The organism is Psychromonas sp., from assembly GCF_047632955.1.
Taxonomy (GTDB): Bacteria; Pseudomonadota; Gammaproteobacteria; order Enterobacterales; family Psychromonadaceae; genus Psychromonas.
Map to the genome: position 1 here is coordinate 230686 of NZ_JBLIED010000001.1, position 57671 is coordinate 288356.

Annotated in this window: 48 protein-coding genes and 1 pseudogene (2 of these 49 only partly in view); 35 read left to right on the top strand and 14 right to left on the bottom strand. The window is 42.0% G+C overall.

The window, feature by feature from the left end; translation table 11 throughout:
• The 13 genes from ACJAZP_RS00940 to ACJAZP_RS01000 form a co-directional block, all read left to right on the top strand.
• Nucleotides 1–680 carry the 3' portion of a DMT family transporter gene (locus ACJAZP_RS00940; protein WP_415228852.1) on the top strand. 301 nt of this gene lie to the left of the window's left edge, so only the last 680 of its 981 coding nucleotides appear in the window; the start codon falls outside the window, past its left edge; its stop codon occupies nucleotides 678–680.
• 294 nt (nucleotides 681–974) lie between these two features.
• On the top strand, nucleotides 975–1565 hold the full coding sequence (locus ACJAZP_RS00945; protein ID WP_415228853.1) for a DUF2760 domain-containing protein: 591 nt from the start codon (nucleotides 975–977) through the stop codon (nucleotides 1563–1565).
• Nucleotides 1562–3538, top strand: coding sequence for an Hsp70 family protein (locus ACJAZP_RS00950; RefSeq protein WP_415228854.1), 1977 nt, complete (start codon nucleotides 1562–1564; stop codon nucleotides 3536–3538). Before ACJAZP_RS00945 ends, ACJAZP_RS00950 begins: the two co-directional genes overlap by 4 nt.
• Complete coding sequence (locus ACJAZP_RS00955) at nucleotides 3539–6352, top strand: Hsp70 family protein (RefSeq protein WP_415228855.1); 2814 nt, start codon at nucleotides 3539–3541, stop codon at nucleotides 6350–6352. It abuts the gene before it with no gap.
• A gap of 429 nt (nucleotides 6353–6781) precedes the next feature.
• Entirely contained in the window at nucleotides 6782–7198 is a 417-nt protein-coding gene (locus ACJAZP_RS00960; protein WP_415228856.1) for a universal stress protein, read from the top strand.
• Between the two features lie 262 nt (nucleotides 7199–7460).
• Nucleotides 7461–9350, top strand: a complete 1890-nt coding sequence (gss, locus tag ACJAZP_RS00965) for a bifunctional glutathionylspermidine amidase/synthase (protein WP_415228857.1) — start codon at nucleotides 7461–7463, stop codon at nucleotides 9348–9350.
• A 192-nt stretch (nucleotides 9351–9542) separates the two neighbouring features.
• Entirely contained in the window at nucleotides 9543–10508 is a 966-nt protein-coding gene (locus tag ACJAZP_RS00970) for a TDT family transporter (RefSeq protein WP_415228858.1), read from the top strand.
• Nucleotides 10509–10701: 193 nt separating this feature from the next.
• The gene (locus ACJAZP_RS00975; RefSeq protein ID WP_415228859.1) at nucleotides 10702–11568 is read left to right on the top strand and encodes a DMT family transporter; all 867 of its coding nucleotides are present in this window, start codon (nucleotides 10702–10704) and stop codon (nucleotides 11566–11568) included.
• A gap of 529 nt (nucleotides 11569–12097) precedes the next feature.
• Nucleotides 12098–12973 (top strand): HD-GYP domain-containing protein, encoded by an 876-nt coding sequence (locus ACJAZP_RS00980; protein WP_415228860.1) that lies wholly within the window; start codon nucleotides 12098–12100, stop codon nucleotides 12971–12973.
• Nucleotides 12974–13120: 147 nt separating this feature from the next.
• Nucleotides 13121–14227 (top strand): spermidine/putrescine ABC transporter substrate-binding protein, encoded by a 1107-nt coding sequence (locus ACJAZP_RS00985; protein WP_415228861.1) that lies wholly within the window; start codon nucleotides 13121–13123, stop codon nucleotides 14225–14227.
• 46 nt (nucleotides 14228–14273) lie between these two features.
• Nucleotides 14274–16670 (top strand): putative bifunctional diguanylate cyclase/phosphodiesterase, encoded by a 2397-nt coding sequence (locus ACJAZP_RS00990; RefSeq protein WP_415229016.1) that lies wholly within the window; start codon nucleotides 14274–14276, stop codon nucleotides 16668–16670.
• Nucleotides 16671–16842: 172 nt separating this feature from the next.
• A complete protein-coding gene (locus tag ACJAZP_RS00995) occupies nucleotides 16843–18675 on the top strand; it encodes an SLC13 family permease (RefSeq protein ID WP_415228862.1) in 1833 nt (610 codons plus the stop codon).
• Nucleotides 18676–18745: 70 nt separating this feature from the next.
• The gene (locus ACJAZP_RS01000; protein WP_415228863.1) at nucleotides 18746–19387 is read left to right on the top strand and encodes an HAD family hydrolase; all 642 of its coding nucleotides are present in this window, start codon (nucleotides 18746–18748) and stop codon (nucleotides 19385–19387) included.
• Between the two features lie 146 nt (nucleotides 19388–19533).
• Here ACJAZP_RS01000 and ACJAZP_RS01005 read toward each other — a convergent pair whose 3' ends face one another.
• Nucleotides 19534–19824 (bottom strand): hypothetical protein, encoded by a 291-nt coding sequence (locus ACJAZP_RS01005; RefSeq protein WP_415228864.1) that lies wholly within the window; start codon nucleotides 19822–19824, stop codon nucleotides 19534–19536.
• A 972-nt stretch (nucleotides 19825–20796) separates the two neighbouring features.
• Here ACJAZP_RS01005 and ACJAZP_RS01010 point away from each other — a divergent pair.
• The 13 genes from ACJAZP_RS01010 to ACJAZP_RS01070 all read left to right on the top strand — a co-directional run bounded on the left by ACJAZP_RS01010 (nucleotide 20797) and on the right by ACJAZP_RS01070 (nucleotide 36623).
• Entirely contained in the window at nucleotides 20797–21372 is a 576-nt protein-coding gene (locus tag ACJAZP_RS01010; protein WP_415228865.1) for a TerD family protein, read from the top strand.
• Between the two features lie 86 nt (nucleotides 21373–21458).
• The gene (locus ACJAZP_RS01015; RefSeq protein ID WP_415228866.1) at nucleotides 21459–22064 is read left to right on the top strand and encodes a TerD family protein; all 606 of its coding nucleotides are present in this window, start codon (nucleotides 21459–21461) and stop codon (nucleotides 22062–22064) included.
• A gap of 375 nt (nucleotides 22065–22439) precedes the next feature.
• The gene (locus ACJAZP_RS01020; protein WP_415228867.1) at nucleotides 22440–23531 is read left to right on the top strand and encodes a sodium:calcium antiporter; all 1092 of its coding nucleotides are present in this window, start codon (nucleotides 22440–22442) and stop codon (nucleotides 23529–23531) included.
• Between the two features lie 280 nt (nucleotides 23532–23811).
• Nucleotides 23812–24897: a phosphoribosyltransferase domain-containing protein gene (locus ACJAZP_RS01025; protein ID WP_415228868.1), complete on the top strand. Its 1086-nt coding sequence runs from the start codon at nucleotides 23812–23814 to the stop codon at nucleotides 24895–24897.
• On the top strand, nucleotides 24894–25655 hold the full coding sequence (locus ACJAZP_RS01030) for an HAD family hydrolase (protein ID WP_415228869.1): 762 nt from the start codon (nucleotides 24894–24896) through the stop codon (nucleotides 25653–25655). Before ACJAZP_RS01025 ends, ACJAZP_RS01030 begins: the two co-directional genes overlap by 4 nt.
• On the top strand, nucleotides 25648–26757 hold the full coding sequence (locus ACJAZP_RS01035; protein ID WP_415228870.1) for a cysteine protease StiP family protein: 1110 nt from the start codon (nucleotides 25648–25650) through the stop codon (nucleotides 26755–26757). The genes ACJAZP_RS01030 and ACJAZP_RS01035 overlap by 8 nt, the downstream gene beginning before the upstream one ends.
• Before the next feature lie 30 nt (nucleotides 26758–26787).
• Nucleotides 26788–27396: an HAD-IB family hydrolase gene (locus ACJAZP_RS01040; RefSeq protein WP_415228871.1), complete on the top strand. Its 609-nt coding sequence runs from the start codon at nucleotides 26788–26790 to the stop codon at nucleotides 27394–27396.
• 185 nt (nucleotides 27397–27581) lie between these two features.
• Nucleotides 27582–28037: a tellurite resistance TerB family protein gene (locus ACJAZP_RS01045; RefSeq protein WP_415228872.1), complete on the top strand. Its 456-nt coding sequence runs from the start codon at nucleotides 27582–27584 to the stop codon at nucleotides 28035–28037.
• A gap of 483 nt (nucleotides 28038–28520) precedes the next feature.
• On the top strand, nucleotides 28521–29012 hold the full coding sequence (greB, locus tag ACJAZP_RS01050; protein WP_415228873.1) for a transcription elongation factor GreB: 492 nt from the start codon (nucleotides 28521–28523) through the stop codon (nucleotides 29010–29012).
• Between the two features lie 140 nt (nucleotides 29013–29152).
• Nucleotides 29153–29392 carry a GlsB/YeaQ/YmgE family stress response membrane protein gene (locus ACJAZP_RS01055; protein ID WP_415228874.1) on the top strand — a complete coding sequence of 80 codons (240 nt, stop codon included), beginning with the start codon at nucleotides 29153–29155 and terminating at the stop codon, nucleotides 29390–29392.
• Nucleotides 29393–29572: 180 nt separating this feature from the next.
• Complete coding sequence (locus ACJAZP_RS01060; RefSeq protein ID WP_415228875.1) at nucleotides 29573–31234, top strand: diguanylate cyclase domain-containing protein; 1662 nt, start codon at nucleotides 29573–29575, stop codon at nucleotides 31232–31234.
• Nucleotides 31235–31508: 274 nt separating this feature from the next.
• Nucleotides 31509–34547, top strand: a complete 3039-nt coding sequence (locus ACJAZP_RS01065) for an EAL domain-containing protein (protein ID WP_415228876.1) — start codon at nucleotides 31509–31511, stop codon at nucleotides 34545–34547.
• Nucleotides 34548–34766: 219 nt separating this feature from the next.
• Nucleotides 34767–36623, top strand: a complete 1857-nt coding sequence (locus ACJAZP_RS01070) for a diguanylate cyclase domain-containing protein (protein ID WP_415228877.1) — start codon at nucleotides 34767–34769, stop codon at nucleotides 36621–36623.
• Nucleotides 36624–37235: 612 nt separating this feature from the next.
• Here ACJAZP_RS01070 and ACJAZP_RS01075 read toward each other — a convergent pair.
• Nucleotides 37236–37478 (bottom strand): hypothetical protein, encoded by a 243-nt coding sequence (locus ACJAZP_RS01075; protein WP_415228878.1) that lies wholly within the window; start codon nucleotides 37476–37478, stop codon nucleotides 37236–37238.
• Nucleotides 37479–37833: 355 nt separating this feature from the next.
• On the opposite strand from ACJAZP_RS01075, the gene ACJAZP_RS01080 reads away from it, so the two are divergent.
• Nucleotides 37834–38469: an SDR family oxidoreductase gene (locus ACJAZP_RS01080; protein ID WP_415228879.1), complete on the top strand. Its 636-nt coding sequence runs from the start codon at nucleotides 37834–37836 to the stop codon at nucleotides 38467–38469.
• 133 nt (nucleotides 38470–38602) lie between these two features.
• Here the strand turns inward: ACJAZP_RS01080 and ACJAZP_RS01085 are convergent, their stop codons facing one another.
• The 12 genes from ACJAZP_RS01085 to ACJAZP_RS01140 form a co-directional block, all read right to left on the bottom strand.
• Entirely contained in the window at nucleotides 38603–39091 is a 489-nt protein-coding gene (locus ACJAZP_RS01085) for a DUF523 domain-containing protein (RefSeq protein WP_415228880.1), read from the bottom strand.
• A 215-nt stretch (nucleotides 39092–39306) separates the two neighbouring features.
• A complete protein-coding gene (gene hypD, locus ACJAZP_RS01090) occupies nucleotides 39307–40446 on the bottom strand; it encodes a hydrogenase formation protein HypD (RefSeq protein ID WP_415228881.1) in 1140 nt (379 codons plus the stop codon).
• Nucleotides 40412–41320 carry an enoyl-CoA hydratase/isomerase family protein gene (locus tag ACJAZP_RS01095; protein WP_415228882.1) on the bottom strand — a complete coding sequence of 303 codons (909 nt, stop codon included), beginning with the start codon at nucleotides 41318–41320 and terminating at the stop codon, nucleotides 40412–40414. Before ACJAZP_RS01095 ends, hypD begins: the two co-directional genes overlap by 35 nt.
• Before the next feature lie 29 nt (nucleotides 41321–41349).
• Nucleotides 41350–42189 (bottom strand): hypothetical protein, encoded by an 840-nt coding sequence (locus ACJAZP_RS01100; protein ID WP_415228883.1) that lies wholly within the window; start codon nucleotides 42187–42189, stop codon nucleotides 41350–41352.
• A complete protein-coding gene (gene hypE / locus ACJAZP_RS01105; protein WP_415228884.1) occupies nucleotides 42189–43199 on the bottom strand; it encodes a hydrogenase expression/formation protein HypE in 1011 nt (336 codons plus the stop codon). Before hypE ends, ACJAZP_RS01100 begins: the two co-directional genes overlap by 1 nt.
• Nucleotides 43200–43251: 52 nt before the next feature.
• The gene (locus ACJAZP_RS01110; RefSeq protein WP_415228885.1) at nucleotides 43252–43485 is read right to left on the bottom strand and encodes a HypC/HybG/HupF family hydrogenase formation chaperone; all 234 of its coding nucleotides are present in this window, start codon (nucleotides 43483–43485) and stop codon (nucleotides 43252–43254) included.
• 10 nt (nucleotides 43486–43495) lie between these two features.
• Entirely contained in the window at nucleotides 43496–44302 is an 807-nt protein-coding gene (gene hypB, locus ACJAZP_RS01115) for a hydrogenase nickel incorporation protein HypB (protein ID WP_415228886.1), read from the bottom strand.
• Nucleotides 44303–44647, bottom strand: a complete 345-nt coding sequence (gene hypA, locus ACJAZP_RS01120; protein ID WP_415228887.1) for a hydrogenase maturation nickel metallochaperone HypA — start codon at nucleotides 44645–44647, stop codon at nucleotides 44303–44305.
• Nucleotides 44640–45164 (bottom strand): hydrogenase maturation protease, encoded by a 525-nt coding sequence (locus tag ACJAZP_RS01125; RefSeq protein ID WP_415228888.1) that lies wholly within the window; start codon nucleotides 45162–45164, stop codon nucleotides 44640–44642. The genes hypA and ACJAZP_RS01125 overlap by 8 nt, the downstream gene beginning before the upstream one ends.
• 451 nt (nucleotides 45165–45615) lie before the next feature.
• A complete protein-coding gene (locus ACJAZP_RS01130) occupies nucleotides 45616–47103 on the bottom strand; it encodes a Ni/Fe hydrogenase subunit alpha (RefSeq protein WP_415228889.1) in 1488 nt (495 codons plus the stop codon).
• 53 nt (nucleotides 47104–47156) lie between these two features.
• Nucleotides 47157–48461 carry a 2Fe-2S iron-sulfur cluster-binding protein gene (locus tag ACJAZP_RS01135; RefSeq protein WP_415228890.1) on the bottom strand — a complete coding sequence of 435 codons (1305 nt, stop codon included), beginning with the start codon at nucleotides 48459–48461 and terminating at the stop codon, nucleotides 47157–47159.
• A 5-nt stretch (nucleotides 48462–48466) separates the two neighbouring features.
• The gene (locus tag ACJAZP_RS01140) at nucleotides 48467–50242 is read right to left on the bottom strand and encodes an NAD(P)H-dependent oxidoreductase subunit E (protein ID WP_415228891.1); all 1776 of its coding nucleotides are present in this window, start codon (nucleotides 50240–50242) and stop codon (nucleotides 48467–48469) included.
• A gap of 448 nt (nucleotides 50243–50690) precedes the next feature.
• On the opposite strand from ACJAZP_RS01140, the gene hypF reads away from it, so the two are divergent.
• The 8 genes and pseudogenes from hypF to ACJAZP_RS01180 all read left to right on the top strand — a co-directional run.
• Nucleotides 50691–52979: a carbamoyltransferase HypF gene (gene hypF, locus ACJAZP_RS01145; protein ID WP_415228892.1), complete on the top strand. Its 2289-nt coding sequence runs from the start codon at nucleotides 50691–50693 to the stop codon at nucleotides 52977–52979.
• Nucleotides 52980–53211: 232 nt separating this feature from the next.
• Nucleotides 53212–53598 (top strand): annotated as a pseudogene (locus ACJAZP_RS01150) (aminoacyl-tRNA deacylase); the annotation flags it as partial.
• 314 nt (nucleotides 53599–53912) lie between these two features.
• Nucleotides 53913–54647, top strand: a complete 735-nt coding sequence (locus ACJAZP_RS01155) for a DUF1538 family protein (RefSeq protein ID WP_415228893.1) — start codon at nucleotides 53913–53915, stop codon at nucleotides 54645–54647.
• Between the two features lie 436 nt (nucleotides 54648–55083).
• Nucleotides 55084–55878, top strand: coding sequence for a DUF1538 domain-containing protein (locus ACJAZP_RS01160; protein ID WP_415228894.1), 795 nt, complete (start codon nucleotides 55084–55086; stop codon nucleotides 55876–55878).
• Nucleotides 55868–56218, top strand: a complete 351-nt coding sequence (locus tag ACJAZP_RS01165) for a P-II family nitrogen regulator (RefSeq protein WP_415228895.1) — start codon at nucleotides 55868–55870, stop codon at nucleotides 56216–56218. Before ACJAZP_RS01160 ends, ACJAZP_RS01165 begins: the two co-directional genes overlap by 11 nt.
• Nucleotides 56215–56619 (top strand): CBS domain-containing protein, encoded by a 405-nt coding sequence (locus tag ACJAZP_RS01170; RefSeq protein ID WP_415228896.1) that lies wholly within the window; start codon nucleotides 56215–56217, stop codon nucleotides 56617–56619. Before ACJAZP_RS01165 ends, ACJAZP_RS01170 begins: the two co-directional genes overlap by 4 nt.
• 37 nt (nucleotides 56620–56656) lie before the next feature.
• Nucleotides 56657–57202 carry a phosphodiesterase gene (gene yfcE, locus ACJAZP_RS01175; RefSeq protein ID WP_415228897.1) on the top strand — a complete coding sequence of 182 codons (546 nt, stop codon included), beginning with the start codon at nucleotides 56657–56659 and terminating at the stop codon, nucleotides 57200–57202.
• Nucleotides 57203–57468: 266 nt separating this feature from the next.
• Nucleotides 57469–57671, top strand: the start of a protein-coding gene (locus tag ACJAZP_RS01180; protein ID WP_415228898.1) for an MFS transporter. The gene runs 1033 nt beyond the window's last position; only the first 203 of its 1236 coding nucleotides appear in the window; its start codon is at nucleotides 57469–57471; its stop codon lies beyond the right edge, outside the window.

Consider the following 57671-nt stretch of genomic DNA (forward strand, 5'->3'; position numbering starts at 1 on the left):
CTGCTGTAAATATAACCCTGATCAATACCTTAATACCTGTTGCGACATTATTAATTGCCTGGCGAGTCTTAGGTAATCGCCCACGGTTACTGCAACTGATAGGCATAACAGTGTCGATAATCGGTGTCCTGCTGATTCTAACCCAAGGGCAACTGCTGCGATTACTGACGCTTAGTCTAGGTCAGGGGGATTTATTGATGTTAGCCGCGGTAATATGTTGGTCATTGTTTACCGTGTTATTGAAAAAAATGTCCATGAAACTCTCGCCAATTATCCTGCTTTACGTTTTAATTATGCTGGGTTTACCCTTTTTGATTTTTGCCTACGGGATTGAAGCGCTGTTTTTTAGATTCTATTGGCCCTCTTTGTCCCACTTGGGGCTGCTCGCTTATCTGTGGGTTTTCCCTTCTATTTTTGCTTATATTTTTTGGACCAATGGGGTGCAAAAAATGGGCGCTGAAACGGCTTCATTATCGATTACATTAATGCCGCTATTTGGTGCTGTATTGGCCATTACCTTTTTAGGGGAATCAATATGTTGGTTTCATATTGTCGGCGGTATCTGCTCTCTTTTGGGCATGATTCTGGCGTTAGTCTCACCAGAAAGTCTCACCAGAAAATTTCACCGAAAAGCCGCTTCGAAGCGTTGCATCGCAAAGGTTTCGTGTGTTAAAGATTAAAGCGCATTAGCGACTGCATTTTTAATTTAATTATTGGGAATAAATTATTTTTACGGTGACATCTTCAATATTCAATTTTTAACAAATGTCGTGCTAAAATGTATCCAAAATTCAATTGCTTGATTTATTGTTGCTATTTTGTACTGATATTCACATAATTGATTTTGAGCAACATCAACATCAACATCAACATCAACACCAAACACACAAAGTTCTATGATTGACTCCGTTTATAATCAGGGACTTTATATCATTTGAGCAATGGCTCATTTTGACATTATTAGGAAAGTAAAAATGAATATAGATTTACATGCGTTTCCCGCGACTATCGATACGCTTCACTTAGGGTTAGGCATCGCAGCCGCATTATTCTTGGTTTTGTTTTTAACTAAAAAGAAACCATCCGCTAAGCAGACGACTCAGAAAAATAAGATTGAAGCGAGAGATGCATCGGTTGAACAAAGCGTTCCGGAAGTACAACCTAAAAGTGTAATATTAAAAGAATCAACGCCAGAGGCGGCACTGCAGCTTTTGACTTTACTGCAGCAGGATGCGCGTTTTATTGATTTTATCCAGGAAGATTTAAGCGCTTATTCCGATGCTGATATCGGGGCTGCTGCGCGTGTTGTCCATGAGGGCAGCAAGAAAACATTGAATACTTATTTTACCCTCGAAGCGATTCGCAGCGAAGAGGAAGAAACATCTGTCAGTATAGCTGAAGGTTTTAACGCATCGGAAGTTCGTCTTACGGGTAATGTTGTCGGCAATGCTCCCTTTAACGGCACTTTGATTCATAAAGGTTGGAGAGTGAGTGAGGTTAAGCTGCCAAAATTGGCTGCGGGACACGATGCTTCAATCGTTGCACCTGCGGAGGTGGAATTATGAGCGAAGCTATACCTAACGAAACCATACCTAACGAAACCATACCTAACGAAGCTATACCTAATGAAACACCATCCCGCTATTCCGTCGGTATCGACTTAGGCACAACCCACTGTGTTTTATCTTATATGGATCTCGTGAATATAGCGGAAGATCCTGCCACAGTGCCGGAATTGACTATTATGTCTATTCCGCAGTTAACTCAAGCGGGAACTATTGAAGAAAAAAAACAGTTACCCTCGTTTATCTACATGGCCCATGAAGCCGAGTTGAATGATGCTGATCTGGCGCTACCCTGGAATGCCCGGCCCAATGCCATTGTGGGTAGTATTGCGCGGGAATTGGGCAGTAAAACCGCCATTCGTTTAGTCTCTAGCGCAAAAAGCTGGTTATGCCACAGCGGGGTGGATCGCCACGCGGCATTTTTACCCGCCGCCAGCCCCGAAGAAGTTAAAAAAATATCACCATTAGACGCAACCTTTGAATATTTAGATCATATGCGCGCCGCTTGGGAAGATAAATTTCCCGATTTCCCGTTAGCGAAACAAGACGTGACTATCACTATTCCGGCTTCATTTGATCCCGCGGCAAGAGAGCTCACCGCAGAAGCTGCAAAACGCGTTGGTTTTGATAACCTGACCTTGTTGGAGGAGCCTCAGGCGGCGGTTTACAACTGGATCCACGCCTGTGGTGAAGCTTGGCGTGATCAGGTTCAGGTGGGTGATATTATTTTAGTGGTTGATGTTGGCGGTGGTACAACGGATTTATCATTAATTGCGGTTACCGAAGAAGAGGGCAATTTAACCCTCAATCGTATTGCTGTCGGGGAGCATATATTACTCGGCGGTGACAATATGGATTTAGCCCTGGCTTACCGGGTTAAGAAAAAATTAAGCGAACAGGGAAAAGAGTTACAGGCATGGCAAATTCAGGCCATCGGTCAAGCCTGTCGGGATGCAAAAGAGCAACTCCTACTGGATAACGATATTGACAGTGTGCCGATTACCGTGCCCAGCCGCGGCTCAAAACTACTGGGTAATACTCTGCGCACTGAGTTAACTCGAAATGAAGTGCGTGAGACCTTGTTGGAAGGTTTCTTCCCCGTTGTCGATATCAATGATCATCCTCGTGCGGTACGTCGCAGCGGCTTAACCCAAAAGGGTCTGCCCTACGCGCAAGACCCTGCTGTATCACGTCATCTGGCGGCATTTTTAAGCAGACAGGCAAGTGCCGCTGACGATCTTCTGGCGAATCCAAACGCTCAAATTAACAATGACGATTTTGCAGATCCGTTAGCTGCTAATTTTGAGCAGTCAGGCAGTGTCGATTTTATTAAACCCTCGGCAATTTTATTGAACGGTGGTGTACTGAAATCGCCGCTGTTAGCTGAGCGAACTCTGGCGATTATCAATCAGTGGCTGATCGATGCAGGCGCCGAAAAAGCGCGCTTGTTGGCCGATTCCGACCTGGATCTTGCGGTCGCCAGTGGGGCAAGTTATTACGGTTATGTTAAACGCGGCCAGGGTGTTCGCATTCGCGGCGGTTTAGCAAATACCTATTATGTCGGTATTGAAAGCTCTATGCCTGCTATTCCCGGCATGGAACCCCCATTAGAAGCCTTATGCATCGCTCCTTTTGGCATGGAGGAGGGTTCTGAAACTGCGCCGAGTAAAGCCGAATTTGGTCTGGTTGTCGGTGAGCCCGTGCGCTTTCGATTTTTTGGCTCGAATACCCGCCGTCATGATCAAGCGGGTCTGCAACTTGATCATTGGCAGGATGATGAGCTTCAGGAACTGCCTGAATTACAGGCAACCTTATCGGTAGAAGGACGCCGTGTGGGGGATGTTGTTGCGGTTCGGCTGCTGGCTAAAGTCACCGCAGTCGGCACACTTCAACTTGAAGCCGTCGCGGTTAACAGTCGCGATAATAACGGCTCCCCGGAGCGCTGGCACATTGAGCTGGATGTACGAGATTAGATGACAGTCAAATATCTTATTGGTATCGATTTAGGCACCACCAATACCGTGGTTGCCTATGCCGATATGCGCCATCCGTTAACCACGGATAACTGTTGTATTTTTGAAATCGAGCAGTTAGTTGCTCCGGGTGAAGTGGCTAAACGGCCTTTATTACCTTCCTTTCGTTATCATCCGGCCAAGGGTGAAATTAACCCGGTGGATTTACAACTGCCCTGGTCTGATATTGCCTTTGAGCCACTGGAGGGGGAGTTACCCGAGGTTGTAATCGGGGAATGGGCGAGAGAATTAGGCGCAAAGGTTGATGGCCGTCAGGTCGTCAGCGCCAAAAGTTGGCTTTCTCATCCGCAAGTTGATCGCAATGCGGATATCCTGCCCTGGGCGGGTGCGCAGGGGGTGGAAAAAGTATCTCCGCTGCTGGCATCTGCCAGTTATTTAATGCATCTGCGTCATGCCTGGAATTTTGACCATCCCGATGCGTTGATGGAAGATCAGGAAGTGGTTATTACCATTCCCGCTTCCTTTGATGAGGGAGCAAGGGCGCTCACCGTTGAGGCCGCAAGCCGCGCCGGTCTGGTTAATATTTTATTGCTTGAGGAGCCGCAGGCCGTTTGTTATGACTGGTATGCACGGCAGGGTGAAAGCGTACAAACACAACTGGCCAAAATAAAACTATTAATGGTTTGTGATGTCGGCGGTGGTACGACGGATCTCAGCCTTATTAAAGTGGCTCAAGGTAAAGATAACAGCCTGGCATTAACCCGTATCGGTGTGGGTAATCATCTTATGCTTGGCGGAGATAATGTCGATTTGGCTCTGGCACATATTGCCGAGGGGCTTATTAGTGATGGCCGATCATCACATAAAAAACTCAGTGCAGCGAGTTTATCGCAATTGATACAGCAAACCCGTAAAGCAAAAGAGTTGTTGATGGGGGAAAATGCCCCCGACAGTGCCAAGGTCACGGTATTAGGCAGCGGCGCCAAATTGATTGGCGGTGCTAAAAGCTGTGAACTTACACAGCTTGCGGTGAGAGATATTGCGCTGGATGGTTTTTTCCCGAGAATAAGTTTTGATCAGCGGCCCCTTAAAAGGCGCAGTGCGGTTGTCGAGTTCGGGCTTCCCTATGCGGCCGATCCGGCTGTGAGCAAACATATTGCCGAATTTATTGCCGATCACCAAGTCGCTTGCCAGAATGCATTGGCGATTGACCCTGCGCAACCAGGGACTCACGCGGTTCCCGATGCGGTGTTATTTAATGGCGGGGTTTTTAATAGTGAAGTACTCAGTGAGCGCACCATTGAGCAGTTAAGTGCCTGGCGCGGTAGTCCCGTAAACCGACTGGAAAATCATCATCCTCACCTGGCTGTTGCACAGGGCGCGGTGGCCTATGCAAGGGCTCGCCGCGGTGCGCAACTTAAAATTGGCGGCGGTACGGCGCGCACCTATTTTCTGGTGCTTGAGCAGCAAGATGCAGGCAAACAGGCAATTTGCATCATGCCTAAAGGCACCGAAGAAGAGCAGGAGCTTACTCTTAGTGAAAGGAAGTTTTCATTACAGCTGGGCTTGCCTGTGCAGTTTCATCTCTTTTCAACCACTGCCGACCACCTTTATAACGTCGGTGAAATTATTACCCTTGACCAACAAACGCTGGCCGAAGGGCATTTTATTTCACTGCCGCCGCTGGTGGTGGTATTAGAAAAAAATACCTTAGACTCGGTTATTGTGTCCTTGGCAACTAGGTTTACCGAAGTCGGCACGCTGAAAATAGATTGTGTGGCTGAAAACCAGCAACGTTGGCATCTTGAATTTCAAATTCGCAAACAGTTATCGCAACACAGAGCAACGGATAAAACAGCCGTACTGCCCGACGGTTTCGATCAGGTCAGAGAACAAATCGATCTGGTCTTCGGCGAGAGTAAAAAACAAGTCACTCCCAAGGTGGTTAAAAGTTTACGTGCTGATATTGAAAAACTATTGGGCAAGCGCGAACACTGGGAACTACCCCTGCTGCGTGCCTTGTTCGATCAGTTATTGGAAGGTAAAAATCACCGCCGCCGTTCTGCTGCCCATGAGCGGATTTGGTTTAATCTGGCCGGATATTGTTTACGCCCCGGTTTTGGTTATCCGATTGATGAGTGGCGTATTGAACAAATTTGGGATCTCTATCAGCAGGGGCTGCAGTTTCATCAGGAAACCCAAGTATGGATCGACTGGTGGACATTCTGGCGGCGCGCTTCAGGCGGACTCAGCGCGCTGCAGCAGATGCGGGTGTTTGAGGATATCGCCAAATTTATCGACCCGGCTGCATTAACTAATCGAAAATTAAAGGAGGAGTCGAAACAAAAAGCCTATGAAGATATGGTTAAACTGGTTGCAAGCTTAGAGCTTTTACCCGTTGAAAATAAAACCAAAATCAGCCAGTGGTTATTAACACGTTTACAAAAATCATCGGAAACCAGCAGCAGTTGGTGGGCCCTTGGCCGAATCGCCTCACGGATCCCTTTTAATGGCAGTGCTCATAATGTTATTGATAAAAAAGAGGTGCAGAGCTGGCTGCCAAAATTACTGTCGATCGACTGGAAAAAAAATCCGCAGGTAGCTTTTGCGGTGGTATTAATGTCCCGTATGAGCGGCGATCGCAGTCGCGATCTTGATGGCGATTGGTGTGCTAAAATTATCAAGCAGTTAACTCAGGTTAAAGCCGCAGAGAGTTGGGTAGAGATGGTGGCCTGCGTTAAAGAGCTCAATGAAGCAGAAACCAAGCGCGTATTTGGTGAGGGTTTACCCGCAGGATTGAAATTGATTCAGTGATAACCTCAATGATAACCTCTGTAACAACAGCGTTGCTACTCGCCAGTTACCATTAATCAGTTTGGGTCTTAAATTTTGTATTAACAGACAAAACTCAAGACCCGCTTTATGACCCTTTGAAAATCCTCTTCTATTAATAAATTCTCCTCTTTCTTGTTTATGCCTTCCTTCGCCCGTTAATGGTTTCTAGCGATTTGTGACCATTTATTGTTGCTGTTTTTGTTTTTGAAATCCTTATTTTTAATGATTATTTTATTGAAAATATCACCGCTGTTCAGTGCGTTTTATAAGCGCACAAAAATATATTTTTGTGGTTGAGTGCTATACTTTTGACAAAAACAAGAGGATTAAATTATCCATGATACAAACAGGTTTATTTACTAACAATCACTAATATTATTCTTAATAAACTTAATTTGGAGAAGGAACATGAGTTATAAACATGTATTGGTTGCCATTGATTTGACTGAAACTAGCGATATAGTAATAAGCAAAGCTGTATCATTAGCTAAAAATTTAGATGCAAAACTTTCCTTTATCTCGGTTGATGTTTCACATCCCGATAAAGATCGGGATTACGATCCGCTTGAGCTTAAATTAATTGAGCAAAAACGCCAAGAATTAGCCGCTAAGCTCAAGGAACTTGCAAATCTAACCGATTATCCCATCGCTAATACCCTGGTGGTAGGGGGTGACGTGGAAGAAACTTTGATGCAGGAAATGACCAAGATTCAGGCCGATTTATTAGTGTGCGGGCATCACCACGGTTTTTGGAACCGTTGGTGGTCTTCTGCGCGTAAATTGGTCAATATCACCATCGTTGATTTATTACTTATTCATCTTTAAATTCATCCAAAGTGGCCAATAAATATTGGCCACTTAATTTGATGGGCTTTGTAAAAATTCACTTGCAGCTTTTCCCCTGTTGAATTCCTTTATAACGGATAAAAATATTAAACCAACGCTAAGGTTAGTCTCTGGTAATGCCTTAATATTTAGATCCTCATTGAACTTCAGATAATGCTTTAAAAGAGACTCAATTTACATTGCCAAGGTAAAGTTAGTTGTTTATATTATTGCTGTTATCTACTTTTAGAGGTTAAACATTTTGCCACATAAATCCCCGTCTGTTTTTGCTACCTTACTCGGTTATGCGCCAGGTGGTGTTGCCGCTTATTCCTCTGATTATGATACTGCCAGTGATATTGAATACCCCAAACGCAGTGCTTTTCGCAGTTATTTGGATGGTATTTATATGGGCTACAAATGGCAATGTGTTGAATTTGCGCGACGCTGGATGTATATCAATAGGGGCACTATTTTTGATGACGTGGCCATGGCCTATGAGATATTCGATTTACGCTCGGTGAGAAACATTGCCAATAACAGCAGGCTGCCTTTGCAGGCATTTTGTAACGGCAGTAAGAACTTGCCGCAACCGGGCAGTTTATTAATTTGGGAGCAGGGTGGAGAGTTTGCTGAAACCGGGCATGTTGCTATTATTACTGAGGTTTTTCCCGATAAATTACGTATTGCCGAACAAAATTTAGATCACCAAATCTGGCCTGAGGGGCGCTCTTTTAGTCGCGAACTTCCCGCGACGACCACCGAAGAAGGTGAGTATTGGTTAAAATGCTCTTTTAATGATGCCACTATTTTAGGTTGGATGACACAAACCGAGGATGACCGTGATGCCGAGCCGAGCCCTGAAAGCAATAAGCAGTTATTTAACTTAATCAGTCGCCGGGCAAAAGTGCAGGTTAAAACACAAAAATCCTGGCTTAATGTTGCCAACGAGGATGAGGCCGCTTATGTGCAGGCAATGCACGGACATAAGCTAAGCGCAGTCACAGCGGATCAATATCGTTATTATGTTTTGTCGGAAACGGCGCATTATGCATTACAACGTGCTGCCAATGAACTGCATGGTTTGTTTATGCACGCCACCGATTATGTCTTGGAAAACCCAAGCTTATTAAATAAATTTAACCTGCCCGCATCGATTTTACCGAAAATACGCCAGTCCTGGGATAACCGTTTAAACGAACTTATTACCAGTCGTTTTGATTTTGCCATGACTCCGCAGGGGTTAAAGGTCTATGAGTATAATTGTGATTCGGCTTCCTGTTATATGGAAAGTGCCAAAATTCAGGGTAAATGGGCGCGCCATTATGGCGTCCATGAAGGTCAGGACAGCGGTAAAGATCTTTTTAATCATCTGGTTAATGCATGGCGTAAAAGTCAGGCGAAAGGGCGGGTGCATATTTTGCACGATAACGATCCGGAAGAAAAATACCATGCGTTATTCATACAACAAACATTAAAATCGGCAGATATCGAAAGTACACTAATCTGCGGTATTAGCAGTCTGCGCTGGGATAGCCTGGGTAATATTTTAGATGCTCAGGGACAGGTCATTCACTGGGTGTGGAAAACCTGGTCCTGGGAAACTGCTCTGGATCAAATACGCATACAATCTGAAGCAGATGAGGCAGTTGCAGACAAATATCGACCTTTGTGGCAACGCGGTCAAGCCCCGCGTCTGGCAGATGTCCTACTGCACAAGAACATTATGATTTTTGAGCCGTTGTGGACCCTTATTCCAAGTAACAAAGCGATTCTTCCGGTGCTCTGGTCATTATTTCCAAATCACCCTTTATTATTACATAGTGATTTTGTTTTAAATGCGGAGTTACAGGCGAGCGGTTATGTCAGCAAACCAATCGTTGGGCGTTGCGGAGCCAATATACAGATGGTCGATGATAGTGATACTGTCCTTGAGGAGACCGGGGGGCAATTTGCGGCACAGGAGCAAATATACCAGGCATTATTTCCACTGCCGCTGGTCGATGGTTATTATGTGCAGGTGTGCGCCTTTACGGCGGCGGGTAAATATGCCGGCAGTTGTCTGCGTGTTGACTCATCGATGATCATCAGTAAAGACAGTGATTGTATGGCGTTACGTTTTGTAAATGATGAACATCTTATAAATCAATAGCAGACCCATTATGGGTTGCGACAATCCCGTTTGTTCCTCTTATTGTCATGATCCGCAGGGCAATGAGAGAGATTTTTCGTTTGCCTGATAGAAAAATCGTGACGGGAGTGACTTTTACGATAGAAGCTTGTAATTATTCGCTGATGAGTTTAGTTTACGTCATTTTTAATCATGACTCGCTAGGAAACAATTTTGATTTACCAATTTAAAACTGTCAATCGTATTTTTTACGCCACGCCGAGTGCACTTGCCGGGTTGGCGCTGGGTATTGCCAGCTTAGGACTCTGCCTGGAAAATATAACCCTGTTAAATGGTATTGCACAACCCTTTGCAGCGCTGCTTGCCAGCTGTTTATTGTTTCCTCTTTTTTGTAAATTTTTATTTAACCCCGAGCTTTTAAAACAAGATTTACAGCATCCTGTCAGAGCCGGTCTGTCACCTATTATTGCCATGGCAACCATGGTGATAGCGAATAATATATCTATTGATTACATGCAATTAGGTCAGTGGATCTGCGCAGTCGCGCTTATATTCCATTTTGGTCTGTTAGTTTTTTTTATTTACTACCGTATTAAAAATTTCCAGTTTTCACAGATATCACCAAGTTGGTTTATTCCTCCAATCGGCCCGGTACTTGCGGTTTTGATGTTTCCGGGTGGTTTACATCCCTTTCTAGCAAAGTGGCTAGTCTATTTTGCATTAGTTGCGTACCTAGTACTCTTACCTGTTGTACTTTACCGTTTGCTCTTTTGTGTGATGTCGAGTGATAACGAAAAACCCATCGTGGTGATCCTCGCTACACCGGCCAGTTTATTGCTACTGGGATATTTGTCGACCACAATACAACCAAATTATGTGCTGTTCTGCTTGCTTGTTGGGGTTTCAATACTGATGACCGGCATTGCTTACCTGGCTTTGATTAAGTTATTACGTTTGCCTTTTACACCTGCCTACGCGGCATTCACTTTCCCATTAGTTGTTGGGGCTGTGGCATTATTTGAAGTAACGCATTTTTTATCGGAGCATGAGGTTAATCCGCAAGTTGTCAATCTCAGCGAAACATTGGCTTATGGAGAGTTAAGCATTGCAACCCTGATGATTATTTATGTAAGCTGCCGATATTTGTTACATTTTTCCAGTCGGAAAAAATATTCATAAGGTGATTCTTTTATGTCACGCTCTCGAATACCGAGTACACAGAAACAGCCAATATAAGAGCAACCATTATTTTGTTTAATCATCACTGTCGACTTAAGTCTAAAATTTCCGTAGTCGACGGTGAATCATTTTTGCCGGTAAATATAATCATTTACAATCAGCGCTTTAATTTTATGTTAATAAGGATTTTATCATGGCCTATCTGCTCGCAGTGACCCTATTATGGGCTTTTTCGTTTAGTTTAATTGGTGTTTATTTAGCTGGACAAGTGGATCCATGGTTTTCTGTATTGTTGCGTATCCTGCTTGCGACTTTAGTGTTTTTACCTTTTTTGCAGCCCCGTAAAATTGCTTTTTCAATGGTACTTAAACTGATGGCCATTGGCGCTATTCAACTCGGCTTAATGTATGTTTTTTATTATCAATCGTTCCTCTATTTAACGGTCGCAGAAGTGTTGCTGTTTACGGTGATGACGCCGATTTATGTGACCTTGATCAATGATGCCTTTGACCGCCATTTTAACCGTCATTTTATGTTATCCGCCGTTATTGCCACGGCTGGCGCGGTTGCGATTCGTTATAATCACATTGACAGTAATTTTTTACTGGGATTTTTGCTGGTACAGGCGGCGAATCTTTGTTTTGCTACGGGGCAGGTGAGTTATAAACGTTTGTTGGCCAGCCATGAGCTTGAGCAAAAAACTATTTTTGGATGGTTTTTTATTGGCGCGTTACTGGTGGCAAGTATCTGTTATTTGATTTTTGGAGACAGCGAAAAATTACCAAGCACCCCTTTACAATGGGGAATACTTATCTATCTTGGCACTATTGCCTCGGGTTTGGGGTATTTTGCATGGAATAAAGGCGCAACCTTAGTTAATGTCGGCGTGCTGGCGGTGATGAATAATTTGCTTATTCCAGCGGGTATTTTGGTCAATGTGCTTATTTGGAATCGTGATGCGGATATTTTTAGATTAAGTATTGGCGGGGCAGTTATTTTATCTGCTTTATTAGTTAATCAGTGGTTAAGTAAAAGGGCTAAGTTAGCAACTCCTGCATAACACTGTGTTTCAGTCTTAGTTTTGCTTTGATTGATAAACATTCTGTTCTTCACTGCATGTTTAAGAGCGTTTGCTGGGTGCTTGTACATAACACAAGCACCCAGCAAACTGAAAAAAAGCGTTGTATCACTGTTTGATAATATCCGTGGCTGATAGTGATAAAAACGGTGGTGATTTGCCACCCAAAAAACTATCATAGCCACCGTTATTGCATTTTTTTACGTTCTAATACAGTGACTAATGTGATAAATTGCTTTGATGACAGGCTAACCGACTGTTACGGGATTAATTTAAATGGCTTAATTCAAAGGATGATTTTAATGTGATGTTGTTATGCTTTTATTGGTGTTTTTGGCGAGCTTTATGATGTTCCATAACCTACCGGGGAAACGGTTTATCTCTTTTGAATATGCGCTAACGCATTGTTTGATAATATTGCCTTGTTATAAAATGAATTTTTTGTGCATGCAGGTGCACATATTTTATTTTACTAAGTATATAAACTTGTAAACTGTCAGTCGGAAATTAAATGAATCTTAAACCACACCATCAAATTGTATTGATATATCTGACCGTCGGCATTTTGTGGATATCTTTATCTGATTTTGCCGTATCGTTATTATTCCGAGATAGTAACAATATTATTTTGGCGCAGAATATTAAGGGATGGGGTTTTATTATCGTTACCGCGATACTTTTATTTTTTATTTCCAGAAAAAAGATTAATACGGTAACAGAATTAAACGCTAAATTATTTAAAAATCAAGAACAAATGATGAATGGCTGGGTTAGCCTTATTGATCTGCGTCATAGAGAAACAAAAGATCATACTGTCCGGGTGACCCATATGGCCCTTAAGCTGGCAAAACTATTTGGCATTACCGATCTCAGCGAACTTAATCACATCAAGTGGGGAGCCATGCTTCATGATATAGGCAAAATTAGCATGCGTGATGAAATTTTAACTAAGCCGGGCAAACTAGACTCAACGGAGTGGGAGGAAATGAAAACACACCCGCAAATAGCTAATGATATTTTATCCGGGATTGAATATCTTATTCCCTGTCGAGACATTCCCTATTCGCACCATGAAAAATGGGATGGCAGTGGTTATCCTCAAGGTCTAAAAGGCGATGCAATACCAGTAACCGCCAGACTTTTCGCCGTGATTGACGTATGGGATGCCCTTATCCATTCTCGAGTCTATAAATCAGCATGGCCGGAAGAAAAAGTGCTGGAGCACATAAAAGAGCAGTCGGGGGTGCATTTTGATCCGGATATAGTTACATTATTTATCGATAACTATAGTGAAATAAAAAAAAGCGCCGTACATGTTCATATTCTGCCGGCAAATAAGACCATTGCCACGGATACATGCCACATTGTCAATTCAATGGCGCGATGAAAAGCCTTTGTGATGTAAAAAAGGCAAGTATAGCTGTTTGAACTTATTTTCAAATCAATGGCTGTCATTGTTAGGTGTGTATTAGTTCATTTAATTAATCTTTTGTGTCATCAATAGAATGGTAAATAAATAGAATGGTAAAAAATAATGAAGAGGTCTCACTTGAAACCGCCGGATATTAAAGGGCATTACCATTTTTTTTTAAAAACCTGTATTTTATCTGTTAAAACCATGCTGGTGGTTTTCTTCTTGTGTTTTTTTGTGACCCCTCTCTATGCTCAGGATATAAAAATATTAACCTGGGAGGACTACCTCTCGGAATCGGTTATTAAGGCCTTTACAAAAGAAACCGGGCATACCGTTAAGCTCTATTATTATGATAGCGGGCCTGAACTTCATGCTATGTTAAGCAAGGGGCAGGGCAGTCAATTTGATCTGGTGCTGATGGATGATGCAGTAACAGGCCACTACGGAAAAGAAGGATTATTTCAATCTCTAACGTCTATCCCCATCGCTAACCTGCAATATAATAGCCTGCAATCTCAACAGACTTGCGGCCAATATGGTATCCCCTACGCACAAGGCACAATGGGTATTATTTATCGCAGCTCAATATCTAAAACAGTCATTGATTCCTGGACTGATCTTTTAACCCCTCCTAAGGAGCATGTGGGGACAACAATGATGTTTAAGGATGACATTGATACTATTGCCATTGCGCTTCTTGCTCAGGGATCAGATCCCTTCTCATTAGACCAAGACGAATTAAAATCGGCTTATTTATTATTGAAAGCACAAACAAAATATCTGCTGCGCTATGGTTATCCTGTCAGCTATGTTTTACGGCAGGGAAAATCATCGCAACTCACTCTTGCATCAAGCTATTCAGATGATTTAAAGTCTATAAAAAGAGCTTCCGGGCAAGATGATTGGAAATATATTGTTCCCAAAGAGGGGACTTTGTTTTATGTGGATTGTTTTACGGCACCTTCCGGGGTTGTTGTCAAAGAGGGGACGAAAGCATTGCTGGGGTTTATTAATGATCCGGTTATGGCGTATAAAAACGCGCAGGATATCGGGTTTTATACCACTAACCAAGCCGCTCTGTTACTCTCAAGTGATGAGTATAAAAATAACAAGGAAATTTCAACCAGTGCAGAGATCCTAAAGCGTAGTTATAAATATAAACGCCTTCCTGAAAGCGATGTTATTATCCGTAACAAAATGCTCTCATTATTACAGACTCAAGAGTAGCCGCATCATGAAGCTTAGAAGAAAAATAAGGTATATTATATTGCCGGTGATAATGGTTGTTTCTGCCATGGTTTCTTCACTTTATTATGATCTTTATAAAAAGCAAATTATAGATACTAAAATAATACAGCTTAACGGACGTATTGAAAATCTATTATTACGATCCGAATACGAGCTTAATTATGTTAAAAGCTATCTAAGACAAAAAATTGAGAGTAAAGAGGCGTCTCTTATTTTTAATGCTAAACAAAGTGGCAATAATCTGCCTGCTCCGGACGTCACAGAGTTTCTTAATCTATTTGTGAATCAAAAAAACAGTGCCAATGACAACAGTCCTGTGATTAATGATCTTATTGTTTTTGACGCTAATCAGCAAATGATTGTTCATATCAATACCCTTGATCCCTTTGCTGTGCCAATTTTAAAAATAACAACCAAAGAAATCATGGAGCAAACGGGGGAGCAAGGTGCTCCGAATAAGATTTCTCAATATCATTTTTTTCTTGACAGCCCCTATCTTAATCAAATCCCCTCTTTATATATTCTTCAGGCTTTTTCGCACTATCAATTGTACTCCAAATCATTTTATGACAGTAATGATGATATCTATGTGGCGCAAGCGAAACTGGATAGTAATTTCTTTAAGAAAGAGATTAAGGCGCTTGTTGAGCAACATCATGGTTATCTTAACTACCAGTTTATAGATAAAAAAAGTAGCGTGGATAAACTTTCCTTTAGCAGCACCCCATTTCAAATAAATGAGAATGGTTCATACCAAGGCAGCTTTAAAAGCGCATTATTTGATATTATATTAACATTGAATAAAAACTATTTTGCAGAGCAGTTAAATAATATCCTGATTAAATTTTTACTCCTAAACCTGATTCTTATTACATTAAGTTATTGGCTGCTAATTTGGTTAATTGACCAACAAATTATACTGCCTATCACCAAACTGGCTAAAAGTGTCAAGGCAGTTGAAGCTTCACTTGTTGTTGAGCTTACCCCCTTAACCTCTAAGGATGAAGTCGCTGATTTAAACGAAAGTTATATGTCACTCATTCATAAAATAAATGACCAGGCAAACAATGACTCACTGACGGGGCTTGCAAACAGAGGCAGCTTTAACGAAAAATTAGCATCGGTCCAAAATGTCAGACAAAAAAATCAAACTTACGTAGCGCTTTTTTTTATTGATTTGGATAATTTTAAATATGTAAATGATAATTTTGGCCACGATACAGGGGATCGTCTGCTGATCGCTTTTAGTCAAAGATTAAAAAAGACGTTAAGAGTGGAAGATAAGTTTATTTCAGGAGATATGATTAATAGTATTGCCCGGCTTGGTGGAGACGAGTTTGTTATCTTAATGAATGGCTTACCCTCGATAGAAGCAATAGAGAGTATCGGCAAACGTATTAGCAATATATTTTACGACGGCTTTAGTCTTGGAGAAGACAAATTTGATGTGCACGCCAGTATCGGCATTGCTTATTCAAATGACCTTAAAAAGAATGGAGAGACCCTATTAACCCAAGCCGATGACGCCATGTATCTAGCCAAAAGAGCAGGGAAAAATAACTATAAGCTTTTTTCTGACGAAATTAAAGAGAAAATGCTTTTTGAAAAAAACATCGAAATTGAGTTAATAAATGCCTACAGTGATGACCAGTTTAGTTTGGTTTTTATGCCTTGCTACAGTGCTGAAACACTCGCACTAAAGGGATATGAAGTATTATTACGCTGCCCAATTCTAAAGGATGCCGGTATCGGACCCGATATTTTTATCCCGATTGCAGAGAATTCGGACATTATTTTAGCGATTGATTTATGGGTTGCTGAAGAAACCGTCAACAGACTTGCAGAGGTCATCCAAAAAAATGGATTTACAGGTTTCTTTTCGTTCAACGTTTCATCTAAATCATTAAGAAATGATAAGTTTTATACTATTCTGAAAAAGATCCTCGCTAGCAGTGACATAAATCCTAAGCAGCTGGAGCTGGAAATAACAGAAACCTGCTTGATGCCAGATGATCATCAGGCGGTTGCCAGCCTCAACCAACTCAAATCATTAGGTATACGGATTGCCATTGATGACTTTGGTACCGGATATACCTCATTTGGACAAATACTTAATTATCCTTTAGATACCTTGAAAATTGATCGATCATTTGTGACTAATTTGCGCATCACTCCTGCGGGTAAAAAGCCCACTTTGGATATCATTTTTGAGCTTGCAAAAGCGTATCAACTTAATGTGATTGTAGAAGGTGTTGAAATGCAAGCTGATTTCGAGCATGTTAAAACGCTGGGTTGTGATATCGTGCAGGGTTTCTACTTTTCCAAACCGCGAACATGGACAGAGGTGCTGAAGCAGTGCGGGCAATTGCATCAGCTAGTTAAAAAACGCGGTCAACATAAGAAAATCGCATGCTATGGTTAATTCTGCAGTAAAAATACCCTTTTGTTGTTGTGCTGATTCAACTGCAAACATTTCAGTTCTTTTGCTAGAAGACAAATTAAATACTGAGAAAGTATTATATAGGGCAAAATAAGGGAATAAATAAAGCTTAACGCTACACTATAAAAACTGATCAAAATTAAAAAGGGTTTTTATGCCGTTAGTCACGTCTGTAAACAGCCATGCGATTGCTGTGATGCTTTTGACCCTTTTAGCGCTCTTTCTGTTCAGCAGAGAGAAAATTCCTTTAGAAACTTCCAGTCTTTTTATTATTGTGGCTTTGACGGTTGGTTTTACCATTTTCCCCTATCAGTATCAAAATACTCCCATTCACGCCTTGGATTTTTTTTCCGGGTTCGGGCACGAGGCATTAATCGCTGTTTGTGCGCTGATGGTTGCAGGGCAAGGATTAGTGCGGACCGGCGCTTTAGAGCCCGTTGGCCGGTTATTGTCCAGATTATGGAGTGTTTATCCAAAATTTTCCCTTCTGCTTACCCTGATTCTAGGGGCAACCTTAAGTGCTTTTGTCAACAATGTTCCCATTGTTATTTTGCTCCTGCCTATTTTAACAACCGTTTCGATACGTACAAAAACCTCTGCTGCAAAAGTATTGATGCCGATGGGCTTTGCCACACTAATAGGCGGAATGAGCACCACGATTGGCACATCTACCAATCTATTGGTTGTTTCAGTGGCTGTTGATATGGGGTTGAAAAGTTTTGCCATGTTTGATTTTTTCTTACCGGTCGCTGTTGCCGGGGCTGTCGCTATTGTCTATTTATGGTTAGTGGTTCCCTATTTTATTAAACAGCGGGAACCGCCTTTTTCCGATACTTCACCGAGAATATTTACTGCAAAACTGTTGATTCCTGCTGATTCTGTTTCTGAAAATCAAGCGCTGGAACAATTGATCGCTAAAACAGACGACATGATGAGGGTCTTAAGAATCCACCGAAACAGTAACGATATTTATTTATTACCGCATTCAAAAACCATTATAAAAGCTGACGATATGTTAGTTGTCGAGGATACGCCTGAAAACTTAAAGAGTTTTGAAACCATATTGGGCGCAGTTTTATATACTAGTTTAGGTGCAGTGGATGAAGCGCACCCGTTGATGGAAAAAGATCAGCAAATCGCTGAGGTTATTATTTCTCAGGGTTCACGATTAAACAATACAACACTTTCGCAAACACGCTTTTTAGAAAGGCATAACCTTGTCGCTCTGGCACTGCATCGGCCCGGAAAAAAAACCGAAACCCTTTTTAAGGGGATGGCAGATATTTATTTAAAAGTGGGTGATGTGTTACTGATACAAGGCAAAAGTGAGCATATCGTTGAATTGAAAAAAAACAGAGAATTATTAGTGTTAGATGCAACGTCGGATTTAACACATTCAAAGCAGGCTCCTTGGGCATTTTTGATTATGTTTTCGATTATTGCGCTTTCTGCATTGGGTATTTTACCAATAGCAATCAGTGCCACCTTAGGCGTGTTTTTGATGTTTGTGAGCAGCTGTATTAACTGGAAAGATGCTGCAAATGCACTCAATACCCAAGTTATCTTATTAGTGGTAGCTTCCTTGGCTTTAGGCCAGGCTTTACTGAAAACCGGCGCAGCTTCCTATTTAGCACATCTTTTTATATCAGCAACCCAAGGCAGCTCAACGATTTTTATGTTAAGTGGTTTGATGTTACTGATGGCAATCATGACCAATATAGTCTCGAACAATGCCGCAGCGGTAATCGGAACACCGATTGCGGTAGGCATTGCACAGCAGTTAAATTTACCTGCAGAACCTTTTGTATTAGCAGTTCTTTTTGGTGCAAATATGAGCTACGCCACACCCATGGCTTATAAAACAAATCTTTTAGTCATGACCGCGGGTGGATATACTTTTAATGACTTCTTAAAAATAGGGATCCCATTGATCATCATTATGTGGGTTGTGTTAAGTTGGACATTAACCATCATCTATAGTTTATAGTTGAATAGCATTGTGTGTTTAAAACGCAGTGCTCAATTTCACAAACCAGGCAAAGGCAGAGGGAGGCAGTGTGAACATTAAAGCAGTACTTTTTGATATGGATGGTCTGATATTTGATACGGAAGGCGTGTGCAAAAAAAGTTGGCAGCATGCCGCCCGCGAGCAGGGTCTGGATCTGAGTGATGCATTTTATCAACATTTTATTGGTGTGCAGGATATTGACTGTGAATCTCTGCTGGAGGTGGAATTTGCTGAAAAGCTCAATATGGCACGTTTCAAGCGGGTGCGGGATTTGCTGTTAGCAGTCGAAAGAGAGAAGGACAGTGCGTATAAAAGCGGCTTTGAAGCCTTATTTTTTGAGCTTATAAACAGAGGTTTTAAATGTGCCCTGGTTACCTCATCTGCCTTGCCGCTTGTTCAGCATCACTTTAGCGGCTGTGATTATTTATCGCTGTTTGATGCGCTTATTACCTCTGAACAGGTGAAAAATGGAAAACCGGCTGCGGATTGTTACCTCATGGCCTGCGCGCAACTGCATCTTTCACCCGCAGAGTGTCTGGTACTGGAAGACTCCAATAATGGTATGCGCTCAGCGATTGGGGCGGGCTGCCATGCTATTATGATTCCGGATTTGCAACAGCCGGATAGAGATGTTGCACAGCAAGCAACCGCCGTGCTAAGTAATTTGCTTGAGGTTAGGCAGTTTCTCTAGATGCGCTCTGTGGCTCTGCTCTAAGCCGCAAATGAATGAAAATTGTATCGGTCACATCAACAGAAAGCGCAATGAATCAGCATGCCGGGAATCATAAAGGGAGGGGGCTAACGGTTATGGATAATTAGCCCTGAAAAAGTAAGCAGTTATTTTTTAGGTAAATGTTGTTTTGCTTTTTCATATAATTCTTTTATTTTATTAATAGAGGAATTTACCCCTTTTTCCAATTCATGCTCAGTATTTTCGGCAGAAGATTTCAGTTTTTCTAATTTTCTGCGCGTATGTAGAAGCTCGTTATCAAGGTTTTTTAAATACGGCTCTAATTTGGTCTGTATTTCTTTCCCGGCTAAATCCATCTGTATTCTGGCTTCATCTGCTTTACTTTGTAATTCTGCCAATTCTGTTTTTAATTTTGTTAACATTGATTGTTTACCCATGATGAATCCCTTTTAGTGAGTATTTATATACCTTAGTGACAATCTAACTAAACATACTTTGATAGAGCTTATATCTGCTATCAATGAAAAGTATAGGGAAAGGCATTTTTTTTGCCACAGATAACAGTTCAAAATACAGCGAATTAGGATAGTTGCAGCACTGAATTTTATCGCTATTAGTGATATCTATGTGGTTTATGCTGAACCCTTAGTGATGGGATCTGAAGCCGCTTAGGCAACAATATTGAGCTAACTCAATGTTGTTGCCTAAGCGCGAAAAATAGCTGTATGTATGATTAAATATTGATAAACCGTAGCTGAGCTTTTTTGACCGTTTTTGTTTGAGATACTGGCCTAAGTCAGTTTGCTACGTCTTTTCTCCGTGAGAGATAGCACAATGAAAATAGATGAATCATTTTTTAAATTTTATTGTCACTCTCTTTGTGCCCGACTTCGCACTTTTGCACTATTTGTCTGCTAATATTTTCCCGTGATATTATTATCTTTATTACTATTGCCCAGTTTGAGATGCATACCATCATAAAAAACTTTGTATGAATTCACCTTTAAACTGTGTCGATTTGGAATGATAAACAGGATATTTACCTGCGAAATAGGGGCACAGGAAAGCGTGCATTAGCAGGCTGTGAAGAGCATGTAAATGAAACAGAGCCTTTCCCAAAGTTTTGTATGTGCATTTAGGCGATTGTTGTTGAACTATCTAAGAAACCAATAGTCCAATAGTTTCAATGTACTACGTCTTATGCATTTATTTTGGCTTTTTCGGGCTTAAGCAAATAATCCAGCGACTATTGTGGACTTAATGGTCGAATCTTTATTATTTATTTTGGTCGATATGACCTCAGTTAATAGGCTAGTATATCTTGATTTTTACACGTAGAGTTTTTACTCTGCTTCATGTTAGACTCGATTTTAGATTTTATTTTCAATAACTAAAAAGGTGGTATCAGAATGGCTGTTTCTCTACAAAAAGGCGGAAATGTTTCACTAGAAAAAGTTGCTCCAGGTATGTCCAAATGTTTACTCGGTTTAGGCTGGGATGCAAGAAGTACTGACGGAACTGATTTTGACTTAGATGCATCCGGTTTTATGGTTAATGCTGAAGGTAAAGTACTTTCAGACAAAGGTTTTATTTTTTACGGTAACTTAGTTTCTGAGTGTGGTTCCGTTGAACATACTGGAGATAACTTAACCGGCGAAGGCGAAGGTGATGACGAAGCAATTAAAATTGATTTAAGCAAAGTCCCTGCTGATGTGATGAAAATTATTATTGGTGTGACGATTCACGAAGCTGAATCACGCAAACAAAATTTTGGTCAAGTTTCTAATGCTTTCATTCGCGTGGTAAATGCTGAAAACAAAGACGAAGTTGCCCGTTACGACTTATCTGAAGACTATTCTACTGAAACTGCACTGCTTTTCGGTGAATTGTACCGCCACAATGGTGCATGGAAATTTAAAGCAGTCGGTCAGGGTTTTGCCGGTGGCTTAAAAGCGATGGCGCAACAATTTAATGTTAATGTTTAATATTAAATAGAGTTAGCCGACCAATATTTATTCGGGGGAGCATCTGTTCCCCCTTTTTTTTGCATGTCCATATTAAGGAAATAACGATGGCAATTTCATTACAGAAAGGGCAAAAAATCAGCCTTGAAAAAAGCAATGGTTCGAACTTAGAACAAATTTGTGTTGGTGTGAACTGGGGCGCTATTGAAAAGAAAGGATTATTTGGCGGCAAAAAAAAGGTTGCCGTTGACCTGGATGCAAGTTGTATTGTTTTTGATGCTAATAATGAAGTCATAGACACTGTCTATTTCGGTAAATTGGCAACCCAAGGAATCAAACACTCCGGTGATGATAGAACAGGCGATCTAGATGGTGATGACGGATTGGACAATGAAATAATCACACTAAATTTAAATGGCCTAGACAGCAAAGCTCATCAAATAGTCTTTGTTTTAAACTCTTACAGTGGTCATGATTTTAAAACCATTCCTTTTGCTTCTATCCGTTTGTATGAAGGTACTCCAACTCGTGTAAACAATGTTTATGCAACCTATGATGTTACCAATGACCCGCAATTTTCAGGCGCGCTTTCAATGGTATTGGGTAAATTCTATTTACATAATAAAAATTGGAAATTTTCTGCTATTGGTGAACCGACTAAAGACAGTAAATTGCCTGGCATGATAGAGACAGTCAAAAGACATTACTTATAATTTTCTTTGCATATAACCAGTCTTAATATCAATGATGTAACCTGACGCTGTTTTTTGTGATCAATAAGTTATCCACTTTTCTCTTTACATTTAATGACGCTAAACTATCATGGGACATAAAATGGCATTCTTTTTGCGAAAGGCGATAGCGTCTGTTTAAAAAAGAGTGCTTCCATGCGCATTGTCTGAGGATTATTCTTCATAAACCGTCTTAATTTTTGGCGAATTATTCCGTCATAAAGGAGAGTAGAAATTTAAAGTAATGGGCCGGGTTACTCAGGTGAGCTACATGAAATGGCTGTCACCTATTGAATTAATATTACATAACATTTTTTATGTTATGTAAAACGTACTGAATATAATTAGAGAGTTGAAATGAACACAATGGAAAACGTATGGCCCTTTTTATTAATTATTTTTTCATGTTATTTATTAAAATACGCATGTGATACTTTTGAGCAAAGCGCCTCTTATTTAGGGAGGAAATTCCCACCCGGCGTGAAGGGTGCAACCGTCAATGCAGTCGGATCAAGTATGCCTGAAATGTGCGTAGTGATTGCAACTTTGTTCTGGTTTGGCGACCCGTCATTAGTGATGGTGGCATTAGGTGTGACAGCGGGATCTGCAATATTTAACGGCTGTGTTATACCGGCGCTTTCTATTATTATGGCAAAAGATGAGGACGGCACCGCCGTTAAATCTATTAAATTAACCAAACGAGTATTAATAAGAGACGTATTTTGGGTGTTAACGGCAGAATTTGCATTGATCATCTTTCTCGGGTTTAATCATTTTTCTTTATGGATGGCTGTCGTATTAAACATCATCTATTTATTTTACGCCGTTCACTTATATATTGATTCAAAACGTGAGCAGGAAGGTGATGACGAAGAACAATATGAGTATGAAGAAATTAATGATCGCGGCGTATTTTTAAATTTAATTACATTTAACTTCAATACATTATTTTTCTCAAACAGACCCTTTACATTAGTATCGTCTCTGGTTGTTTTAATTTTAGCTATTGCTATTATTTCCGGCTCTTCGTATCTGTTAGTTGAAGGTGTCTTAGGCAGCGCATCGGTGCTCGGCGTACCTGAATTTTTTGCCGGATTAATATTTGGATCTGCGGCATCTTCTGTTCCTGATTTAATGTTGTCACTCAAAGACGCGCAAAAAGGAGAATATGAAGATGCGGTTGCTAATCCGCTAGCATCAAATACCTTTGATACAACTATCGCTTTTGCATTACCTTTGCTGGTTTGGTTCCTCATTAATGGTATTGACTCATTACCTTTGGTTCAAGATGATAGTTTAACCTTGTTACGCTGGTCTATTGTTGGTATTACCGGGGGCGTTGCAGCAAGCTTGATTTTTAACTACAAAAAAGTAACTAAAAATGTTGCTTACTTTCTGTTAACCATGTTTGTTGTTTGGGCTGGTGTTATGTATGTAATGATTGGCTAAATTAATTTAATTAATAACGCTTGATATTGAAGCTCCAACATTCAGCTTTTTTGTGGTTATGATCACTTACGAGCTTGATTGATGGAGCTTTATCTTTATTGACCATTTATACTCAGCGAACAATCAGCAGTAGCTATGTTCCGAGTACAAATAATACACTGCGTGAAAGCTGAGATAATGATTCACTTTGCAATTCAGCTCAGATTTTAGAGCAATACACTTTAAGCTGGAAAATGAATGCGACAGGTTTATTTAAAACATTAAATTAAGTAAAGACACTATGAATTACAATTTTGAAACGCAAGCGGGGCTTATTTCGCTTAATGTCCTAAATACAAAAAAACCAGTTGAAGAATTATTAACCTTTGCTTGCCGGCAAAATCCCAAGCGCAGTTTTATGCTTGTCAGCAAAGTGCTTGGTCGTTATGTTCCCACCAAGCCCAATGTGATGAGAGACGTTTATGATTCATTATCCGAGTCTCTGGGAGAGGATTATTCAACTTATGTTGTGAGCCTCGCTGAAGCCGCAACGGGACTCGGGGCAGGGGTTGCCGATAGTTTAGCAAGAGACCAGCAAGAAAGTGTCTATTTTCAGCATACGACGCGTCATAAATTGAATCGCCCTTTGTGGTTTTGTGTTGATGAAGCACATAGTCATGCGGTTGATCATATGTTCTATGCACCTCAAGCAGTTTTGCTTGAAGGTATCGTACAAAGTAAACGTTTGGTGATTGTCGATGATGAGATAACCACGGGTCGAACCATTAAATTGCTGATCACTCGATTATTAAAACATTTAATGAATATCGAAGAAATTGTGATTATTTCATTAGTTAATTTAGTCGATAAAAAACAGAGTTTATCTATAACAGATTTTAATATCCCGGTTCGTTATGTGTCGTTAATGGAAGCTCAAATATCCATGGCGAAAAAAGAAAGTTTTAAACCTCAATTACCGGATAACGCAGATACCGGCTTATGTGAATCACTTTCATCGGATCAACTCGGGCGCTGCGCGATGTTAATGCCTTATTCAGGTCACCTGCCAAGTATTGAGTCATCAAAAGAGATGACCATTATCGCTAATGGTGAGCATCAATATATTCCTTTCCTGATTGCTGAAAAACATCAACAAGCAGGTTGTGATGTGCTGTATCAATCTATTAACCGCTCTCCTTTACTGTTGGGAGAATCGATTGAGAAAAAACTATCTTTTGCTTTTGACAACACTAATGTCGAACATTACCTTTATAATTTTGAACAAGGTAATAGAGACGTGTACGTATTATTAGAAAATGAAAGTGCAAGAGAAACCCATGAGTTTGCAAGTAAATACCCTTTAACAAAATATGAGGCTCTTAAATGACTCAGTCGTCTCGTGTCTTTGTGTTCACCGATTTAGATGATAGTTTGTTTAGCAGTAAAAGAAAACATACAAAAACGGCTGATAGTCAGGTAGCTTCTATTAACAAATCGGGTCAAATAGAATCCTATGCCACACTGCAGCAGCAGAAATTAGTGCAGATGTTCACGATGTTGAAAGCCTCATTTATTGCGGTAACAGGGCGCAGAACGAGTTCATACGCGCATTGTATTATTGATCAGGTGAGCAACAGTGAATATGCCATTGTTTCTCATGGGGCGCTGATTTTAGATGATAACGCCGCATTATTGCCCTGCTGGATTAAGTATTTAAATAACAATTATGATATGAAACACTGGCAGGAAAAACTGACTCAGACACATTGTCAGCTGATTGATTATTTTAGCGCCATAAAATGTGAGGCTCGTGTTCGCTTGATCGTAGATCATGATATTTGTACCTATATCTGCATAAAAATCCCTACTCATAACCTACAGGAAAGCTTGTTAACTAAGATTAACTTATATTTACAGCAACTCGACTTTAGCATTCATGGCAATGAAGGTAACTTCGCCGTATTGCCACCCTATGCGAGTAAAGAATTAGCGGTTAACTACTTGGTAAAAAAGCTAAATATGTCTGATAAAGATGTGATTTTCGGGATCGGAGACAGTTTGTCTGATCTGCCCTTTATGCGCAATTTAGATTTTGCTATCTTTCCTAAATCCAGCCAAATAATGAAAGCTATCTCCCATGTTTAATAATTTACCCTCAGATAAAAGCCCTTTGTTGGGCAGCTATTGCGCAGAAGATTGTTTATTTCTGTTAAAAAACATCAAACCTAAATTTTATACTATTGAAGATAAGGAGCGCTTAATTCAAACCGGTGTCATGCATTATTCAGAAATGGTGAGTCAAGAAAGCGCTCCGTCGAAGGACTATTATGAGCTGTTTGTAAAGCTGACTGCGCAATACAAACAACGCCTCGCGGTTGAAGTTTTACAATTAGCCAAAAAAATTATTGAAAATCGTCACGGTGATATCTGTCTTGTTTCTTTGGTGCGGGCTGGCACGCCAATCGGAGTGTTATTAAATCGTGCGATCAATGCGTATTCACAGGTCAATTCAGCGCATTATTCTATCAGTATCATTCGCGATAAGGGCATAGATGAAAATGCTCTGGACTACCTTATTTTTGATCAAAAAATAAAACCTGAAAGCATCGTTTTTGTGGACGGTTGGACCGCCAAAGGAGTGATGACCGAAGAACTGAAAAAAGCAGTCCAGCATTATAATATGCGCCGTAACCTCAATCTATCTGAACAATTATTTGTTATTTCAGATATCGGTGGTACAGCAGATTTTTCAGCTACTTATGATGATTATGCTATACCAAGTGCATTAATGAATTCGACCGTGAGCGGCTTAGTCAGCCGTTCGGTCTTGAATGAGCAGATAAAAGCGGATGATTTTCATGGCTGTATTTCATATTCTCACCTGGAGAATCACGACCGTTCCAACTGGTTTATTGATCAAATTACAGATTGTTTTAAGTTAAGTGATTTTCAATCCCCATTACAAAATGAAGCACTTTCTGCACAAACGCGGCAGTCGATGACTCGCACTTTTTTGCAGGAAATTATGCGCGAGCATCATGTTTCTAATAAAAACAGGATCAAGCCGGGTATTGCCGAAGCGACAAGAGTGATGCTTCGAAGAGTACCTGATTTATTAATAGTGAAGGATAAACTTAACCCCAGTACCGTCCATTTATTAAAACTGGCCAGAGAAAAGAATATTGATGTTGTTGAAATGAATGAGATGCCGTTTGGTGCATGCGCATTAATTAAAGACGTTAAATAAGTTTCATGCCCTCGCAAAAAGAAGATAAAAATGAAAATAGCACTGTTTGATTTTGACGAAACCTTAATTCAAGAAAATTCTCTAAATTTTTTGTTTAAGCATTTTTTAGGTAACAGACCATTAGCAATACAATTATTACCCCTGTTGTTTAAGACTTCCACTTATCAACAGGGGATTAAAGTTTCGATTAAAACCTATTTATACAAAAAATCATTACATGGGAAAAAGCGGGAACAGCTGTTTGACGCTGGTCTCGCATTATTTGATAAAGTCACTCCAATTATTGAAGTGGTAGATATTATGAAAAATTTAAATGATGCCGGCATTGAAATATGGATTGTTACGGCATCACCAGAGTCGTATATAGCCGGTATTGTGGAAAAGCTCGGTTGGCCCGTTAAGCGCGTGATTGGTACCTCTATAGTAGAGCAGAATGGCTTGCTGACGGGTGAAATTGAAAGTGAGTGCCAGGAACAGGAAAAAGTAGTGCGCTTAAACAGCGTTTTTAGTGGCAATGATGAGCGCTATGATATTACTCAGGCATTTGGCAATTTACCGGTTGATATTCCGATGTTGAAAATGGCTGATAAAAGCTTTTACGTGCTGAACGAGGTTGTGAAACCATTTAATGTGGAGTAGCTTACTGATACGGTTATAGTTATCTTAATAATAATTTATGCTGTATTGTTTGGTACTGAGCCTTACATTTCTATCAATGTAAAAGGTTGCAGAATAAAGAGTTAGTAATTACCATATAAGTCCCTGCCTTTGATTACAATGCAGGATAAAATTTAAATATTAATTAGTAAAAAGAGGATTTAGAAATGGGTTTATGGGATAATTTGAAAGGCAAAGCCAATGAAATGAATGACGGCTTACAAAAAAATATTGGTAAGTTTAAAAACCAAAAATTTTCCGATGCTTCAATGGCAATGTGTGCTTTAGTCGCAGCAGCTGACGGCAGTATAGATGCTTCAGAGCGCAGTAAAACGGCTGCATTTATAATGAGTAATGAAAGTTTGCAAGTGTTTGATGCTAGCGATTTGAAAACTAAATTTGATTACTATTGTGATAAATTAACCGCTGATTTTGACTTTGGACGTATTGATGCAATACAGGCGATAAGTAAATTGAAAGGTAAGGAAGATCAAGCTCGAGCTTGTATCCAGCTTGGTATCATTATTGGTGGCGCTGATGGTGATTTTGATCCAGATGAAAAGAAAGCCATTAAAGATGCATGTCTTGCAGTTGGCATTAGTCCTGCTGATTTCGATTTATAATATATTATTAATGCGGTGTTCGCGGTGGGGTAAATCATATGTCTATGAAGTTACCCCCATTTTTTATAAAACAGATTCTTTCTGTGCGCACCGCTTTCAATTTATGCATAAAAAGATAAAGCGTTTTTGATGACCGGAAAGATGCGCCTCGATCTCCTTCGAGCCTATACAAGACTTGGAAAGTGATCACCGTTCATCTTATTGTCATTACGGTAAAACTCTGAAAAATTAGTAACTTGTTTTTTCTCCTTTTTAATTTAATCGATACGTCACTCAACTTGTTCTTCCAATGTGCTTTTAACTGCCATTTGTACCCGCGTTTAACCCCATTATTTAAGTCTATCAATTAAGCTGCACTGCTTAAGCGTATTTTTAATAACAATAATAAAAGACAGATCAGAAATTTTTGATTGGTAAGCACTTTTAAATTAAGGGTAAACTGCATATATTAATAGCTGATATTTCAAAAAACGGGAAGCGATATTGCCAACCAATTTAATTACCCCAGAAGGTTATGAAAAACTTCAGTCAGAACTAGATTATCTGTGGAAAGAGCATCGTCCTGAGATCACCGAGAAAGTGGCGTGGGCCGCGAGCTTAGGCGATCGATCAGATAACGCTGATTATAAGGAAAATAAGCGGATTTTAAGACAGATAGATTCTCGTATTCGTTTTTTAACAAAACGTCTTGAGCAAGTCACTGTTGTTGTGCCCCATCCTGCGCAACGGGGCCGGATATTTTTTGGTGCATGGGTTGATATTGAAAATGCGCAAGGTCAACAAAAATGCTTTAAAATTGTAGGTCCGGATGAAATATATCAACGTGGTGAGTTGCAGCAGCGTAAAGATTACATTTCCGTCGATAGTCCAATGGCCCGCGCATTATTAAAATGTGAAGTAGACGATGAGGCGTTGGTGACAACCCCCTCGGGCATCATTTGCTGGTACATTAATAAAATCAGATACGAGTTATAATCGGATACGCCGGCAGTGATAATGCATTTTATACTTCGTAAAATGCTTTAAACTCCAGCTGAGTAATGAGTAATGAGTAATGAGTATTTTATTCAAACTCATATAAAACATAAAAGATCATACAAGTTAAGGAGAATACTGTGTCATTAATTGCATTTTTAATTATTGGATCTGTTGCCGGCTGGTTAGCCGGTCAACTGACAAAAGGCTCTGGTTTTGGGCTCATCGGAAACATTGCCATTGGCATCGTTGGTTCATTTGTTGGTGGTTTTACCTTTAGACTGCTTGGTCTGCATTCCGGGAGTTTTATTGGTTCAATCGTTACGGCAACGGTTGGGGCGGTCATTTTGCTGTACGTTGTACGTTTAGCTAAGTCATAATTTACCAATACATAATTTATTTTCCAGCAGCCGGAGCTGAAAATCCATTCCGCCGATCTGCAATGTTTTAACACGATAGTCGCTGCGGTATAAAAACCCAAGCTGCTAATAAAAATGCCGTAAAGCAGATTTTGTTTATTGGTAAAACCTAAATTCGTATTGACAGAGCAGGGAATGAACATGAATGAAATGATAAAAGTAGTAGCCAGGCGTACTGGATTTTTTCCCTTTCAATACTCTAAAAATTTTATTGCTGCTTTTTTGCTGGTAAGCATTGCCAGCGTCTTACGCGTATGGCCATTAAACGCTATTGGAGATGAAATCACCTGGTTTACTTTTTATCCTGCAGTGATTGTGGCAATACTTTATGGCGGGATTTCCGCAGGTTTAATAGCCACCTTACTGGCATGTTTAACGGTGGTGTTTTTATGGCCACTATTGGCAGATCAGCCCTTAATAAATAACCTTTTTGATCTGTTCGAGATGATTATTTTTGTCCTGATTTGCAGTTATATCTCCTACCTTAACGGGATTATAAAACGCACTCGAGTGCAGCTGGAAAAAGCACAGTCGGTGTCTCAGTCAGAGGCTCAAGGTTTGCAATTTATTAGAAAAATCATTGATTCTGTGCCTGATATGATAGGTTATTGGAATAAAGATTTACGCTGCCAATTTGCTAATAATGCATTCACTAAGTGGTTTACTAAGTCTCCTAAAGATCTTATTGGCCTGTCCTTTAGGGAATTTGCAGGGGAGCAGTTATATGCCCTTAATGAACCCTATATTCTGAAGGCGCTGGCGGGCGAAGTGCAGCGCTTTGAGCGGACCCTGAAAAAAGAAAATGGCAGTATTAGCCATATCATCGCACATTATATTCCCGATTTTGATGTTGATGGCGCTGTTCAAGGTTTTTCAATTCAATCTAGCGAAGTCACCTCTCTAAAAGAAACTGAAGCGCAGCTAAAATTAGCCGCTTGTGTCTTTGATAGTACAGTCGATGGTATTTTGATAACCGATGCCAATGGAATCGTTTTGTCTGTTAATCCGGCCTTCAGTTTGATCACCGGTTATAGCGCAGATGATGCGATCGGTCAGACACCCCGCTTTCTTAAATCGTACCGTCATAGTGATGAGTTCTATGTCCTAATGTGGAAAAAGATAACCACAAAGGGTCAGTGGTATGGCGAAATATGGAATCGCCGAAAAGATGGTGCTCTTTTTTTAGAACGACTGACCATTAGCATAGTCCGCGATGAACAGGGCAAACCGCTAAGATATGTCTCGGTATTTAACGATATTACTGATCTTTGGCATAAAGATGAACATCTCAAGCATTTGGCTTTTTATGATGCCTTGACCGATTTACCAAACCGAACCTTACTGATGGAGCGCTTAGACCAAAAAATAGTAAATTGTGAACGTCAGCAGTTCAAACTGGCGGTGATGTTTCTTGACCTTGATGGGTTTAAATTAATTAATGACAAATATGGCCATAATGTCGGAGACGAGTTGCTTAAAGTTATCTCCAAGAGGTTGTTAGAATTTCTGCGGCAATCGGATATTGTTGCCCGTTTGGGGGGAGATGAATTTGTTTTTGTTATCAATAATCCCAAAGCAAAAGATGAAATTTTGCAGGTTGCCGAGCGAATTGTAAGCACGATTAATGCGCCTGTTGAACTGCCTGGTATCGCTCTTGAAATCGGCGCATCCGTTGGTATTTCAATGTTCCCGGCTGATGGACTAAAATCGATGGATTTAATTAAAAAAGCAGATCAAGCCATGTACTTATCAAAAGCCTCAGGCAAGAATGCGGTTCATTTTTTTGTGCCCGAATCTGATTAAATATATTATGGCAAATGGGTTATCGCTACCGGCAAAAGTCAATGGGATCGCCTCTTTGTTGCACAACACTAAATCATTCAGGCATTGACAAAAATATCAATATAAAAAAGTAACTGAGGGCCTTTAATTCAATTGTTATTTTATTTGTACAGATATTTCCACATATAAATATTAACTATACATCAAATGGCTATGAGCTATTTTTGTGCTTAATTGTTATTCTTGTCAGTCTGCCTTCAAAACAATATAAAACGCTTAATAGAGTAAAATTCACATGAACCATTTTGGCCTTCTCACGTTAATTCATAATGCCGCTTTATTACTGGCAATGTTTTTCATCTATGATGCGGCAGCCACCCGCAGCCGAAGCATATCCCATTCTCTCTGGGCTATTTTCTCAGGTATTGCGATGGGATTGGTCGGTATCGTTATCATGCTCACGCCATGGGAATATGCGCCGGGCATTATTTTTGATGCCCGTTCAGTACTGCTCGGGATATCGGGATTGTTTTTTGGCACTATTCCCACGTTAATTGCGATGCTAATAACCGCAACATTGCGTTTCTTTCAGGGCGGAGACGAATCTGTAATTATCGGCATTTTGGTGATTTTTACTTCGGGCACCCTCGGCATTGCTTGGCGCTATTATCGTCAGAAACCTTTGTCTGCACTGTCCTTTGGTGAAATATACCTGTTTGGGTTCGGCATCCACGGGGTAATGTTGGCGCTGATGTTTGTTTTTCCCTGGGATGAGGCGTTAGCAGTACTTTCTAATATCAGTCTTCCGATCTTGCTTATTTACCCTTTAATAACCTCCACGCTAGGAATGCTGTTTGTCCATCGACTGCGGCGTAACCAAAACGAAGCTGCGCTACAGGAAAGTGAATTTCTGTTCCGTTCTCAATTTGATCTGGGCAGCATCGGGATTGCCATTACCCATCCGGACAAAGGCTGGTTAAGGGTAAATCCCCGGTTTTGTAAAATGCTTGGGTTTAGCGAAAAAGAACTGCTGTGCCTGAGCTGGCCTGAGCTGACTCATCCTGACGATCTGCATCTTGAATTACACCAATATGACCGTATGCTGATAAGCGAAAGTGACGGTTATTCGCTCGATAAACGCTTCATCGGTAAGGATGGGCAGAGCGTTTATGCCCACATGACTATTTCCTGCTATCGAGTAGATGGTGCTGTCCAGTTTGTGATTGCCGGTATATTAGATACCACGGACAGTAAACATGCCGAAGACAAAATACGGGCAAGAAAGGAGCAGCTTACTTCCGTCTTGTCAGGCAGTGACCTGGGGTTCTGGGACTGGAATATCGAAGCCAATACAGTGCAAAGAAATGCGCGCTGGGCAGAGATGCTGGGATACAGCTTTGCGGAGATTGACAATGACAACATTATCAACACCGATGGGATTCACCCCGATGATTGTGAGGCTGTCTGGCAATCAGTGACTGATCACCTGGAAGGGCGAACTGCGCAACACAAAATTGAATATCGTAGGCGTACCAAACAGGGAGAGTACAAGTGGATCTTAGATTGTGCCAAAATAGTTAACTACGGGCAGGATCGGCGTCCATTGCGGATGAGCGGGACGCATACCGATATCACCGATCGCAAGTTAGCTGAAGAGTCGATGCAACTGGCTTCTATGGTTTATCAAAATAGCCAAGAGGCAATGACGGTTACCGACAGCAATGGCAATATCATTACCACCAATCCTGCGTTTACAAAAATGACGGGGTATGGCGCCGCTGAAATCACCGGAAAGAGCCATAAAGTGATCGTTTCCAAAGAGCAGGATAAGCGGGTTTATCAACGCATGGAAATCGCCCTCAAGAGTACCGGCCATTGGCGGGGAGAGATCAATTGCTGCCACAAAAATGGTGAAAATTATATCGTCTTGCTGGGCATCAACTCCATTTATAATAAAGATAGATCGCTTCACCGCCGGGTGGCACAGTTCTATGATATTACGGATAGGAAAAAATCTGAAAAAATCATCTGGCGACAGGCAAACTTCGACAATTTAACCGGCCTGTCCAATCGTCATATGTTCCATGAGCGGCTGATTCATGAAAGAAATAAAGCCGAGCGTAGAGGCCTGGGTGTGGCCTTGCTGTTTCTCGATCTTGATCGCTTTAAGGCGGTCAACGATACTCTGGGTCATGATATGGGCGATCTGCTTCTTATCGACGTCGCACAGCGGCTGCGTAACTGTGGACGGAAAAGCGATTTGGTCTCTCGCTTTGGAGGAGATGAGTTTACTCTGATCCTGGGCGGGTTGAAAAATACTCAATGTGTAGAACGTGTTGCACAAAAGATCCTGCGCGAATTATCAGAGCCATTCTTGCTGGGTGGGCAAAACATTTATATTACCCCAAGCATTGGCATAACCCTCTATCCCGAAGACGGGAAAGATTCCGGAATGCTGTTGAAAAATGCCGATCAAGCCATGTATTCGGCCAAGGAGAAGGGGCGGAACTGCTACCACTATTTCACCAGCGCGATGCAGGCACGGGCACAACGTCGGGGACAACTGGCGAACGATTTACGCCATGCACTAAAAAACAATCAGCTCGAGCTTTACTATCAGCCGATTGTAGAATTGGCGTCAGGTAAAATCTGTAAAGCCGAAGCTTTGATCCGCTGGCATCATCCTGAACTTGGTATGGTAAGCCCCGCAGAATTTATCCCCGTTGCCGAAGAGACCGGCACCATTATTGAGATTGGTGACTGGGTGTTTCGCCAGGCGGTCGATCAAGTCGCCCAATGGCGACTTGAGTATCATGATGATTTTCAGATAAGTATTAATAAATCTCCGGTACAGTTCCGGGAGGGAGGAAGTGACATAACCAGCTGGTTGGAACACCTGCTGGCACTCGGGCTGCCCGGTCAGGCTGTGGTTATTGAGATCACCGAAGGTCTGCTGCTTGATGGCAGTAGGATCGTGATGGATAAGCTGCTGGCGTTCCGTGATTCCGGAATAGGGGTTTCACTTGATGATTTTGGGACAGGCCATTCATCCATGTCCTACCTTAGAAAGTTTCACATCGATAACCTAAAAATCGATCAGTCCTTTGTGCGCGATCTTAATGCGCATTCAGATAACATGGTACTGTGTGAAGCAATCATCATTATGGCCCACAAACTGGGCATGAAAGTCATCGCGGAAGGGATCGAAACTGAGGAACAACGCAGTTTGCTGAGTGCCGCCGGATGTGATTATGGGCAGGGTTATCTATTTTCTAAACCGCTACCGGAAGATGCATTCAGCCGTTTGTTGCTCGGTCATTCCCAAGTAATGTGATAGATCAATTTGCAGATTAAAATGTTTCAGGAAAGTCGATTTTATTCGAAATGCCCACGCTGAAATTGTGAATGTGATCGCCAGCTAAAGATAAATTTTAATTTACAATAGTATGTCGGGTATAAAACTGACGGGTAAAGTCGAATAAATAGGAAAAATGTTGCACACATTTTCCGTAATAATGACAGTTTTTAACTGTTTGATTGGAGAATTTTAAAAATGGAACAAAGCAACAAACCAGTAGTAAACAAGGTTGAGGATTCCATTCAAATCAATCCCATTGCAGAGGGGCCACTACCGGATCCTATAGCAGATTTCATCAAACTGTCCAGTGTCGAAGGTGATCTGCTGTTCTGGCAATGGGAACAAAATTCGCAAATAGTCGAATTCTATACGTCAGAAAAAGTAGCGCATAAACTAAACTTACAGAGCCTGGGCGAACATATCACCCACTTGATAGCATCACGGATTAATGATTTAACCCGTGATGATAGCTGCAGTGAAAAGCATGAAATTAAAATGTTGGGCCCTCAAGGCGAGCCGATATGGAAAAAGATTTCCGTGTTGTTTTTTTTGGGAGCGGATGGTCAAGTTGAACGGGCGGTCGGCACCGTGCAGGACATCTCGAATTTAAAATCCATACAATTGGCGCTTGAAAACCAACTCGATTTTATCAATACGCTTTTGGATGGTTTGAACAGTCCGGTATTTTTTAAAGACGAAAAACTGGTATACCGGCATTGTAATAAAGCTTTTGAAGAATACTTGGGCAAGTCAAGGAAGGAGATCCTTGGCAAGACGGTATTTCAATTGTGTCCCCCGCATTTGGCGGATATTTATCAACGGGCTGATCTGGAACTCCTTGAGCAGCGCTTACCACAGATTTATCAAACAAAAGTGCGTTCAGCCGATGGCAACGAGCGTAACGTCATCTTCAATAAATCGGTGGTGCTCAACAAAAAGGGCAAGATAACCGGCATGATTGGCATTATCAATGACATTACAGAGCGCGTCCAGATAGAAAATCGACTGCAGAGAATAATGGATATCAAAGACGCTATCATGGAGATAAACCGCGCGGCTATTGATATCAACACCTCTGAACAGTTTTACGCGATTGTCCTCGACTGTATTCTTTCGGCCATGAAATCGGCTGAAATTTGTAATTTTCTGATACTTGATTCTACCGGCAATTTGAACATGGTGGCTGCCAATGGATTATCTAACGTATGTGAAGCACCGGTATCTGTGGAATTGGAAAAATCTATCGCCTGGCATGCCATGGCAGGCAAAACTAAAAGTTGTTTCTGTATCGAGGATATCCAAGCATTTTCCGCGCATAAATGCATAGAATCGCATGCTCTTCTACAGCAACTTAAAATACGTTCGATGCTTGGTGCGCCTATTTTCAACGAAGGCAAGCTGATCGGATTCATCACCGTCTGCAGCCGCAGTATCAATGCCTATGATGAAACGGATCTGTTTGTTATGGAATACGTACGAACCCAGATAATCCAGGTCCTTAATCGCCAATTTTTGTATGAAAAAAATGTTGTTCTGGCACGATATGATAGTTTGACGGGCCTATTGAACCGCAGATATTTTGATGAATTATTTGAAATTCATCAAAAGCGCGCTCAACGTTATGATGAAAAATTTCATTTAGTCGTAATAGATCTTGATAATTTCAAAAATATTAATGACCAACGTGGCCATCTTTGCGGGGACGCGGTGCTTGTCGATTTCGCTAAACAGTTGACATCCTCGTTTCGTGAATCCGATATTATCTGCCGCTTTGGTGGTGATGAATTCCTGGTGGTGTTGATCGATATAACTGTCAATAATTTGCTGCACAAGATTGAATTACTACAAAAAAAATTGACCACCGTCCCTCTGATCTACCAGGAAGAAAGCCTGCCATATAGTTTCAGTTTTGGCGTTGCCGAGTGGCCCGCAGACGGAGCCAATTTGGATCTCCTGACTTGCCATGCTGATATTGAAATGTACAAGAACAAGCGTGCGTCAAAACAACAAGCTAAACCAAACCAGTCAAACAACAGGATGTTCACCGTTTAATTGGTGATCCTTTTATGATCCTTAGCAGGTGGTTTAGAAATAGATTGTACCTCTTTAAAAAGAGGTACATTGATGAATATCAATGGTTTCGGTGATCTGCTATGTACTGGTTTTAATTTATTGCTTATTCTGAAAATTATTATTCTGAAAACTATTGTTCTGAAAAACTGAATCTGATGGGGCATATAACCAACTAAGCAATTGTTCACACCACCATAAAGGATTATCCATAGGGATGTCATGGCCATCTAGTTTATTATTGACTAACGTCACTTGCCATCGAATAAGCAGTGCTCAAGTTGCTTGATAACTGACTAATTTATCTTGAGTTGAGAATGTAAAAAGAAGCCGGCAATCCGGTTTATTTATTGTGAACCTTAATGCAGCAAACAACGGGATAACAAAATCAACTCTCCTCATCGAATGCTGCCTGTCAATCGAAACCCAATGACGGACTCTCTTTGAAAGGGACGTGCCCATGACATTCTGAGTATTTTTAAGTAGTTTTTAGGTGGCAAATGTTGATAAACGGACTGAATTTTTTTGTACTGCTATTGATACAAAGCAAACTACCGACTTCACTAGGGGACATTTCTGCCTATTTTAAGTCAATCATGCCACCCAGTAAAAGCGCTGTAATATCGACTTAGTATGCGCTGAAAGTAGAGAACGGAGACTATTTACCATCGCTTCGATTGAGCAGAGTGATAGTTCACAAGACAGCTCTCCGCAGCTTGAAATATCAACGGCGTTGATCTTTTTGTGTGAAAACACGGCTTGAAGTTTCTCCGTGAAGTGAACCCAATGTTGTTTGCCGCGAAAAATCCCCCTCAGCAATACAATACCAGCCGTCATAAATATTCCTTCTGAAGCTCGTCGCAGCTGCGCTTTTATTTTTACAGCCCGATCTTAGCAAAAAGCTTTTCCTCTATTTTAGCGCGCAACGATATCCACTGCTCAGGCTGCAATTATCGATATTAAGGTGTAGCATATGACAATAATATATTGTCTCAAAAGGAGTAAAATATAATTTATTTGATTATGTGTGCGCCTTGTTGTTTGTTGATGGGACGCTGAATCAGCTAAGAATCTACACCATCCGCCGAGGATGGCGATCTAGGGAGACATTTTTTCGGTTTTATAAGATCTTATCAGATGCTGTCGTTACCGGCAGATTCTATGAGTAGAGCTTTATTAAGGAAAGAATAAAATGAAAAAGACACTCATTATAGGCGCAAGCGGACAAATAGCTAAAATGACCACAAAACAACTGCTAGCCGATGGTAAAACAGTGATAGCTTTAGTACGCGATAAAGCTAAATTGGCTGATATTCACAGTGACAAACTGGACATAGTTGAAGGGGATTTGGAAAATGACTTCAGCGCGGCATTTGCAGGTTGTGATCAGGTCATTTTCAGTGCCGGCTCCGGTGGTAAAACAGGCGCTGACAAAACCATGCTCATTGATTTATGGGCGGCATGTAAAGCGGTAGATTACGCAAAAGCGGCAAATGTGACACATTTTGTAATGGTTAGCTCTATTGGCGCTGACGACCCCTCTCAAGGTACTGACGAAATGCGGCCTTACATGGTTGCCAAACACATGGCCGACGAACACTTGATACGCAGCGGGCTAAATTACACCATTTTCAGGCCTGGTTCATTAACCGATAATAATGCCACGGGTAAAGTACAAACCCTGAGACCCGGCAGTAAACAGGAGATGACCATTAATCGCGAAGATGTTGCCCGCGCATTGACCTATGCGATAGGCAAGCCTGAGCTGGGCGGTAAAGTTTTTGAATTATTTAACGGCGATAAAACGCTGGCTGATGTATTAAAATAACCCATTCTCTAGACCTTCGGTTTAATTAACCTTAGGTCGCAGAAAAAACAGCGAGGCCAGTACAATATTGGTCTTTTTATTTGAGTTTTAAGTAAAACAATGACAGTGGTAATACATCAAGCGTTTTGAATGCTTAGCACTCTTTATTCAATGCTAGTTGTAATAGATGGACTTGATGCTGACTGTAAACTTGCACATTATGCTTTTTAAGCATTGCAGTAGTAACACCATTGCCAACTTTTTTCTTAGCAGAAAAATCACCATTATAAATACTGTTACTGCCGCATGAAGGACTGTATTCAGTTAATACTGCAAACTCTATATTCTCCTGCTTACATTTTTGAAGAGCCAATTGTGCTCCAAGCAAAAATTTATCGGTGAGATTCAAACCATCGCTATTCAGGACATTTGCATTACCCGACAATACATCTTGTCCAACACCGCATTGAATTTCTGCCGGAACTCTTGGAATGGCTAAACCTGCCGAGACTTCAGGGCAAAATGAAACTATCTCATGATTTTTGATGAGCCAGTTAAAGTCGTTATTTGAAGGTTTTAAATCACTGCCGTTATAACGTACTTTGCAACCAAGCAAACATGCACTAACCAAAATTTTTGCCATATACTCAGCCCTTTACTTTATAAAAAAATTCAATTGTATTTTATCCTATTAAAAAGTGAGTTACCGCGTTTTTTAAGTACTTGATTGGCAGTATTCCTAACCCATTATAAAGATAATTACATTTGATTACTGATCATTATTAGTGGGCTTGTGAAATTACCCGCAAAGAAACTGACCATAAAAACCGGCAAACAAGTCCAATAGATTAAGCGCGGTTATAAGGAGTCTATTTTGATTTCAGAATAGCTATAGCGTACATGGCAGGTACCTTCGGGGGAGACCATGCACGGGCCGAAGGGTTTACTGGGGGTGCAGGCTTTTTTAAACAGTTTACAATCCTGCGGTTCGACTTCGCCAAGCATCACTCGATGGCAGAGGCAGCTAGGATGATGGGCTTGCGGCGGATAGGACGGGTTACAGGCAAGCTGTTTTCGAGCGTCAAGAAAGGCGTATTTATCCTTAAGCACGTAGGCGGAATCTTCCACTCTGTCTATTCCGCGCCACACGCCGGGTTTAAGATCAAACACTGCTTTAATACATTTTTGCGCGATCAGATTGCCCTCATTTTTAATCACTCTGCTGTAGCAGTTAATCACCTGATGCTGATCGTTTTTGATCAATTTTAACAGCTCACGGATAGCCAGCAGAATATCTACGGGTTCAAAACCTGCCGTGGCGCAGGGCAGCTTAAATTCATCGCGCATAAAATCATAAACCCCCAGACCGGTAATGGCGGTTGCATGGCCTGCCAGCAGAAATCCCTGCAGGCTGTCATCGTGGACCTCCATTAATAATTTCAGAACTGGCGGCATGTAACGATTGGCAATCAGAAAAAAAAGGTTTTTCGGGACACCCGAATGGATCAGTCCGGCAATACCTGCTGCTGTGGTTTCAAAACCAACCGAGAAGAAAACAAAGGTCTGATGCGGCGAATTTTGAGCCAATTTTATTGCATCAAGGGGGCTATAGACGACTTTTACACTGCCACCATTGACGCGAGCTTCCTCTAGTGAGCTGTTGGTTGCAGGTACCCGCAGAATATCGCCAAAAGTAAGCAGAGTAACTCCGGGAATCTGGGCTAGAGTGATCGCTTCATCAATCGACTCTACCGGGCAGACACAGACTGGACAACCCGGACCTGCGATAACTTTAATATGCGCGGGCAAAAATTGGCGAATAGCGTAGCGGACGATGGCATTTTCATGGCCACCGCAAATATGCATGATTTTTAGCGGCGCCATTCGCGTACTGATTAATTTTATCTCCTGCGCGAGCTTATTAACAATTTCCCGGTTTTTAAAGGCATCGGGATTGAATTTTTTATGTATTGTCGTCTGGTTCGTTGTCTGGCTCATGGTCATCCCGTTGCTTGTTATTCTGTTGATCGCCATCTTGCTGAGCACCATCCCGTTTATTTTCCTGTCTGATATTGCTTGAGCCTGCGCTTAGAAATAATGGCTGCTGCTGACCGTTTTTTTCTACAAAACGGGTTCTTGCTGATTCAAATTCCGGGTGATTGCAGCAGTCTTTCATCTTTTCTAATTCCAGTTTTACCTGCGCTTCCATCTGTGCAAGTATTTGATGATTGAGCACGCTTTTGGCTGCCAGCCGGGCATTGATATTGGTTGCGGCTAAATATTCCGCTTTGGCGGTTATATTATTCTTAAAAGCGTCAGGTTCGCTGTCAATGAGCTGATGAATTAATCCCAGGCTTAGGGCTTCAGTTGCAGAGAGTGGACTTGCCTCATAGAGCAGTTTTTGAGTAAAACCATAGCCTATGATGGCGGGTAAAAGTACCGACCAATATTCAGAGCCGCACAGCCCTAAATTTGCATAGGAGGGGTTGAGAACGATGTTTTGACGGGCATAGCGCAGGTCTGCTGCAATCGCCAGCATCACGCCGCCGGCAGAGGCTGAGCCCTGCAGGGCACTAATCACTAATTTAGTCTCAGTGGTTAATACGGCATGCACTATTTTATTCAATGCTTTGAGATTTTTATAAGCAAGAATAGAGGCGTTGTATTGCAGATGAACGACATTTAAGTCAATGCCATTGGAAAAAAAATCAGGCCCGCCCCAGAGGATAATCACTTTACAGGCATCATCTGCTTTAGCCAGTTCAATGGTCTGCAAAAGCTGCCGGCAATGGCTTAAATCCATGGCACCGTTATGGATGGGGAATTTAATATGTCCCACATTGTTGTCTGCCCGATAGCTGATTTCCTGCATATTATTTGACTATTCCTCTGGTGATCGTGTTAGTAGGTCGTGTCGGTCGATCGGGCCAGCAGATCTGCAGGCCTTATTTTAATATTATCAGCGGGGTGTGCCATACGCGCAATCCATACACAGCCGTCCGCTGTACTGACACAGATTTGACCATCCTGCTGCTCGATTATTTCCCCTGGTGGTGAGTCCTTTAAACGCAGCGCTGACTCGCCGCTTTGCGCGCCAAAAAGCAGGTAGTGATTATCTTCAATAATTGCCGGAGCACCTGGCTGACTGTCTCCAGCATGAATTCTTTTGATTATTTCAGCGGTTGGTTGATTCCAGGTGATGCGCAGCTGCTCTTGCGTTATTCTCATTCTATAAACGGGCGGGGCAGTTAACAGCGGTTTCTTGCCTGAATAATAACGGCTTAAAGCTTGAGGAAGCAGTCGCAGCGCCGTGTCCGAAATTTGCTGGCGATAGATGCTGGATAGGGAGGCTACGGGCAGTTGGAATTTGGCCTGCGCCCAAACAGGTCCTGCATCCCAGTGCGCACCGGCTTGAATAATAGCGACTGACCAATGGGTTTTTCCTTCTAAAATCGCCCAGTTTAATGCGCTCGGGCCGGCTTGATCTGCAGGGCCGGGGTGGACAATAAAACAGGGGATTGCAGCCCAAGTCTTCTCAGGAATAAAATCATTCAAAAAGGGACAAAGTATCAGGTCCGGCTGAAATGCTTTAATAGCGGCTAAATCAATTCCCAGCATTAAGCGGCTTTGTTTAAATAAGGGTGAGAAATGAACCCAAAATTTCTGACTTAATCCATTAAATGCAGAGCACAGGAAAAGACATTTTTTATCGGCAAGCTTAATTAACAATGAATCCTCCATTAACAGATCCTCGGTAACTGCTCACCCAGCGGTATATCAACCACTCGTAAGCTGCCGATTCTGGTTTCAAGGGTCACCTTGCCAATATTTTGCTTTAACACTCGACCGATAATCGCGCTTTTTCTGCCAAGCGGGTGCTGCCGCATCGCTTTTAATACTTTGTCGCTGTCAGCTAAGGGCACGATGGTGAGCAGTTTACCTTCATTGGCGACAATTAAAGGATCCAGTCCCAACAGGTCACAGGCGGCGCGCACCGAATCACGCATCGGAATTGTGGATTCATTCAGACGAATTTCCATTTGGCTGGCCTGGGCTATTTCATTGAGGGTGCTTGCGATGCCGCCCCGGGTCGGATCGCGCAGTACATGGACATTAGCAGAAGCCGTTAATATGCAGGCGACCAAAGTATGCAGGGCGGCGGTGTCCGATTGAATAGTAGTTTCAAAAGTTAAACCTTCGCGTTGCGACAGGATGGCGATGCCGTGGTCGCCGATATAACCGTTAGTAATAACAACATCGCCAACTTGAGCGTTTTGCGGCGCTATCTGCTGCTGGTGTGTAATGATTCCTATCCCCGAGGTATTAATGAAAATGCCGTCAGCTGCGCCGCGCTCGACCACTTTGGTATCTCCTGTCACTATCTGCACTTGTGCCGAAAGTGCGGCGGCAGCCATGCTGTTGACTATTTTTTTCAGATCTTTAATGGGTAAACCTTCTTCGAGGATAAAGGCCGCCGAGAGAAACTGTGGAACAGCACCGCACATGGCAATGTCATTAAGTGTGCCATTAACGGCAAGATCGCCAATATTACCTCCGGGGAAGAAATACGGGTTAACCACAAAGGAGTCCGTGGAGAAAGCCAAGCGCCTGCTGTCCATGGTTAATAATGCACCGTCGTTGGCCTGATTTAAAATAGGATTGGCGAAGGCCGGAAAAAACAGCTCACTGATAAGTTCGTTAGAAAGGCGACCGCCACTACCATGCGCCATTTTAATGCTTGCTGATGCCATTGCTTATCCTAATTTTTGTCGTTTATGCGGGCAGATGATTGTGCTCTGCATTTTATTCCTGCAGCTGATCCAGCTGCTCAAAAAGTTGCAGGGTTTCTAAGGCCGCTTGCTGATCCAGTTTGCTGATCGCAAATCCGGCATGAACAATCACGTAGTCATTCACTGCAACTTGATCAACCCATTCAATCACCACCTCTCGGATGATCCCGCTGAAATTAACTTTTGCGGTGATCGGCGTCGCTGATTGATTAATTGAAATAACCTGTCCGGGCATTGCTAGGCACATAGTCTGCTCCTTATGATAATTTTTTTTGGTCGGATTGCAGCTTCGCTTTTCCGGCAATCAACCAAGCACTCAACTGCTCCATATTTTCACCGCTAGTGGTAGAAAGTCGAATAATTTCAATCTTGGGATTAATCTGTTTTGCATAATCACAGCACTGCTGCAGATTAAAATTAACGTAGGGCAGCAGATCGATTTTGTTAATCACCAGCAGATCGGCTGCATGGAAAATTTCCGGGTATTTTAAGGGTTTATCCTCGCCTTCGGTGACCGATAAGATAACCACCTTATGCGCTTCTCCCAAATCAAAACCCGCCGGACAAATCAGGTTACCGACGTTTTCGATAAACAAAAATGCGTTTTTCTGCATAGCGAGATGCTTAGCCGCATGGCCGACCATCTGCGCATCGAGGTGACAGCCTTTGCCGGTATTGATCTGCAGCGCTTGCACGCCAGTTTCTCGGATTCTTGTCGCATCGAGCGCCGTTTGCTGATCTCCTTCGATCACGTAAATGCAATGCTTCGCTTTGATAGACTTGATGATTTCGGTTAATAAGGTGGTTTTACCTGATCCGGGACTGGAGATGAAATTGATTGCGAAAATTTGATCGGCTGACCATTTCTCGCGATTCAAGCCGGCGTAATAATTGTTTTTGGATAAAATATTCTGTTCAATTTCAATTATCCGCGAGGTACTTTCACTAAGCTCCGGCGAAGGTTTTTCAAAATTAAGGTGCTGATTATGATGGTGCTCGTGATGGTGGCCATGGGTGCTTTCTATGGTCACTTCAGCTTGATTACAACCGCAGACTTTACACATTTAATTCTCCACCTCTAAAGATTTAATGTTCATCTGCTCACCTTCAGTGATGTTAATAAGCAGTTGCCCGCAATAGGGGCAGGGCTGATACCAATCGGTGGCAGTTACCTGGCACTGACAATGCTTACAAAACCCCTTGGCAAGTTTTTCCTCAATCAGTAACTGCGCGCCTTGTGCGATGCTGTTTTGCGCCGCCGCATCAAAACAAAAAAACAGTGCCGATTTTTCTATTCCGGCTAATACGCCGATCTCTAATGTAATTTTAGTCACCTTTTTAAATTTATGTGTGATGGCATGTTCTTCCAGCAGGTCAATAATGCTTTCGGCAATAGATAATTCATGCATTTTGTTTATCTTTTTCGCGTTGGACCGCTTGCTGCAGTTGCTTATGGGGATTTTGACAGGTCATCAGTTCGGTTAGAAATTGTCTGGCGAGGGTGATGTTTTGTTGCGCCTGTTTGGATAAAGGAGCGCCGAGTTCAAAAGAATAACCACGAACTGAGAACAGAAAAGCTGGCGGACATGGTTTGTTTTGTGTTTGTGCATATATTGCCATTAATGCGGCCGGGCTTAATGCATGTGTGGTATAACTCAGCGTATTTTCAGCGCTGACCTGTTCAATATGAAAGGGACTTTTCCCCTGATAACTGGCATCGATAAAAACCACGCAGGCATTATCGGTAATATCGCAGACATGCTCCGGCTGCAGCTGAAAATCTTCGATCAGTTGAATATGATGAAGGGCAAAGCGGCTGATAAACTGTTTAATAAATTGATGCAGCTCGGAACCGATGGCATCATCTCCACGACTCGGATTCCCCCAGGTAAAAAGGTTTAACGTTTGCTGGCTATTTTTTTCCATCACCACCTCTTTTCAATAACAGGATTGTCTGTTTTATTTGATCGTCACCGCACGTAAACTTTGGGCGGCATTTTACTGATCTTCTGTATTACACGAAATAAACAGGTTTAATGTTTGCTGGCCATTTTTTCCATCACCACCTCTTTTTAATAACAGGATTGTCTGTTTTATTTGATCGTCACCGCACGTAAACTTTGGGCGGCATTTTACTGATCTCCTGTATTACACGAAATAAACAGGTTTAACATTTACTGACCATTTTTTTCCATCACCAACTCTTTTCAATAACAGGATTGTCTGTTTTATTTCATCGTCACCGTTCTTTAACTTTGAGCGGCATTCTACTGATCTCATGTATTACACCGAATAAACCGTTTTAACGCTTGCTGACGAGATTTGTCCATCACCACTTCTTTTTAATCAAAGGTTATCTATTTTTTTTATGTCATGCTTAGCGGTGCAAAGTGCCGTCGATATCCTTAATCAACTGGCTGATAAGCTCTCCACTTTGCTGGTGGCGCATTTCAACTTTTAGCGGCATTCTGCCGATCGCATGGGTTGCGCAGGATAAACAGGGATCATAAGCACGAATCGCAACTTCTATATTATTTAACACCTTTTCGCTGATTTCCCGGCCGTTAATTTGCTGACTGCAAACGATACGAATAGATTCATTTAATGCCGTATTGTTATGGGTGGTTGCAACAATCAGATTGGCCTTAGTGATCAGATCATCTTCACCCACCTGATAATGATGAATCAGGGTGCCGCGCGGCGCTTCAACCACACCTATTCCTTCACTTTGGCGCTTGCCCTGAACAATAAGATCTTTTCCGGTAATCATAGGATCGTGCAATAACTGTTTGATTTTTTCGGCAGAAAAAAGTACTTCAATCATGCGTGCCCAGTGATAGGCTAATGTTGAATGCACCGGTTCTTTACCGCCATAGACGACAAATTCCAGGCGCGCCATTTCAGCCAGCGGCGTTGGAATATAATCACAATTATTGATTCGTGCTAAGGGACCGGTGCGGTACCAGCCTGATTCTTTGCCCATTGTTTTAATAAAAGGAAATTTCATGTAGGTCCATGATTTCACCTCTTCTTGAATCAGATTTTGATATTCACAGTAATCTTTCTGATCAAAGATCAAATGACCGTGTGCATCTTTTAATCTTAATTTACCGTGATAAAGGTCCAGCTCACCGTTGGCACCAACTAAGCTTAAATAATTTGACCTTAAGCCTGCGAAGTTTTTGTGGAAAGGCTCATTAAGCAGATAACAATCTCTGGCCGTTTTAACCGCGGACTCTGCCCATGTAATTATCTGCTCGGTGTCAGCAAGAAGATAGCGCTTGTCCTCGCGGCTTAAGGGTTTATTCATGCCGCCCGGGATACAACCCGTGCCGTGGATGCGCTTACCGCAAATGACTCTAATCACCTCCTGACCATATTTGCGCAGTTTCACTCCCTGCAGTGCGAGTTCCGGGTATTTTTGAATCACGCCAACGATATTTCTGTTGGTTATGTCACTTTCAAAACCAAACAGCAAATCCGGTGAGCAGAGATGAAAAAAATGCAGCGCATGAGACTGTAAAATTTGCCCGTAATGCAGTAATAATCTTAATTTATGAGCGGATTCCGTAAGCTCGGTGACACCGCTGATCATATCAATCGCCTTGCCGGCCGCAATATGATGGCTTACCGGACAGATGCCGCACAGTCGCTGCACTAAAATTGGGATCTCCCAATAGGGACGCCCCTGGATAAAACGTTCAAATCCGCGAAATTCTGCAATATGCAGACGACACTGCTGTACCTGGTCATTATCATCAACGAGCAAGGTCACCTTACCGTGGCCCTCCACCCTTGAGACCGGTTCAATCACAAAGCGTTTGAGGTTTTCGCTGTTGTCTGCATTTTCTAATGAATGATCCATAGGGTTGTCCATTAATCATTGTCGATTAATCATTGTCGATTAATCATTGTCCATTAATCAAAGTGTAATAGGTTATAGGGTAATTCCGGCTCTTTCCCGTCCAGTAAATCATTGAGTATTTTCCAGAAAGCGTCGGCAGGAGGCGGGCAACCGGGCAGAAAATAATCGACTTTGATGACTTCATGAATCGGGTAAACTTTTTCAAGCAGATAGGGCAGCTCTTTATCGATAGGGATCTTCGGGTTCACCACGCCAATGCCGTTAATGTAAGCTTCATCTAAACACTCTTTAACATCAATATTATTGCGCAGTGAAGGGACGCCGCCGTTAATCGCGCAAGAGCCTACGGCAATAATAATTTTACAGTTTTCTCTAAAATGCCTCAGTACGGCAATATTTTCGGTATTACAGACTCCCCCTTCAATTAACCCCAAATCGCAATCTGGTGCGCAGGTTTTTATATCGTTCAAGGGGGAGCGGCTCAGTTCAACCCGCTCAAGCAGCTCGATTAGGCGTTCATCCATATCCAAAAAAGACATATGACAGCCGAAACATCCGGCTAAGGAGCAGGTCGCCAGTTTTAGTTTTTTCTTTGGCGGGAGATTAGATTTCTTCGCCTGCATTTTGTTTTTTGCTTGTGCCAAACTTTCGGGGCGGAGATTACCGACATCGCGAATCGAGTGCTGGTCGTAAAGTCGTTCACCAATAGGGGTTTTAAAACCTTCTCCTTTGATAATAATGCAGCCTACCGGGCAAATATGCGCTGATTTATCGGTGACCTTCATTGTTGTGTCTTTTAAAAGTCCGCTTGTTGAATTAATGGCCAGTCTTTTATTAATGCTGCGCCCGGCAATGGTAAAGATATCTTTGTGATCAACTTCGGTACTGGCTCTAATGCACAGTTCGCAAAATATACAGCGGTTCAGATCAAGCATCAGGTTAGGGTGACTGGCATCGACATTTCGGTGCGCGGTAAACTGCGGAAAATGCAGATCGGTCACCCCTAAATCATAGGCTAGCGCCTGTAATTGACAGTTACCGCTGCGTTCGCAAAAAGGGCAATAATGGTTACCTTCGACAAACAGCATCTGCACCAGAGTGCGCCTCATGACAGTGAGCTCATGGGTTTCATTTTTGACCTGCATATCCTGCTGCGCCGCTGTGCAGCAGGAGGATTTTTTACGGCCGTTAATGTCACAGGTACAAAGTTTACAACTGCCATTAGGGGTAAATTCCGGATTAAAACATAAATGCGGAATATAGATATTGGCTTTAATGGCGGCCTGCATAACGGTCTCACCCGCGATAAAAGGGATCTTCCGGCCATCTATGGTAAGTGTGTTGCCGTACTTGCTCATAACCATCAATCACCCTTCGAACTGCTTTCTATGGTAACGATTTCAATCGCCCGTTGAATCGATTTGTCGACATCAAAGGAAGGTTGATATTCAACATCTGTCATGCGTTTAACAAAATACTCGGGAAATTTTTCTAATGTTTCTAACAGCGGCTGTGCGGCTCTTTGTCCTAAACCACAATGGCTCATTTCATCCATTACATGGTTAAGCTGTTTTATACTTTCCAGATCCAGCCTGGCGCCTTGTCCGGTGACGACTTTATCGGCTAAATCACAGATAAGTTTAGTGCCCACCCGGCACGGCGTACAGAAACCGCAGCTTTCCTGCATAAAAAAATGGGTAAAGTTAAGCGCATTTTCGAGAATATCGCGGCTCTGGTTAAACACCATAAAAGCGCCGCTGGTATTGAGATCGTCAAATGAAATAACCCTGTTAAATTCTGCTGGGGTAATTAAAGTACCCGAGGGGCCGCCAACCTGCACGGCTTGGACAGATTGTGCGCCGCATAAATTGAGTACATTTATGACCGGCATCCCCAGTGGGATTTCGTAAATGCCTGGTTTTTCAACATCGCCGCTGATGCTTAAAATTTTACATCCGTTAAAGCCGACAAGCCCCTGCTGTGAAAAATTTTCAGCACCTTTTTCTATAATAAGCGCGGCATAACAAAAAGTTTCGACATTGTTGACCACTGTTGGTTTTCCCAAGTACCCTCGAGTCACCGGAAAGGGAGGCCTGATGCGCGGAATGGCGCGACGCCCTTCAAGGGATTCCAGTAAAGCCGATTCTTCACCGCAGACATAGGAGCCGGCGCCCATAAATATTTCAATATCAAAGCTCAGCTTACTGTTTAAGATATGATCGCCTAATAAGTTAGCAGCGCGGCGTTTCTGTAATATTCCCTGAAGCTTTTTATGAAGGTGCTGATACTCATAACGCAGATAAATAAAGCCTTTTTGAGCGCCAATAATATAGGCACAAATGGTCATACCCTCAATTAACTGATCTGCATAACTGTTCAGTAAAACGCGATCTTTAAAGGTTCCCGGTTCGCCCTCATCGGCATTACAGACCACATAACGTTGATTGTTTTCGCTTAGCTGGCAGGATTTCCATTTTGCAGCGGTTTTATAACCGGCACCGCCACAGCCGCGCAGGCCAGACTTGTCAATTGCCGTGAGGCTGTCGTGAGGCGCCGTTGCCAGCGCTTTCTTAATCGCCGAACCGGGTTTAATTTCAGAATTTAATAACACTCCTTTGCTTTGGATATTATCAGCTACCTCAAACCATGCCTTTGGCCACTTATGAACGTCAATATTTTCCTCAATTTTTGCGACAATCTTCCCGACTTTTTTTCGGGTCAGGCGGGTTAATGCTAAACCGTTAATCAAAACCGCGGGTCCATGGTCACTCATACCCGTACAGGAAGTGTTGGCAACTGTTACCCGTCCGTCTGCTCTGGGCTGATTTAATTCAACATTGAGTTTTTCACAGAGATAAGAAGTGATTTCATTTTTACCCGACATATGATCGATGATGCTATCACTGACGTAGATATCATAATGCCCTCTGGGGTGATAATGAAGAAAGTGATAAAACTCGATAAGGGCCCTGATTTTAGGGATGGAAACTTTTAATGCAGTGGACAGATGTTGGATCGCCTGTTGGGGAATATATGAGCAGCTAAATTGAATATTACGCAGTATTTGCAATAGATAAGTGGCATCACTCCGATAGACTTTAAGTTGTTCATGGAGCAAAGCATCAAGCGCTTTATTCATTATTAAAGGCTCCTCAATATAACAAAAGGACTCAAAAGGTGTTCATACCAAACGCATCAAATAAGTGTTCATCTTTGCGGGTTAAAATTACTCCATACTATTTTGCGAAGTGAGAACAAAAATAGAATGCAATTCACGACTTATTAGTGCTGATTTTTCCTTCTCAATGATTGATTAATTGTTTTGTTATTTGCTAACAGCAGGGAATGCTTGATTTAACGATTCACGGCCTTTATGACGGCTGAAATGGTTAGGTTGAATCGCAGATAATTAACAAATGTCACTGCTTTAAAGATAGACTAAATCCGTTATTTAATTTAATGCAACTGCCCAGATACTCCTATAATAATAAGCACAGAATTAATTGTTAGAAAATTGAATAACTTCCGCTGTTAATTATTTTATTTTATTTTCTTCTCTATTATCTTAAATTCAGCAAGGAGTGCCTGTGCAGCAACGATGTCGAATAACGGTTGAGGGCAGGGTGCAAGGGGTTGGATTCAGGCCTTTTGTTGCCGTGACCGCTGCCAGGTTAAAGCTGTCCGGTTGGGTGCGTAATATCAGGCAGTCGGTATTAATTGAGATACAGGGCGAAGCGGCAGAAACGCAACGATTTTTGCGGCAACTGCAGTCAAAAGCACCGGCTCTGGCAAAGATTGAGCAGATGAATCATCAACAGATAGACAGTATCGATCAGACTGGATTCCATATTTTAGAAAGCAGCGGGCAGAATGAGGGGGCGGTGAGTATTTCGCCGGACATCGGAATTTGTAAAGACTGTCAAAAAGAGCTGTTTGCAAAGAACAATAGACGCTATCGCTACCCTTTTATCAGTTGTACCCAATGCGGCCCGCGCTACAGTATTCTTAAGACGTTACCCTTTGATCGGGTCAATACCACTTTAAATGTTTTTCCAATGTGCGATGATTGTTTAATCGAGTATAAAAATCCGATGGACAGGCGTTTTCATGCGCAGGGAATTAACTGCGCAAAATGTGGCCCGCAGATAAGTTTTGTTAATCAACCAGGGCAAAGGATTGCCGAAAAGGAACCGGCATTAAGCCTTGCCATTGCCGCACTGCAGGCGGGTAAAATTATTGCGGTAAAAGGATTAACCGGCTTTCATATCATGGTTGATGCCTGCAATCACCAAGCAGTTTTACGGCTGCGAGAAAAAAAACAGCGTCCTGCAAAACCTTTTGCTGTTATGTATCCGCAGTTATCAATGCTTGAAGCCGATTGTCTGCTGGGGGAAGAAGAGAAGTTACTGCTAAGCAGTGCGATTGCGCCTATTGTATTGTTGGAAAATAGATACAGCAATCATTTGCTCAGCCCGGCCATCGCACCGGATAATCCTTATCTTGGCGTTATGTTAGCCTATACCCCGCTACATCAGCTTATCTGCCGCGCGCTTAATAAACCGCTGGTGGTAACCAGTGCCAATCGCAGCGGCGAGCCGGTCTGTTGCGATAATGAGCAGGCAGTGGCGCAGTTAAGCCAGATGGTGGATGGATTTTTACTGCACGACCGGGAAATCTACCAGGGATTAGATGATTCTATTGTCAAATTTGTTAATCATCAGCCGATGCTGCTGCGCCGTGCGCGAGGATATGTACCGGATTATTTTCCCTTGGACAGTGAGTATCCTTCGATAGTGGCGCTCGGCGGGCAATTAAAAAACAGCATCGCCATGAGCAAAGGCAAACGCCTTTATTTAAGCCAGTATATTGGTGACCTTGATAATCTCGCTGCGCTCCATCGCCATCAAAGAACCCAAAAAATCATGAGCCGTTTATTGGGGATTAAGGCCGAGTTTGTCGCCTGCGATCTGCATCCTGATTATGTGACCACACAACTGGCCAGGGAGCTGCACTTGCCTGTTGTCAGTACGCAGCATCATCTTGCTCATCTTTATGCTGCGATGATCGAGCATCGGATAGCCGGGCCGGCATTTGCTGCGGTTTGGGATGGAAACGGCTATGGCCAAGATGGCACTTTATGGGGAGGGGAATTTATGGCCGTTACTGCGGATGAGGCGCAAAGAGTGGCTAGCTTTTTACACTTTAAACTGCCTGGCGGAGTGGCCGCTATCAAAGAGCCGAGACGGGTAGCTATTGCGCTTTTATATGAAATTTACGGTACAGCGTTAACTGCAAACGAAGCGCTTAAATCATTATCTCCCTTTGGATCATCAACCATAAAGCAGCTTTTAAAAATGCTCTCCAATAATATCAACAGCCCCTTAACTAGTAGTGCGGGGCGATTATTTGACGGTATCTCCAGTCTGTTAAATTTAGTCCATGTCAACAGTTTTGAAGGGGAAGCTGCAATGCAGCTGGAATTTGAAGCTAAAAAATCAAAGGACCGGGGGACTTATCCTGCGCCCGTTGATTTTACCGTGACCCCCAATATTATCGACTGGCGGCCTATGCTCGCAGCCATTATTACTGATATCGGCAATCAGGTTTCATCCGCTATTATTAGCAAACGTTTTCACAACAGCTGCGCTAGTATTATTTTGAAAATCGCACAGCATTATAAGGTCAAGCAACTTTTATTAACCGGCGGATGTTTTCAAAATTCCCTGCTGATTGAAACAACCTTTGCGTTTTTACAGCAACAGGGGATAACGGTTTTGTGGCATCAAAAGTTACCGGCTAATGATGCCAGTCTCTCTGTCGGTCAGGTTCGGGCTGCGGGTAAAGCTCGGTTGAGCGTTTTAGATGAAAAACAGTAGCACCGTTATTGCAGCTGGAGTGGCCATTAAATTGCTCAATCAAAAACAATGAAATAGGTGTACCTGACTACACTTTGAGTTAATTAAATCGTTATTTTATGAGCCACTTACTGGATTGAATAAAAGTCACTACAACGAGCATAACCATGGCTCTGGCAGAAACGGTAAAATCTTAGATGTTAAAACAGCAAATTGATTATCAGCTGGTGGCGCATCCAAAACGTCCACCACGCGAAAGAGTACTGAAGCCGTCCATATTCCCGAAGATTATATTGCTAAGGCGCTCATTGTCAAAGATATAAAGGGTTATGTGATGGTGGTGATTCCGGGACATCATTGGCTCAAATTGAAGGCAGTAAAAGAGGAGCTGGGCCGGGAATTTGAACTGGCACAAGAAACTGAAATCAATAAGCTATTCAGCGACTGCCAATCCGGTGCGATTCCACCCTTGGGACCTGCCTATAAACTGCAAACATTGATGGATCAGCGCCTGTTGACGCTGGTTAATGTCTATTTTGACGTCGGTGACCATGAACATCTTGTGCATCTTGACGGTAAGGCATTTCATGCTTTATTAAAGGGAGTGCGGCACGGTTACTTTAGCCATAATAATGATTAAGCGCAGCCGCGCAGTCTAATAATATGCTGAGCAAAAGCTTGTTCTGTTTATAATTGTTCATTTGCCACAGCCTAAGCGCTGTGGTTTTTTATCTTTTATCTGCTTAGTTTTTTGAACTGTGTTGCAGGGCATTAGCACTTGTAGTTCAGCCGCCTATGGTCTTCATGATTTAAGAAAATGCAGCGTATTACGCTCCTGTTTTTGATCAATCGAGCTAAATATCTCATTTTTATAAAAAAAAAGAGATAGTAGTGGACGCGACTTTAATCTTTGCGCAATCTGATAGTAGGAAAATATTATAATGGGAGGAGGCCATGAAAGCACTGATTGCGTTATTTAAAGCAATGATGGCAAGCTTTCGTGATTTGCTGCCTATCATCTGCGTGATCGCTTTCTTTCAATTTATTGTGTTACAAGAACCCCTTCCAAATATACTCTCCATTCTTTTTGGCCTGCTTTTAGTTGTTCTAGGTCTGACCTTTTTTATTTTTGGCTTAAACATGGGGTTATTTCCCATTGGTGAAAGCATGGCGCAAGCTTTTGCTCGAAAAGGTAGTCTTTTCTGGCTGATTTTATTTGCGTTTTGTTTAGGTTTTGGAACCACTATTGCCGAGCCGGCATTAACCGCTGTGGCTCAAGAAGCTGCAAAAGTGGCCGCAGAAGGTGGCGTGATCCCGCAAACTTTTGAAGAAATAGACAACTACGCCAATGGATTGCGACTGACTGTGGCGCTTTCGGTGGGGGTGGCGATTGTGCTGGGGGTGGTGCGTATACTTAAGGGCTGGCCTATCCATATTATGATTATTGGCGGTTATATTGGCGTCGTTGTACTGACCTGGTTTGCGCCTGAAACCATCATTGGTATCGCTTACGATTCCGGCGGTGTTACTACTTCTACTATCACAGTCCCCCTAGTGACTGCACTGGGCATCGGGCTAGCGTCATCCATTAAAGGCCGAAATCCGATGATAGACGGGTTTGGTTTGATTGCATTTGCATCGCTGTTGCCGATGATTTTTGTGATGCTATATGGAATGATTTTATCATGATAAGCCTGACGCAATGCATTAATACCTTTATTGACACCGTCGTTGACGTTATTCCCATAGCGACCATTATTTTCGTGTTTCTGATATTTGATGGAATGATTTTATCATGATAAGCCTGACGCAATGCATTAATACCTTTATTGACACCGTCGTTGACGTTATTCCCGTAGCGACCATTATTTTCGTGTTTCTGATATTTGATGGAATGATTTTATCATGATAAGCCTGACGCAATACATTAATACCTTTATTGACACCGTCGTTGACGTTATTCCTATTGCGACCATTATTTTCGTGTTTCTGATATTTGATGGAATGATTTTATCATGATAAGCCTGACGCAATTCCTTAATACCTTTATTGATACTGTCATTGACGTTATTCCCATTGCGACCATTATTTTCGTGTTTCTGATATTTGATGGAATGATTTTATCATGATAAGCCTGACGCAATTCTTTAATACCTTTATTGATACTGTCATTGACGTTATTCCCATTGCGACCATTATTTTCGGATTCCAAATTGCAGTTTTAAGAAAACCAATCGCAAATTTGCACCGGGTTATATTGGGTTTTTTCTATGTGATTTTAGGCCTAACACTGTTTTTATTGGGCTTGGAGCTGGCACTGTTCCCCTTGGGTGAAACCATGGCGAAGCAGTTAACTGCTCCAGAATTTATTTACTCTTTTAAAGACGACATCACGGAGTCTCTTGGCTGGATTGATTATTATTGGGTTTATCTGTTCGCATTTGCTATCGGATTTAGTACTACTATTGCAGAGCCTTCGTTAATTGCCGTTGCGATTAAAGCCAATCAGGTTTCAGGTGGTGCTATTAAGGTTAATGGTTTACGCATTGCCGTGGCCTTAGGTGTGGCGATTGGCATTTCCTTAGGAAGTTATCGAATAGTGGTGGGTGACCCCATTCACTATTACATTATGGGGGGCTATGCTGTGGTTATTATACAAACGCACTTCGCGCCAAAACAGATAATAGCACTCGCCTATGATTCTGGTGGTGTGACAACTTCCACTGTGACTGTGCCACTGGTCACCGCATTGGGTTTAGGATTAGCGTCCCAAGTGCCGGGAAGAAACCCTGTTATTGATGGTTTTGGATTGGTCGCATTTGCCAGTCTTTTTCCAATAATATCAGTAATGGCATATGCCCAAATTACACGATGGTTAAATTCAAGAACATCTTCCAAGGAGAATGATAATGCGCTTTAAACTAATAATTGCCTTTGTAGAAGATACAAAGACAGATGCGGTCTTAGATGCCGCACGCAAAGCAGGAGCGACTGGCGCCACCGTGATTAACAACGCAAGAGGGGAAGGGGTTGTTCAAAAAACCACCTTTTTTGGTTTGACTCTGGACGTTCAAAAAGACGTTTTGTTATTTGTGGTCGAAGAGCACTTATCGAGGAAAATATTAGAAACAATTAACCGGGTCGGTGAGTTTGATCTGCAGTCGGGGCAGGGCATTGCCATTCAAATCGATATCGAAGACGCAGTCGGCGTTGCCCATCAGATAAATACCTTAACTAAGGCAGTGGAGGACGAGCTATGAATCAGGGAAAGGTGGTCAGGGTGAGAGACGTGATGGTCAATAGCTATGTCATGATTGATGGTATTGCAACAGTGAAAGAAGGCATTCAACTGGCACGGCAGCACGTTGTAAAAGCGTTAGTTGTGAATAAGCGTCACGATGATGATGAATACGGTATTGTTTTGATGAATGATATAGCCAAGAAAATTCTCGCACAGAACCGTTCTGTTGAGCGTTGTAATATTTATGAAATCATGACCAAACCTGCGTTATCTGTGCCACCTGATATGAACGTTAAATACTGTGCGCGTTTATTTGAGCGATTTGGCATCAGTCGTGCGCCGGTCATTGAACATGGCAAAATTATTGGCATCGTCAGTTACAATAATATTGTGCTCAACGGTATGGCGTTGGATGGCTAAAGGCGTAAAATAGATAAAAAATTTAGGAAAACTCCATATGAAACTGTTTTTTATCTCGGATCTGCATGGTTCATTACCGGCCACCGAGCTGGCGCTTAAAAAATACGAAGCATCAGCTGCTAATTATCTGGTGATTTTAGGCGACCTGTTAAATCACGGGCCTAGAAACCCGATTCCGCAAGGATATCAACCTGCAGCCGTTGCACAACTTCTGAATAACTATAGCGATCAAATTTTGGCTGTTCGAGGAAACTGCGACAGCGAAGTTGACCAAATGCTGCTTAACTTCCCCATGCTTGAAAGCTATTCCTGGGTGTTGCTTGAAAATGGAACACGTATTTTCTTAACCCATGGTCATCTCTACAATAGTGATAATCGTCCGCCGCTAAAAGCCGGTGACGTGCTCGCCTATGGTCATACGCATCTGCCGGTAGCCGAAAGAAATGGCGAGCAGTTTATCTATAATCCAGGCTCGATAACTTTTCCTAAAGAGGGCAATGTTCCGAGCTATGGACTGTTCGAAGCAGGGACGTTTAAAGTGCTGTCATTCTCAGACGAGGTTTTAAAGCAGGTGAGCATCTAAACAGATGTCCTTTGGTAGCGACCTGAACACCCGCAGAAAAGAGAGGATATCCGTTGCTTGCGGCAGTTAAATTGATTAGGTTAAATAAATTAGGTTAAATTCATTAGGTTCATTTAACTGTTTGGAGCTGAAAAAACCGCTAAATGTAGATAGCTCTTTTGTATAAAAAAAGCTTCGCATCATAATCATTCATATTTATCTTCCGTTGTTGACAAACCACCAAAAAAAGTGAACTCTGTGCGCTTTTAGAGGAGCTCATCGAATAAATGATTCAAGAATATTCACGTTTTATAAAGCACAGTTGGCCCATTCTGATGTTTGGAATGATGACCGTTTTCATGGGCAATTTTGGTCAGTCTTTTTTTATTAGCTGGTTTGGAAACAGCTTTCAAGAGAGTCTTGGTCTATCAGCCACAAGCTATGGAACAGCCTACTCTACGGCAACACTTGCAAGTGGTCTGCTTTTGAT

Bases quoted from the DNA above. Each gene is read 5' to 3' on its own strand.
- ACJAZP_RS00945 (WP_415228853.1), top strand. From the start codon at position 975: ATGAATATAGATTTACATGCGTTTCCCGCGACTATCGATACGCTTCAC.
- ACJAZP_RS00950 (WP_415228854.1), top strand. From the start codon at position 1,562: ATGAGCGAAGCTATACCTAACGAAACCATACCTAACGAAACCATACCT.
- ACJAZP_RS00955 (WP_415228855.1), top strand. From the start codon at position 3,539: ATGACAGTCAAATATCTTATTGGTATCGATTTAGGCACCACCAATACC.
- ACJAZP_RS00960 (WP_415228856.1), top strand. From the start codon at position 6,782: ATGAGTTATAAACATGTATTGGTTGCCATTGATTTGACTGAAACTAGC.
- ACJAZP_RS00975 (WP_415228859.1), top strand. From the start codon at position 10,702: ATGGCCTATCTGCTCGCAGTGACCCTATTATGGGCTTTTTCGTTTAGT.
- ACJAZP_RS00980 (WP_415228860.1), top strand. From the start codon at position 12,098: ATGAATCTTAAACCACACCATCAAATTGTATTGATATATCTGACCGTC.
- ACJAZP_RS00985 (WP_415228861.1), top strand. From the start codon at position 13,121: ATGAAGAGGTCTCACTTGAAACCGCCGGATATTAAAGGGCATTACCAT.
- ACJAZP_RS00995 (WP_415228862.1), top strand. From the start codon at position 16,843: ATGCCGTTAGTCACGTCTGTAAACAGCCATGCGATTGCTGTGATGCTT.
- ACJAZP_RS01005 (WP_415228864.1), bottom strand. From the start codon at position 19,824: ATGGGTAAACAATCAATGTTAACAAAATTAAAAACAGAATTGGCAGAA.
- ACJAZP_RS01010 (WP_415228865.1), top strand. From the start codon at position 20,797: ATGGCTGTTTCTCTACAAAAAGGCGGAAATGTTTCACTAGAAAAAGTT.
- ACJAZP_RS01015 (WP_415228866.1), top strand. From the start codon at position 21,459: ATGGCAATTTCATTACAGAAAGGGCAAAAAATCAGCCTTGAAAAAAGC.
- ACJAZP_RS01020 (WP_415228867.1), top strand. From the start codon at position 22,440: ATGAACACAATGGAAAACGTATGGCCCTTTTTATTAATTATTTTTTCA.
- ACJAZP_RS01025 (WP_415228868.1), top strand. From the start codon at position 23,812: ATGAATTACAATTTTGAAACGCAAGCGGGGCTTATTTCGCTTAATGTC.
- ACJAZP_RS01030 (WP_415228869.1), top strand. From the start codon at position 24,894: ATGACTCAGTCGTCTCGTGTCTTTGTGTTCACCGATTTAGATGATAGT.
- ACJAZP_RS01035 (WP_415228870.1), top strand. From the start codon at position 25,648: ATGTTTAATAATTTACCCTCAGATAAAAGCCCTTTGTTGGGCAGCTAT.
- ACJAZP_RS01040 (WP_415228871.1), top strand. From the start codon at position 26,788: ATGAAAATAGCACTGTTTGATTTTGACGAAACCTTAATTCAAGAAAAT.
- ACJAZP_RS01045 (WP_415228872.1), top strand. From the start codon at position 27,582: ATGGGTTTATGGGATAATTTGAAAGGCAAAGCCAATGAAATGAATGAC.
- ACJAZP_RS01060 (WP_415228875.1), top strand. From the start codon at position 29,573: ATGAATGAAATGATAAAAGTAGTAGCCAGGCGTACTGGATTTTTTCCC.
- ACJAZP_RS01065 (WP_415228876.1), top strand. From the start codon at position 31,509: ATGAACCATTTTGGCCTTCTCACGTTAATTCATAATGCCGCTTTATTA.
- ACJAZP_RS01070 (WP_415228877.1), top strand. From the start codon at position 34,767: ATGGAACAAAGCAACAAACCAGTAGTAAACAAGGTTGAGGATTCCATT.
- ACJAZP_RS01075 (WP_415228878.1), bottom strand. From the start codon at position 37,478: ATGACGGCTGGTATTGTATTGCTGAGGGGGATTTTTCGCGGCAAACAA.
- ACJAZP_RS01080 (WP_415228879.1), top strand. From the start codon at position 37,834: ATGAAAAAGACACTCATTATAGGCGCAAGCGGACAAATAGCTAAAATG.
- ACJAZP_RS01085 (WP_415228880.1), bottom strand. From the start codon at position 39,091: ATGGCAAAAATTTTGGTTAGTGCATGTTTGCTTGGTTGCAAAGTACGT.
- hypD (WP_415228881.1), bottom strand. From the start codon at position 40,446: ATGAGCCAGACAACGAACCAGACGACAATACATAAAAAATTCAATCCC.
- ACJAZP_RS01095 (WP_415228882.1), bottom strand. From the start codon at position 41,320: ATGCAGGAAATCAGCTATCGGGCAGACAACAATGTGGGACATATTAAA.
- ACJAZP_RS01100 (WP_415228883.1), bottom strand. From the start codon at position 42,189: ATGGAGGATTCATTGTTAATTAAGCTTGCCGATAAAAAATGTCTTTTC.
- hypE (WP_415228884.1), bottom strand. From the start codon at position 43,199: ATGGCATCAGCAAGCATTAAAATGGCGCATGGTAGTGGCGGTCGCCTT.
- ACJAZP_RS01110 (WP_415228885.1), bottom strand. From the start codon at position 43,485: ATGTGCCTAGCAATGCCCGGACAGGTTATTTCAATTAATCAATCAGCG.
- hypB (WP_415228886.1), bottom strand. From the start codon at position 44,302: ATGTGTAAAGTCTGCGGTTGTAATCAAGCTGAAGTGACCATAGAAAGC.
- hypA (WP_415228887.1), bottom strand. From the start codon at position 44,647: ATGCATGAATTATCTATTGCCGAAAGCATTATTGACCTGCTGGAAGAA.
- ACJAZP_RS01125 (WP_415228888.1), bottom strand. From the start codon at position 45,164: ATGGAAAAAAATAGCCAGCAAACGTTAAACCTTTTTACCTGGGGGAAT.
- ACJAZP_RS01130 (WP_415228889.1), bottom strand. From the start codon at position 47,103: ATGGATCATTCATTAGAAAATGCAGACAACAGCGAAAACCTCAAACGC.
- ACJAZP_RS01135 (WP_415228890.1), bottom strand. From the start codon at position 48,461: ATGAGCAAGTACGGCAACACACTTACCATAGATGGCCGGAAGATCCCT.
- ACJAZP_RS01140 (WP_415228891.1), bottom strand. From the start codon at position 50,242: ATGAATAAAGCGCTTGATGCTTTGCTCCATGAACAACTTAAAGTCTAT.
- ACJAZP_RS01155 (WP_415228893.1), top strand. From the start codon at position 53,913: ATGAAAGCACTGATTGCGTTATTTAAAGCAATGATGGCAAGCTTTCGT.
- ACJAZP_RS01160 (WP_415228894.1), top strand. From the start codon at position 55,084: ATGATAAGCCTGACGCAATTCTTTAATACCTTTATTGATACTGTCATT.
- ACJAZP_RS01165 (WP_415228895.1), top strand. From the start codon at position 55,868: ATGCGCTTTAAACTAATAATTGCCTTTGTAGAAGATACAAAGACAGAT.
- ACJAZP_RS01170 (WP_415228896.1), top strand. From the start codon at position 56,215: ATGAATCAGGGAAAGGTGGTCAGGGTGAGAGACGTGATGGTCAATAGC.
- yfcE (WP_415228897.1), top strand. From the start codon at position 56,657: ATGAAACTGTTTTTTATCTCGGATCTGCATGGTTCATTACCGGCCACC.